The sequence below is a fragment of the Anaerobacillus arseniciselenatis genome (genome assembly GCF_001865995.1).
Lineage (GTDB): Bacteria > Bacillota > Bacilli > Bacillales > Anaerobacillaceae > Anaerobacillus > Anaerobacillus arseniciselenatis.
In genome coordinates this window covers 1-57,671 of the sequence record NZ_MLQQ01000026.1, presented here as the reverse complement: position 1 = coordinate 57,671, position 57,671 = coordinate 1, and the positions used below count along the sequence as shown (strand labels likewise).

Annotated in this window: 48 protein-coding genes; 15 read left to right on the top strand and 33 right to left on the bottom strand. The window is 37.1% G+C overall.

Annotated elements, in window-relative coordinates; translation table 11 throughout:
- Positions 1 to 210: 210 nt before the first annotated feature.
- From BKP35_RS11645 to BKP35_RS11635, 3 genes are all read right to left on the bottom strand, one after another.
- A complete protein-coding gene (locus BKP35_RS11645) occupies positions 211 to 933 on the bottom strand; it encodes a glycerophosphodiester phosphodiesterase (RefSeq protein ID WP_071313524.1) in 723 nt (240 codons plus the stop codon).
- Between the two features lie 220 nt (positions 934 to 1,153).
- The gene (locus BKP35_RS11640; RefSeq protein WP_139192865.1) at positions 1,154 to 1,423 is read right to left on the bottom strand and encodes a hypothetical protein; all 270 of its coding nucleotides are present in this window, start codon (positions 1,421 to 1,423) and stop codon (positions 1,154 to 1,156) included.
- 51 nt (positions 1,424 to 1,474) lie between these two features.
- Positions 1,475 to 1,675, bottom strand: coding sequence for a hypothetical protein (locus BKP35_RS11635; RefSeq protein ID WP_071313522.1), 201 nt, complete (start codon positions 1,673 to 1,675; stop codon positions 1,475 to 1,477).
- Between the two features lie 315 nt (positions 1,676 to 1,990).
- Here BKP35_RS11635 and BKP35_RS11630 point away from each other — a divergent pair, with 315 nt between their 5' ends.
- Positions 1,991 to 2,977 carry a Gfo/Idh/MocA family protein gene (locus BKP35_RS11630; RefSeq protein ID WP_071313521.1) on the top strand — a complete coding sequence of 329 codons (987 nt, stop codon included), beginning with the start codon at positions 1,991 to 1,993 and terminating at the stop codon, positions 2,975 to 2,977.
- 261 nt (positions 2,978 to 3,238) lie between these two features.
- Here the strand turns inward: BKP35_RS11630 and BKP35_RS11625 are convergent, their stop codons facing one another.
- Positions 3,239 to 4,003, bottom strand: coding sequence for a Cof-type HAD-IIB family hydrolase (locus BKP35_RS11625; RefSeq protein ID WP_071313520.1), 765 nt, complete (start codon positions 4,001 to 4,003; stop codon positions 3,239 to 3,241).
- A gap of 253 nt (positions 4,004 to 4,256) precedes the next feature.
- On the opposite strand from BKP35_RS11625, the gene BKP35_RS11620 reads away from it, so the two are divergent.
- A complete protein-coding gene (locus tag BKP35_RS11620) occupies positions 4,257 to 5,780 on the top strand; it encodes an FAD-dependent oxidoreductase (protein WP_071313519.1) in 1,524 nt (507 codons plus the stop codon).
- 143 nt (positions 5,781 to 5,923) lie between these two features.
- Here BKP35_RS11620 and BKP35_RS11615 read toward each other — a convergent pair whose 3' ends face one another.
- Positions 5,924 to 6,616, bottom strand: a complete 693-nt coding sequence (locus BKP35_RS11615) for a lytic transglycosylase domain-containing protein (RefSeq protein ID WP_071313518.1) — start codon at positions 6,614 to 6,616, stop codon at positions 5,924 to 5,926.
- 591 nt (positions 6,617 to 7,207) lie between these two features.
- Positions 7,208 to 8,458: a cell wall-binding repeat-containing protein gene (locus BKP35_RS11610; protein ID WP_071313607.1), complete on the bottom strand. Its 1,251-nt coding sequence runs from the start codon at positions 8,456 to 8,458 to the stop codon at positions 7,208 to 7,210.
- Positions 8,459 to 8,873: 415 nt separating this feature from the next.
- On the opposite strand from BKP35_RS11610, the gene BKP35_RS11605 reads away from it, so the two are divergent.
- Positions 8,874 to 10,229 carry a sodium-dependent transporter gene (locus tag BKP35_RS11605; RefSeq protein ID WP_071313517.1) on the top strand — a complete coding sequence of 452 codons (1,356 nt, stop codon included), beginning with the start codon at positions 8,874 to 8,876 and terminating at the stop codon, positions 10,227 to 10,229.
- A 110-nt stretch (positions 10,230 to 10,339) separates the two neighbouring features.
- Here the strand turns inward: BKP35_RS11605 and BKP35_RS11600 are convergent, their stop codons facing one another.
- On the bottom strand, positions 10,340 to 11,236 hold the full coding sequence (locus BKP35_RS11600; protein WP_071313516.1) for an AEC family transporter: 897 nt from the start codon (positions 11,234 to 11,236) through the stop codon (positions 10,340 to 10,342).
- A 393-nt stretch (positions 11,237 to 11,629) separates the two neighbouring features.
- Here BKP35_RS11600 and BKP35_RS11595 point away from each other — a divergent pair, with 393 nt between their 5' ends.
- Together BKP35_RS11595 and BKP35_RS11590 are read left to right on the top strand one after the other, a co-directional pair.
- Positions 11,630 to 12,478 (top strand): MurR/RpiR family transcriptional regulator, encoded by an 849-nt coding sequence (locus BKP35_RS11595; RefSeq protein WP_071313515.1) that lies wholly within the window; start codon positions 11,630 to 11,632, stop codon positions 12,476 to 12,478.
- A 13-nt stretch (positions 12,479 to 12,491) separates the two neighbouring features.
- Positions 12,492 to 14,018 (top strand): gluconokinase, encoded by a 1,527-nt coding sequence (locus tag BKP35_RS11590; protein ID WP_071313514.1) that lies wholly within the window; start codon positions 12,492 to 12,494, stop codon positions 14,016 to 14,018.
- Between the two features lie 203 nt (positions 14,019 to 14,221).
- On the opposite strand, the gene ilvD is transcribed toward BKP35_RS11590, so the two are convergent.
- Both ilvD and dapA read right to left on the bottom strand, forming a co-directional pair.
- Complete coding sequence (gene ilvD, locus BKP35_RS11585; RefSeq protein WP_071313513.1) at positions 14,222 to 15,889, bottom strand: dihydroxy-acid dehydratase; 1,668 nt, start codon at positions 15,887 to 15,889, stop codon at positions 14,222 to 14,224.
- Positions 15,890 to 15,907: 18 nt separating this feature from the next.
- A complete protein-coding gene (gene dapA / locus BKP35_RS11580; RefSeq protein ID WP_071313512.1) occupies positions 15,908 to 16,789 on the bottom strand; it encodes a 4-hydroxy-tetrahydrodipicolinate synthase in 882 nt (293 codons plus the stop codon).
- 329 nt (positions 16,790 to 17,118) lie between these two features.
- Between dapA and BKP35_RS11575 the strand changes: the two genes are divergently transcribed.
- Together BKP35_RS11575 and BKP35_RS11570 are read left to right on the top strand one after the other, a co-directional pair.
- Positions 17,119 to 18,216, top strand: a complete 1,098-nt coding sequence (locus BKP35_RS11575) for a type III polyketide synthase (protein WP_071313511.1) — start codon at positions 17,119 to 17,121, stop codon at positions 18,214 to 18,216.
- Positions 18,217 to 18,777 (top strand): isoprenylcysteine carboxyl methyltransferase family protein, encoded by a 561-nt coding sequence (locus BKP35_RS11570; RefSeq protein WP_071313510.1) that lies wholly within the window; start codon positions 18,217 to 18,219, stop codon positions 18,775 to 18,777.
- Positions 18,778 to 19,002: 225 nt separating this feature from the next.
- Here the strand turns inward: BKP35_RS11570 and fsa are convergent, their stop codons facing one another.
- The 6 genes from fsa to BKP35_RS11540 form a co-directional block, all read right to left on the bottom strand.
- Positions 19,003 to 19,668, bottom strand: a complete 666-nt coding sequence (fsa, locus tag BKP35_RS11565; protein ID WP_071313509.1) for a fructose-6-phosphate aldolase — start codon at positions 19,666 to 19,668, stop codon at positions 19,003 to 19,005.
- Between the two features lie 157 nt (positions 19,669 to 19,825).
- Entirely contained in the window at positions 19,826 to 20,719 is an 894-nt protein-coding gene (gene gnd / locus BKP35_RS11560) for a phosphogluconate dehydrogenase (NAD(+)-dependent, decarboxylating) (RefSeq protein WP_071313508.1), read from the bottom strand.
- Positions 20,720 to 21,072: 353 nt separating this feature from the next.
- Complete coding sequence (locus BKP35_RS11555; protein WP_071313507.1) at positions 21,073 to 22,551, bottom strand: tripartite tricarboxylate transporter permease; 1,479 nt, start codon at positions 22,549 to 22,551, stop codon at positions 21,073 to 21,075.
- A 158-nt stretch (positions 22,552 to 22,709) separates the two neighbouring features.
- Positions 22,710 to 23,744 (bottom strand): tripartite tricarboxylate transporter substrate binding protein, encoded by a 1,035-nt coding sequence (locus BKP35_RS11550; protein WP_071313506.1) that lies wholly within the window; start codon positions 23,742 to 23,744, stop codon positions 22,710 to 22,712.
- 172 nt (positions 23,745 to 23,916) lie between these two features.
- Positions 23,917 to 24,363 (bottom strand): tripartite tricarboxylate transporter TctB family protein, encoded by a 447-nt coding sequence (locus BKP35_RS11545; protein WP_169819209.1) that lies wholly within the window; start codon positions 24,361 to 24,363, stop codon positions 23,917 to 23,919.
- A 267-nt stretch (positions 24,364 to 24,630) separates the two neighbouring features.
- The gene (locus tag BKP35_RS11540; RefSeq protein WP_071313504.1) at positions 24,631 to 25,356 is read right to left on the bottom strand and encodes a BsuPI-related putative proteinase inhibitor; all 726 of its coding nucleotides are present in this window, start codon (positions 25,354 to 25,356) and stop codon (positions 24,631 to 24,633) included.
- Between the two features lie 381 nt (positions 25,357 to 25,737).
- Between BKP35_RS11540 and BKP35_RS11535 the strand changes: the two genes are divergently transcribed.
- Together BKP35_RS11535 and BKP35_RS11530 are read left to right on the top strand one after the other, a co-directional pair.
- The gene (locus BKP35_RS11535; RefSeq protein ID WP_071313503.1) at positions 25,738 to 26,166 is read left to right on the top strand and encodes a MarR family winged helix-turn-helix transcriptional regulator; all 429 of its coding nucleotides are present in this window, start codon (positions 25,738 to 25,740) and stop codon (positions 26,164 to 26,166) included.
- An 85-nt stretch (positions 26,167 to 26,251) separates the two neighbouring features.
- The gene (locus BKP35_RS11530; RefSeq protein WP_337959642.1) at positions 26,252 to 27,754 is read left to right on the top strand and encodes an MATE family efflux transporter; all 1,503 of its coding nucleotides are present in this window, start codon (positions 26,252 to 26,254) and stop codon (positions 27,752 to 27,754) included.
- Positions 27,755 to 27,803: 49 nt separating this feature from the next.
- Here the strand turns inward: BKP35_RS11530 and BKP35_RS11525 are convergent, their stop codons facing one another.
- Together BKP35_RS11525 and BKP35_RS19180 are read right to left on the bottom strand one after the other, a co-directional pair.
- Positions 27,804 to 28,955: a glycerate kinase gene (locus BKP35_RS11525; RefSeq protein WP_071313501.1), complete on the bottom strand. Its 1,152-nt coding sequence runs from the start codon at positions 28,953 to 28,955 to the stop codon at positions 27,804 to 27,806.
- A 201-nt stretch (positions 28,956 to 29,156) separates the two neighbouring features.
- Positions 29,157 to 29,684 (bottom strand): CBO0543 family protein, encoded by a 528-nt coding sequence (locus tag BKP35_RS19180; RefSeq protein WP_281244222.1) that lies wholly within the window; start codon positions 29,682 to 29,684, stop codon positions 29,157 to 29,159.
- 282 nt (positions 29,685 to 29,966) lie between these two features.
- Here BKP35_RS19180 and BKP35_RS11515 point away from each other — a divergent pair, with 282 nt between their 5' ends.
- From BKP35_RS11515 to BKP35_RS11495, 5 genes are all read left to right on the top strand, one after another.
- The gene (locus tag BKP35_RS11515; RefSeq protein WP_084031613.1) at positions 29,967 to 31,241 is read left to right on the top strand and encodes an ATP-binding protein; all 1,275 of its coding nucleotides are present in this window, start codon (positions 29,967 to 29,969) and stop codon (positions 31,239 to 31,241) included.
- A 6-nt stretch (positions 31,242 to 31,247) separates the two neighbouring features.
- Positions 31,248 to 32,129 (top strand): response regulator, encoded by an 882-nt coding sequence (locus BKP35_RS11510; RefSeq protein WP_071313499.1) that lies wholly within the window; start codon positions 31,248 to 31,250, stop codon positions 32,127 to 32,129.
- Positions 32,130 to 33,119: 990 nt separating this feature from the next.
- Positions 33,120 to 34,094, top strand: coding sequence for a TAXI family TRAP transporter solute-binding subunit (locus tag BKP35_RS11505; protein ID WP_071313498.1), 975 nt, complete (start codon positions 33,120 to 33,122; stop codon positions 34,092 to 34,094).
- A gap of 199 nt (positions 34,095 to 34,293) precedes the next feature.
- Positions 34,294 to 36,285 carry a TRAP transporter permease gene (locus BKP35_RS11500; RefSeq protein ID WP_071313497.1) on the top strand — a complete coding sequence of 664 codons (1,992 nt, stop codon included), beginning with the start codon at positions 34,294 to 34,296 and terminating at the stop codon, positions 36,283 to 36,285.
- Positions 36,286 to 36,498: 213 nt separating this feature from the next.
- Entirely contained in the window at positions 36,499 to 37,749 is a 1,251-nt protein-coding gene (locus BKP35_RS11495) for a Glu/Leu/Phe/Val family dehydrogenase (RefSeq protein WP_071313605.1), read from the top strand.
- A 418-nt stretch (positions 37,750 to 38,167) separates the two neighbouring features.
- On the opposite strand, the gene BKP35_RS11490 is transcribed toward BKP35_RS11495, so the two are convergent.
- Positions 38,168 to 39,211 carry an NAD(P)H-dependent amine dehydrogenase family protein gene (locus tag BKP35_RS11490; RefSeq protein WP_245741952.1) on the bottom strand — a complete coding sequence of 348 codons (1,044 nt, stop codon included), beginning with the start codon at positions 39,209 to 39,211 and terminating at the stop codon, positions 38,168 to 38,170.
- A 285-nt stretch (positions 39,212 to 39,496) separates the two neighbouring features.
- On the opposite strand from BKP35_RS11490, the gene BKP35_RS11485 reads away from it, so the two are divergent.
- A complete protein-coding gene (locus tag BKP35_RS11485; protein ID WP_071313496.1) occupies positions 39,497 to 40,420 on the top strand; it encodes a LysR family transcriptional regulator in 924 nt (307 codons plus the stop codon).
- A 97-nt stretch (positions 40,421 to 40,517) separates the two neighbouring features.
- On the opposite strand, the gene lhgO is transcribed toward BKP35_RS11485, so the two are convergent.
- The 15 genes from lhgO to dctP form a co-directional block, all read right to left on the bottom strand.
- Positions 40,518 to 41,726, bottom strand: a complete 1,209-nt coding sequence (lhgO, locus tag BKP35_RS11480; RefSeq protein WP_071313495.1) for an L-2-hydroxyglutarate oxidase — start codon at positions 41,724 to 41,726, stop codon at positions 40,518 to 40,520.
- A gap of 266 nt (positions 41,727 to 41,992) precedes the next feature.
- Positions 41,993 to 42,964, bottom strand: a complete 972-nt coding sequence (locus tag BKP35_RS11475; protein ID WP_071313494.1) for a bile acid:sodium symporter family protein — start codon at positions 42,962 to 42,964, stop codon at positions 41,993 to 41,995.
- 619 nt (positions 42,965 to 43,583) lie between these two features.
- Positions 43,584 to 43,805, bottom strand: a complete 222-nt coding sequence (locus BKP35_RS11470) for a MoaD/ThiS family protein (RefSeq protein WP_071313493.1) — start codon at positions 43,803 to 43,805, stop codon at positions 43,584 to 43,586.
- 27 nt (positions 43,806 to 43,832) lie between these two features.
- Positions 43,833 to 45,539: an aldehyde ferredoxin oxidoreductase C-terminal domain-containing protein gene (locus BKP35_RS11465; protein ID WP_211274623.1), complete on the bottom strand. Its 1,707-nt coding sequence runs from the start codon at positions 45,537 to 45,539 to the stop codon at positions 43,833 to 43,835.
- Positions 45,540 to 45,817: 278 nt separating this feature from the next.
- Entirely contained in the window at positions 45,818 to 46,984 is a 1,167-nt protein-coding gene (locus BKP35_RS11460; RefSeq protein WP_071313602.1) for a UxaA family hydrolase, read from the bottom strand.
- Positions 46,980 to 47,285 (bottom strand): UxaA family hydrolase, encoded by a 306-nt coding sequence (locus tag BKP35_RS11455; RefSeq protein WP_071313492.1) that lies wholly within the window; start codon positions 47,283 to 47,285, stop codon positions 46,980 to 46,982. Before BKP35_RS11455 ends, BKP35_RS11460 begins: the two co-directional genes overlap by 5 nt.
- 49 nt (positions 47,286 to 47,334) lie before the next feature.
- Entirely contained in the window at positions 47,335 to 48,234 is a 900-nt protein-coding gene (locus BKP35_RS11450) for a fumarylacetoacetate hydrolase family protein (RefSeq protein WP_071313491.1), read from the bottom strand.
- Between the two features lie 44 nt (positions 48,235 to 48,278).
- Positions 48,279 to 49,052, bottom strand: a complete 774-nt coding sequence (locus tag BKP35_RS11445) for an IclR family transcriptional regulator (RefSeq protein ID WP_071313490.1) — start codon at positions 49,050 to 49,052, stop codon at positions 48,279 to 48,281.
- 37 nt (positions 49,053 to 49,089) lie between these two features.
- Positions 49,090 to 50,034 (bottom strand): U32 family peptidase, encoded by a 945-nt coding sequence (locus BKP35_RS11440; protein WP_071313489.1) that lies wholly within the window; start codon positions 50,032 to 50,034, stop codon positions 49,090 to 49,092.
- A gap of 14 nt (positions 50,035 to 50,048) precedes the next feature.
- Complete coding sequence (locus BKP35_RS11435) at positions 50,049 to 52,241, bottom strand: dihydroxy-acid dehydratase domain-containing protein (RefSeq protein WP_071313488.1); 2,193 nt, start codon at positions 52,239 to 52,241, stop codon at positions 50,049 to 50,051.
- A 66-nt stretch (positions 52,242 to 52,307) separates the two neighbouring features.
- A complete protein-coding gene (locus BKP35_RS11430) occupies positions 52,308 to 53,645 on the bottom strand; it encodes a hypothetical protein (protein WP_071313487.1) in 1,338 nt (445 codons plus the stop codon).
- 11 nt (positions 53,646 to 53,656) lie between these two features.
- Positions 53,657 to 54,904 (bottom strand): nickel pincer cofactor-dependent isomerase, group 22, encoded by a 1,248-nt coding sequence (locus BKP35_RS11425; RefSeq protein ID WP_071313486.1) that lies wholly within the window; start codon positions 54,902 to 54,904, stop codon positions 53,657 to 53,659.
- A 156-nt stretch (positions 54,905 to 55,060) separates the two neighbouring features.
- A complete protein-coding gene (locus BKP35_RS11420) occupies positions 55,061 to 56,341 on the bottom strand; it encodes a TRAP transporter large permease (protein ID WP_071313485.1) in 1,281 nt (426 codons plus the stop codon).
- An 11-nt stretch (positions 56,342 to 56,352) separates the two neighbouring features.
- Positions 56,353 to 56,877, bottom strand: coding sequence for a TRAP transporter small permease (locus BKP35_RS11415; protein ID WP_071313484.1), 525 nt, complete (start codon positions 56,875 to 56,877; stop codon positions 56,353 to 56,355).
- 111 nt (positions 56,878 to 56,988) lie between these two features.
- Positions 56,989 to 57,564: a TRAP transporter substrate-binding protein DctP gene (dctP, locus tag BKP35_RS11410; protein WP_084031611.1), complete on the bottom strand. Its 576-nt coding sequence runs from the start codon at positions 57,562 to 57,564 to the stop codon at positions 56,989 to 56,991.
- Positions 57,565 to 57,671: the final 107 nt, after the last annotated feature.

Genomic DNA, 57,671 nt, shown 5'->3' with positions numbered 1-57,671 from the left:
TTAACTTTATTTTGCAACACTTGTGATATTCTTCACTATCAGAAAAACGTGTACATCTTGTAGGGAAAAAACGTAATTGTGTATAAAAAAATCCCTACACTTTAAAATGTTGATAATTCAACGTTTTTTAGTGTAGGGATTTTATATTTTCATAAGTGTGCACCCATTTTCACAAATACTTCATAATTCAAGAGCGGTCAATTGGACCTTTTAAACGTGTGAACTTAAAACTCGCTCTGGATAATTCGTACAAATCTCTATTTTTTTAGATAGTTGTTTCACGAAATTTATCTCTCCCAAAGTATTTGGTGTCCAGACAACGAGCTTTCTCCCGCTATTTAAATGGTGATCAACAATCGATGGAGTTAAAAACCTAAACGACATGGAAACTGTATTTGCTTTTATGTATTGTAATTGTTCGTCTAGTAACGGCGGATTCCCCTCGATAATTAAACCTATTTCTATATTTGAAGTTACCTGCCTAACTTGCTTTAGTTTTTCATGATTAAAAGATGTAATGATGACTTCATTCTCCATTTGAAACTTCTCTACTAACCGTACAACCTTTTCAGCTAAGCCCCGGTACATATCACCTGCCGTTTTCAGTTCAAGATTCAACCTTTTTCGCCCTTTGCTAAGTTCGAGAGCCTCTTCTAATGTCGGGATTTTTTCGGCTTTGAATTTTGGAGAAAACCATGAACCAGCATCTAATTTTCGTAACTCATTTAATGTTAATTCTTTAACGAGACCCGTTCCATTTGTTGTACGATCCACGTGAAAGTCATGAATAATGACAGGTACTCCATCTTTTGTAAGTTGTACATCGATTTCAATTGAATGGATCCAGTCTTCGTCGACAGCTAATTTTATTGCAGCTAACGTATTTTCCGGTGCTCGGCTCGACCATCCACGGTGTGCCATGATCGGGTTCATGTTATCAGCTCCTCATTTAATTTTTAAAATAAATCAAAACTACCATGGACGCTTTCCCACTTGCCAACTACCTAACTAACTAACCAACCAACTAACCATAAAAAAGATGCCCCGAAAACAAAGCTCAGCAGAGATTTAAATAAAGACTGTTGAACTAACTCGTCTCTATTTAGCACTGATGACTAGATCTTTGCTACAGAACATCTTTTAAAGGTTAATCTTATAATTCATCCATATGACGTAATACAGTATTAATATTATCGCCTACTTCATAGTCGACTTCGACGATCATATTTTGAGAGGCTGGGTTTACGCCTACATAACCTCTTTCAATCGTACCTTCATTAAAATCAATAAAACCAAACCTATCACCAAATTCATAGTCATGGTCTGTTAGAAATTCAAAACTGCCCACTTCAAACGTATTTTGAATTTGCACATGCTCTTCTGGAGATGCAACACTAATCGCGTATAGTTTCACATCTTTCAATTCATTATTTGCATACTTTTCCAGCTCAACTAGCTGTTGAATACAAACAATTCAGTTAGGGCCCGTGAAATATGCATAAATCGTTTTTCCGTCCGGAGAAATGTTAACCGTATTACCTTCTGTATCTAATAATTCAATGTTAAAATCCCCTGTGTCATAAAATTCAATATTAGCTGCTCCATCGTCTGAACCACAAGCTGCGATGAAAACGATTAAAGCAAGAAGAACAACTGCTAATAGTTTCTGTTTCATAATTTTCCTCCCTCTTTTATATGATAACTATGCAATTATTCTACCTTACTTTTCGTTAGTTGTAACTACCATTTTGAAAGTGTCATTAATTAGCCAAAAGCGAGAGATTTTTCTTCAGGAGCGATATGGTATTCAGGTCGCCAATGATTTTTTGCAATTTTATCTTTTATTTTTTCAATATTTTCGTTTGCCTTTTTGATATTTTGTTGATGTTGGTTGACGAGGCTAGCATACTTATTGGATAACCGCTAAAATGAAAATGGTAACTATACGTTTAAAAAGATCACTACTTAAGTGCACAAGGAGCTGATGAAAATGACAAAGAAAGTAATACATATTGGCATAATAGGACTAGGAGCTGTTGGCGAGCGCTTAATGAAAATTTTTGCTGAGCGTGATGATATTGTTGTGTCAGCATTTTGTGACACTTCTCGTAAGCGCTTAGAAGAGATGTCTCATACATACGGAGTGGAAGCAACTTATGAAGATTATCGACAATTGTTAAGTTTCGATGAGCTTGATGCCGTTTATGTTGCAGTTCCCCCTAAGTTTCATGAGGAAGTTGTATTAGCAGCGATAGCATCTGGAAAGCACATTTTATGTGAAAAGCCGTTAGCAAACTCGGTGGAAGAAGCGGAACGAATGTTACAGGCGGTTGAAAAAAGTGGACTCGTTCATGCGATGCATTTCCCTTTAAATTATCAAGCGAGTTTGCAACAGTTTGAACGATTAATTAGTGATGGGTATGTAGGTGATTTACGTCGTATTAATTTAATAATGCACTTCCCACATTGGCCACGTCTTTGGCAACAAAGTGACTGGGTAGCCGGTCGCGAGCAAGGCGGCTACGTTTTAGAAGTTGGTGTCCACTGGATCCAAGCTACACAACGAATTTTTGGCCCAATTTCCGAAGTACGTTCTCAGTTACAGTTTCCTGATGACCCAGCGTTGTGCGAAAACGGGATTATTGCAGAAATGAAACTGGCAGATGGAACTTCGGTGCTCATTGATGGTTTAGCTAACATCGGTGGTGAAGAGCATCTTGAATTTGCTGTTTACGGAAGCGAAGGTACGATTAAGCTTTGCAATTGGCGTCAGCTACTCGGTGCTAAAACAGGTAACGTTTTAGCAGAGTTGGAAGTCGCTGAGGCGAACGGAAATACTCTAGTATCAGAGTTTGTGAAAGCTGTGAACGGTGAAACGGCCGAGTTGTACGATTTTTCCATTGGCTATGAAGCGCAAAAAGTACTTGAAGCGTTACGCCACCCTAAAGAAGCTGGATGGCAAAAGCTTGGCAATTGATAGACAGTAGTTTTAAAAGCGCGAGCAAATCGACAATTTACAGATCATTGTTAAAGTAAGGGCTGTCTCATAAGTGGTTGACACTTCATTTTGAGACACCCCTAATTAGTTTGTGGAATTTTTGCTCAATAATGCTGAACGGTGATATAGCACAGTTTAAATTAAATGCCCGTACTGCAACTCATTACAATACGGGCGCTTTTAACATCACAGAGGAACTTCCAACAATTTTTAATTTTCAATTTTCAATTCCTAATAGCGCTATTTCAACAAACCGACTAACTTCAAGCCGTGCTCGATTCCATCCTCATCAACATGCTTCGTTACATGCTTAGCAGATGCTTTCACCTTTTCATGGGCATTCCCCATCGCAATGCTATTCTCAACAAAACTCAACATTTCAATATCGTTAAGCCCATCACCAAACGCATACACTTGATCACTAGCTAACCCTAAATGACGAATGACATGCTCAATACCTTTTGCTTTTGAGCCACCAGCTGGCAAAATGTCCGTAGATACAGGGTGCCACCGAATAAAATGAAACTGATCAAAGGTATCGACATAATGTTTTTCTACCCCATCTTCAACAAAAAGAAGCGTTTGATAAATTTCGCGATCGTTCACGTAGCCCGGATCAAACTTCGGGTGATCGAACTTTAATGTGCCAATGCTCTCTTCGATATTTGAATGGTGCTCAATGTTTGCCTTCATATCTTCATGATCCATAAACACTAATGCATGTTCATTTTTTTCTGCATATTCCATCAATGATTTTAACGTTTCTTTATGAAGAGGATTTTTATAAATCACTTCACCTTCAGCAACAACGTATTGTCCGTTAAAACTGACAAACGTATCGATTCCTAGTTCTTCACGTAACTCTTTAAACATAAATGGCGCACGCCCTGTAGCAATAGCTACTTTGTGCCCACTAGTTTTTAACTGTTCAATTGCCTTCTTCGTTGAGGCAGGTAATTGTTTATCTTCATTTAGAAGTGTTCCGTCAATATCGAAAAAAATCATGCTATCTACCACCTTTTAAACGTATTTTTTTATTTTACATCTACCACTAAAAAGAATCCACCGATTTTTCTAACATTGGAGTGCATTTCATAATCACCTAAAATGAGCCATATCAGCCTATATGTAGTGCGAGAGGTTTAACGCAACTAAATATAAATATTTAATGGCGACAATATTGAATTATGAAATTCATTAATTGTTTTTTAATTTTAGGAAAAAATAGCCCTGTAACTATAATTTGGAGGATATAACTATGACAAATATGCATTGGCCACAATTTCCAGACCCTTATTGGCATCAAAAGTTAACACTTCCTTCCTTCCCACCTTTAAACGAAGATATGACGACCAACGTGACGATCATCGGTGCAGGAATAAGCGGGATTACCGCCGGTTACTTACTTTCACTTGAAGGTATAAAAGTGACAATAATTGATGCTGGCTCTATTTTAAACGGAACGACAGGACATACTACAGCAAAAATCACTTCCCAGCACGGACTCATTTACGATGAGTTTATCAATCACTTTGGTGAAGAGAAGGCAAAAATGTATTATAATGCCACAGACTCGGCCCGCGCTTTTATTAAAAATACGATTGGTCAACTGAACATTGATTGCGACTATGAAGAGCACGATGCCTACATTTATACGAACAGTGATCAAGAGTTAAGTAAACTTGATAATGAAGCAAGAGCTTATGAAAAATTGAAAATCCCTGGTGATACTGTAGACAGTATGCCATTCAAGCAACTTCCGATGAAAAAAGCGTTGGTTATGAAACGTCAAGCTCAATTCCATCCGTTAAAATATTTACTTCGACTCGTTGAAACTATTCAACAAAACGGTGGACAAATTTTTGAAAATACGACAGCGGTTGATCTTGAACAGGGAGCTCAACCGAAAGTAATGACCCGTAATGGAAAAACGATCACGAGCAAACAAGTGATTTGCTGTTCACATTACCCGTTTTACGATGCTGCTGGCTTTTACTTTTCAAAAATGTACCAAGAACGTTCTTACGTAGTTGCTGTAAAAAGTGATGAACCATATCCTGGTGGCATGTATTTAAGCGCTGAATCGCCAACGCGGTCTGTTCGCTCAACACCAATCGGCACAAGTAACTTACTTCTCCTCGGCGGCGAAAGTCATAAAGTAGGCCACGGGATAAATACGATGCAGCATTATGAAGCACTTGCTGATTTTGGCAAGGAAGTGCTCGGATTGACAGACATTCATTACCGCTGGTCAGCACAAGACATTTATACATTAGATAAAATTCCATACATCGGCCATTTTACATCTAGCTCTAAAAATATTTATATTGCGACAGGCTATCGTAAATGGGGCATGACGAACGGAACAGCTGCTGGAATGGTGTTATCAGATTTAATCACGAAAGGGACCAGCCCTTACGAATCACTATATACACCACAACGTTTCCACGCTGATCCTGATGTAAAAAGATTTCTTGAGCATAATGCCGACGTTGCCTATCAATTTGTTAAAGGCAAATTTAGTATGGACGACAAGCATCCTGAAGATATTGCCAACGGTGAAGGAGCTTACGTTAAAATGAACAGCCAAAAGTGCGGTGCTTATCGTGATGAAGATGGCGAACTTCACGTTGTTGATGCGACTTGCCGCCATTTAGGCTGTGAAGTCGAATGGAATGACGGTGAAAAATCTTGGGATTGTCCATGTCACGGCTCTCGGTATTCCATTGATGGTGATATTATAGAAGGACCAACAGAATCACCTCTGGATAAAGTAGAATAAAAACAAGTGCATTCTCTACCTTTTAGGTGGAGAAATGCACTTGTTTTTTGGGCATCTAACTAAGTTACCGAATAGTGTCCACTGGAGACGGACAAATTGGCCAAATGTCCACGGGCGGTGTCAGACACCAAAATGGTGACAACCTAATTCATGGCAACCATTTCAAGGCGTTTGGCTTTTTCTTGAATTTCTTCTGAATACCAACTTTTGGCAGTCCCTTGATTATTTTTAAACTGCTCAAGGCCGTACATTCCGCGATGATAGGCCGTTAATGCATGGTCCCAATCTCCGTAACGGTCGTATAAGAAGTCTAAATAAACAGTAGCTAATTCGATAGAGTAATATGGATTGAATAATAAGTCTTTTTCATAGGGCAAATCTGCCATGCCCGCTATCCAAGGGCCTGTATTTTCCATGAATTGTGTTAACCCGTAGGCACGACCAAACCTCGTTTGCGGCCCAACCGTATCTTCATCAAACGTTCCACCTGTTTCAACTCTAATTAGTTCAAATAAAATGTACGGATCGATGGAACGCTCTTTTGCTTTTTCAGCTAAAAACAAGCCCCATTCTTCCGGGAAACGGCCATCACTTTCATCATAAAATTTTGCAGCAAGTCTCTTAGAATCTTCCCATGAATAATAAGAAGTCTCGACAGGCTCAGTTAGACCATCCAGCGAGACGATTTGTTTAATTTCTTCTACTTCGACATACATCTCTTCATTTTCTTCTATTAAAATAGTTAACTCATCTTGTAGCTTATTGTTTTCAACCACAATATATACGCACACAACAACTAAGCAAAGAATCGTTACTACTTTCAGTTTTCCTAGCATTTTTCTGCACTCCTTAGTGATTTAACACAGCTTGGCTTTCACTAAATAAAAATTGCTCTAGTGGTTGCAAAGTAGCAATACTATTTTAGTACATATTCACTTTGCGAAGCCTTAGTTTTAAAGTATTAAAAATATATTTTGTCAAAATGACTTTTGAAGCATACCAAAAGAACACTAATAAATACAAACATTAGCATTTGCGTAATTCAGCAATATATAGGCACTAGCCATAATGAAAACACTTCCATCGGTCTTGTACGTGCAAAACCTCAATTAGACTCACTTTTAGCAGAGTTTCCGAGGGTAATCCTGCAAAAATTCATAAAAACCGCCAAATTATTGGGGAGTTTTGCCAGTTCATCCCCTCACATCACAAAATTTTTAGAAAAAATCTCTATAAATATTCACCCAGAAACGAAAAAATTCGAAGGAACTCAACAATGAGCTCCTCCGAATCAAATCAACTATTATAGACAATATTGTTTATCTTTAAGTGAAATTATATTAGGTTTAAACATTTTGTATACAGAAATATCAAATCATATTATGTGTATATTATTCATTTGTGGAAATTTGTATATCCCTCACATTTTAGTGCCCATGCGCACCGTGATCTCCATGTCCACCACCACTAGCAGGAACAATTTCGAGCATTTCATCAATATAACCTTGAACATTAAATGGAACTAATTTTTCACCACCAATTAAATAAGCGTGGTTATATGGACCTTCTGTCGGCTCGTTTTCAAATGTAGGTTTTAATTGCTCTAGGTACATGTGCATTTCTTCTGTGAATTTACCTTCATCTAACCAAACCATTGGGGCATGTTTTCCTAAATGAGCGAATGGCGCTGCTGTAATTGCTAGCTCTGGAAATTCGGTAGAAACCATCACTAATCCGTGACCTGGACTAACAACTTCCCAACCAAAGTTTGTGTCATGATCTCTAAACTTGGCAAATTCAACCGCTAACTCTGCTGGCGTTTCCCCGGAAATACGAGTAACATCACCGTATTGAGTTAACTTTTCTACTACTTCATTAGAAATGACGCTTTCTGGTCCAACAACATAAATTGCCGCTGTACCCGCTCGCTTTTCTAATGCTGTGACTGTCGCTTCAGGAATTTCTGTTTCTGTTACGTAAAGTAAAGGTTCATCCATATGAGTAATCCAACTTCCCCCAGGAATCGTGAATTTTTTCCCCTTTTCCTCCATTGAGCCGATAATTACACTGTTTGGAGTGTTGTTCGTCAGTTCACCATAAATCCGATCTATTTCATATGCAAATGCCGCAGCCTCTTCTACCTCAACGACCACTACTTCATAATCGCTCAGTTTATCTAGCTCTCCAACGTTTAAGCTGCCCATGACCATAATTTGTGTTCCTTCTACATTTCCTTTCGGATGTAGACGATCAATTTCAGCTAAAATCGAATCAGGGATGGCACCATTATCAGTAAATAATAACGGACCGTCATTCGGATGATGCACTAAGTTTAAACTCGCTAACGCTAGCTGCCAATTTTCATATGGAGCAAGCATAATTGTACCTGGTTGATTTGCTTCATGTGTTGCTGGCCAAATCATCTGTGACGTCATCACCGATACTTCAAATGCATCATTACTATTTAAACGTGTAACATTTTTCGTATTTAAGTGAAGTAATCCTCCCAAACTATTTGAAAGTTCCTCCTCACTACCTGTCACATCGTCAGCCTCTTTTTCTGGCGTTTCGTTATTGTTCACTACCTCACTAGTGTTTTCTTCACCAGGGTCACTTGCACACCCGATAATAAAACTAATCGTAAAAACGAACATCAATAATATAAGTATGTTTTTCATCTTAAACAATTTATTTCCTCCTATTCATTATCAATTAATCATAATTATAAATAAGAATTATGAAGAAACTTTGAAGAAAAAATGTAGAAAATGCGTCATGGATGAAAAATACCTTTTTTCTTATACAAAACGCTCATGAAAATAATCGTCACCATCTAATATGTAAAAGAACGAGCAATCTCCCTCTCTTCGCTTTAAACTTCTAGCGAATTTTAGAGGCTCGTTCAGGAAATTACTCGTTCTTTTTTTCATACAAAAATGTACGAAGAATCAGTAAATCCAAGTAATTATTAATGTCCATATATTATTGGAAAAAATTAATAAGATTTTATCATAAAAATATATAGAAATATCTGAACAATATGTTATAGTATATCTACTATATCGGTTTAACGGTTTAAAGGAGGAAATTTTTGTGAATCAGAATCAAAATAGTCGCGAACAATGGGGGTCTCGGCTAGGCTTTATATTAGCCTCAATGGGGTCAGCGGTAGGATTAGGTAACATTTGGCGTTTTTCATACGTCACTGGTGATAACGGTGGAGCTGCATTTTTACTCATTTATTTATTATGTATTATTGCCATTGGAATCCCAGTATTAATGGCTGAATTTACGATCGGTAGACGAGCTCAAAGTGATGTCGTAGGCTCGTTCTCCTCAGTTGCCCCTGGTAAGCCTTGGGTCATTGCAGGATTTTTAGGAGTTGCTTCAGCATTTATTATTTTATCATTTTATGGAGTGATCGCCGGTTGGACGGTTAAATATTTCACGAGCTATTTAACAGGTGGGATTTCAACTGATGGGGACGGTGGAACATATGAAGTTTTCGTCAATTTTATTTCGAGTCCTATCCAGCCAATTTTATGGCAGTTTCTTTTCATGGCTCTAACGATCGGAGTAGTCTTTAACGGTGTTAAAAAAGGAATTGAAACAACGAATAAAATTTTAATGCCACTCCTTGCTATTTTAGTGATCATCCTTGCTGGATATAGTTTAACTTTAGGTGGTGCTGGAGAAGCAATGGCATTTTTATTCTCTCCAGACTGGAGTGCACTAAAAGATCCTAACGTTTATCTAGCAGCGCTTGGACAAGCCTTTTTCTCATTAAGTCTAGGAATGGGAGCACTAATTACGTACGGTAGTTACTTATCAAAAAAAGAAAAACTACCTAGCGCCGCTGTAAGTGTCGCTGGACTAGATACAGTCTTTGCGTTACTAGCGGGATTAATGATTTTCCCAGCTGTTTTTGCATTTGGGATTGCCCCTGACTCTGGACCAGGGCTTGTTTTCATTACGTTGCCAGAAATTTTTAACGAAATGGCTTTAGGGACTCTGTTCGGGTTACTTTTCTTCTTTTTACTAGCGGCCGCAGCCCTTTCATCAGCTGTTTCTTTACTTGAAGTTGCTGTAGCTTATTTCATGAGAAGATTTAATTGGTCGAGACAAAAAGCGGCAATCATCGTTGGCGGAATTATTTTCTTCATCGGTGTACCATCGTCTTTAAGTCAGGGAGTATGGGCTGACATTACCTTCTTCGGTAACGACATCCTTGATAGTATGGACTTTATTGCATCGAACATTTTCCTTCCACTCGGTGGATTAATGATTGCTTTATTTATCGGTTGGGGCTGGAAAAAGTCAGAAGCACTTGAAGCTTCAAACTTCGGAGATTCTCCAATCGGTCATGCTTGGATCTTTGTGCTAAGATTTATAGCACCGATTGCAATTTTCGTTATATTTTTAACCGCAGTAGGAGTTATTAAGATCTAAGATCAACTAACTAAAAGAGGCTGTCCCATAAGTGTCTGACACTTTCTTTTTGGAAAGCCTCTTTTTTGCACTACTCATGTATTGTTTTCACGTGAACTATTAAACTATTTTTATCCTAATATAGCTAACAATATCGTAATCGTAAAAATACTTAACAGCGTCGTTACTAATGTGATCGCCGAGACGAGTTTCGGCTGTGCATTAAATTGGACAGCATACATCACAATCGTAGCTGCTGATGGCATTGCCGCTGATACAATTAATACTTTAGCAAGAAGCGGATCGAAAGGAAACATTAATGTAATTCCAAAAGCAATAACCGGAGAAATAATTAATCTTACAATAACCCCGTATGAAATATGTCCCCACTCAAACTTTGCCCATTCAATGTTCGCTAATTGCATCCCTAAAATGATCATAACTGTAGGAATGGCTGCGTCTGCGATAATATCTATCGTTTGAAATAAATTACTTGGCATTTCAAAACTTGTAGCCTTTAATAAAATAGCCATAATAACAGCGTATGTAGCTGGCATTTCTAACACGGAACGGATCGCTACTCGAATTGTTGCTTTTCCACGCGCCGCATAATAAACGCCAAAAAAATTCATAATAATTGCTTGCAATACTAAAAAAGAAACGGAATAAGCAAACCCTGCTTCACCATATGCAAATAAAATAATCGGTGCCCCATAATTCCCTGAATTCATAAACGCGGTGGATAAAATTAAACCACTTTCTGTCGTTTGTGTATAACCTTTTATCTTTGCATAAAAGATATTGATGATTATAATCGAAAACAGTAACAAAATTGCAAAAAATACCATATATAAATGTTGTATATTCAGCTCTGCGGTATAAAAAGTACGAAAAACGAGCGCTGGTGTCATTACATAAATCGCAACCGTAGAAATCGATTTAATATTCATCTTTTTCCACTTTTGAACGAGGTATCCGATCAAAAATACTAATATTACTGGTAATACTACTTGAATAAATATTGTCATGTTATTTCTCCTCTTAATTAAATAAAAACATTGTTCAGCGAAACTAGTTTTTATAAAACTTTTAATTACGCAAATTCACACACTAGTTACTTTCTGTAATAAAAAAGCGATTGGACAATGTATCGCCACTTTATGGGATCTTCGAACAAAACTCAATTTCTTCTATTTTATAAAATGAAAGTCTGTACTACAACGTGAAAAATAGATTCCTTATAAGAAAATAGTGTTTAATTTGTAAAATACCTCGTTTTCACATGAAATAATTTTCCATTTCTCACTAGTTTTATGGTAATTATTTTCTTTTTCTATGTTTTTTAAGAAAAAATATTTTTTTATTAACCGTTTTCATATATGATATAAGTAGAAATAATTTTTCACTGGGAGGACTCAGGTATGGTTCAAACACATTGTATAGCTAGAATTAAATCTTCTTATTCAGATTTTAGTGATAAAGAAAAAAAAATTGCTGATTATATAATAAATAATCCACAAAATATTGTTCACTCTACCATTAATCAAATTGCCGATGATTTAAGTGTAGCAGAAGCTACGGTGTTCCGCTTTTGTAAGCGCATTGGCTTTAAAGGTTATCAGGCGATGAAAATTGCACTAGCTTCTGAAGTTGTTAGTCCAATTAATGATATTCATGAAAAAATTCAAGCGGACGATACAGAAAAAACGATTGCCGAAAAAGTTTTCAAGTCTAATATCCGTACGTTAGAAGAAACATTGCGAGTCATCGAAGCCGACCATTTTCCAATGGCTGTTCAAGCAATTCTTAATGCAAACAAAATTGAGTTTTACGGGAACGGTGGTTCCGGATCAGTCGCTGAAGACGCTCATCATAAGTTTTTACGTACAGGAATTCACTCTGCTGCTTATAGCGATTCCCATTTACAAATTATGTCTGCTTCTTTATTAACAAAAAACGATGTCGCTGTGCTCATATCTCATTCAGGTTCAAACAAAGATATGCTTCAATCTTTAGAAGTAGCTAAAGAGGCAGGGGCCACGACGATAGCGATTACTACGCTAGCGAAATCTCCTCTTAGTCAAGGAGTGGATATCCCACTATATACAGTAAGTGATGAAACAGAGTACCGTTCTGAAGCATTGTCATCTCGACTAGCGCAATTAAGTATAATCGATGCTCTTTACGTTAATGTAAGTGTTGCTCGCAGAGAGCTAATGCAACAATCATTACAAAAAGTACGAAATGCAATTTCACTAAAGCGGCTATAAGGATGTGTACTAAATGGAGAGTTATGTCATAGGTCTTGATATTGGAACAACAAGTGCAAAAGCAGTTTTATTTAAAAAAGACGGAGTTGTAGTAGCAGAAAGCGAAAGCCTTTACTCTGTTAGTCACCCACAACCGTCATGGGCCGAGCAAGATCCAGTTGTAATTGAAAAAGCGGCAATCGCCTCTATTAGTTCGGTTGTAAAAAAAGCAAATGCAAAAAAAGAACAAGTTTGTACAGTCGGTCTTTCATCGGCTATGCACTCACTCATTTGTCTTAATAATCATTATGAGCCTCTATCTCCATCAATTATATGGGCAGATGGAAGAAGTGTAAAACAAGCTGAAAGATTAAAACGAAAAACGGATATTTATTTAAAAACAGGGACACCAATTCATCCAATGTCTCCGTTAAGCAAGTTAGTTTGGATGAAGGAAAACGACTACAAACCTTATCAAGAAGCAACTATGTTTGTTTCTATTAAAGAATATCTTCTTTTACAATGGTTCGGTGTAGCAGTTGTTGACTACTCAGTCGCTTCATCTACTGGTCTTTTTAACATCCATTCATTTGATTGGGACGATGATGTGTTAGAAATTGCAAGTGTTCGCCGTGAACAATTATCTAAGCCTGTTCCACCAACAGAAGTTTGCCAAGGGTTACCTATAGATATAGCAGAGCAAATGGGGTTAAAAGCTGATACACCGTTTGTATTAGGCGGCAGTGATGGACCGTTAGCAAACTTAGGGATCGGCGCCACTGCACCTGGTGATGTTGCCATCACTGTTGGCACGAGCGGTGCAATACGACAAATGTCTTCAAAACCAAAAACTGATGAGAAACAAGAAATCTTTTGCTATGGTGTTGCTGATAATTTGTGGATCATGGGGGGACCGACAAATAATGGTGGTATCGCTTTTCAATGGATGCGAGATGTATTAGGAGAAAAAGAAGTTGAGCTAGCATTAAGTAACGGGGGCAGTGCATATGACTTATTAACAAAGCGAGCTGCCACCGTATCACCGGGTTCTAATGGACTTTTATTTTTACCTTTTTTAAATGGAGAAAGAGCGCCTTACTGGGATGCGAATGCTAGAGGGAGCTATATCGGACTTACTTTAGCACACAAAAAAGAGCATATGATCCGTGCTGGCTTAGAAGGGGTTGTATTCAGCCTTTATAGTGTCGGCGAGGCGTTAGAACGGTTAGCTGGTGAGCCTGTTAATTTATACGCTAGTGGTGGCTTTGCTCGTTCACCACTTTGGTTACAAATCGTTGCTGATATTTTCGGTCACCCTGTTCAAGTACCTGAAAGCCATCAAAGCTCAGCATGGGGCGCAGCTTGGTTTGCACTTCTTGCTATAGGTGAAGTGTCATCGTTAGAAGCTATAAAAAAATCTATCCCAATGAAGCAAACGATTGAACCAAATCGTGAATCAAGTGAAGTATACCAAGAACTATACAAGACTTATCGACAGCTATACTTTGCATTAAAGCCACATTTTTCGGCGTTGGCTAACTTTCAACGAATGTCTTTTTAAGAGGTTAATTTGCACCCGATTGAGTGAATTTCATAATTACCTAAATCGAGTCATACCAAACTATATGTAGTTGCGAACGACTTTACGCAACTACATATAGATACTTAATGGCGATAGTATTGAAATATCTAATCAAATTAAAATGGCTCAGTTCGTTTTGAACTGAGCCATTTTTCACACTTTTTCCTATTATTTTGCGATATTTAAAGTGAGTATTCTTTTGTTTTATTTTCCTCGTCAATAACACGAATTCCACCTGTTGCAGCAGATGAGGCGTTATTTGCATACATACGTAAATATTTACTCGCTTCACGCTTTAAGATTTCTAAATGTTCTGCGCGACGTGATAGTTCTTCATCTGAAACGTTTAACGTAATTGAACGGTTTGGAATATCAATGTCAATCATATCGCCATCTTCAACCAAGGCCATCGTACCACCTTCAGCTGCTTCTGGGCTAGCGTATCCAATTGATAAACCAGCACTAGCTCCAGAAAAACGACCGTCAGTAATTAAGGCAACTCGCTCAAACTTCCCTAACACTTCCGTACAGCGGTGTAATTCCCTCATACCAGGCCCTCCTTTAGGACCTTCATAACGAATAACAACGGCATCTCCTTCAAAGATGTTATCGGCTTCGTAAGCAGCTACAAAATCTTCTTCTGAGTTAAAGACTTTTGCTGGGCCTGAGAAAGTAAGTAAATCTTTTGAAACCGCCGATTGCTTAATTAAGGCACCGTCTTTTGTTAAGTTTCCTTTAAGAACGGCGATACCACCTTCTTCGGTAATTGGTTTTTGTAATGGATAAATAATTTCACGATCAAGTACGTCGTGACCTTCGATATTTTCAGCAACCGTTTTGCCATTAACTGTTAAAGCATCCGTGTGTAGTAGCGAACGTAATTCTTGCATTAATGCTGGCATTCCACCGGCACGCTGTAAATCATTGGTTGTATATTCATTGTTATTTGGAGTTACTCCTGCAAGGAATGGAACTTTACGACTGATTTCATCAAAAAGGTCGATCGGTAGGTCCACTCCTACTTCATGAGCTATGGCTGGTAAATGTAAGCAAGCGTTTAACGAACCACCCATTGCAAGTAATACAGAAATCGCATTTTCAAACGCTTCTTTTGTCATAATGTCTTTAGGAGTGACCCCTTTATTGACTAATTCAACCGCTTGACGACCTGCTTCTTCGGCAGCATCTAACTGTTCATCTGATAGAGCTTGCATCCAAGACGTTTTTGGAAGTGCCATTCCTAACGCTTCAGAAAGCCCTTGCATCGTATTCGCCGTCCCTAGGAACGGACAAGCACCTGCGCTCGGATAATACTCATTTGTAATTTTAACTAATCCTTCTTCATCAAGCTCTCCTGCTAAAAAGTCTTTTCTCGCCGCTTTAGATTCGTACGGTTTAATATGGTTTGGCATGACACCACCTAAAACGACTAAAGATGGTAAATTCAAGCGCCCGGCAGCCATCATCATTCCGGGAACAATTTTGTCACAAGAACTTAAAACGACCATTCCGTCAAACATTCCATGTCCTTTCACCATAATTTCAACACTATCAGCAATTGTCTCACGACTCGGTAGTGAATATTTCATCCCCTCGTGACCTTGCGCAATTCCATCACAAACAGCAATCGTATTAAACTCTAGCGGTAAGCCCCCCGCTTCACGAACACCTTTTTTTACCCGCTCAGCAAGTTCTCTTAAGTGAACATGACCTGGAACGACTTCATTCCAAGAGTTTGCGATCGCAATGACTGGTTTATCCATACTTTTATAATCGACACCACATGAACATAAGTGTGCCTTTAAAATTGCTCTCGTATATGGGGCAATTTGCGAAATTTTATTTTCCATCGTTGATCGTCTCCTTTTCTATAATAAGTTAAGATTTGTTAAAGCAGTTTTTAAATTATCTTTTTCGGTTTCAGTTAACGGTCGTAGCGGAAGTTTCACTTCACCAACATCAATCCCTCGAAGTTTTAATGCTTCATAATAAGGAGTAATATATGAGCCTAATTTCAGGGCATCTCGAACTTGATTAGCACGGTATTGTAATTTTTTTGCTTCCGTTAAGTCGTCAGCGTTGTAAGCTTCATACAACTCAACCATAATTTCTGGAAAACAATTCCCAACCGCCGAGACTACGCCTGTTGCGCCCATGGCTAGAGCTGGATAAACTAAAGCGTCAGTTCCCACAACTACGTCATAACCTTCTCCTAAAGTGGCAATGTAATCTTGTAATCTTGCTAAATCTTTAGAGCTATCTTTAATACCTTTAATGTTAGCATGTTGATCTGCGAGTTTTTTCATTAACTTCGGTTTTAATTCATTTTTTGCATTTCCTGGAATGTTATATAAATAGATTGGAAGATTCGGAACAGCTTCAGCAACTGCTGAAAAATGCAATTGTAATGAAACATCATCATGTGGGAAATACCATGGAGTAACAATTGCCGCTGCATCAGCCCCTGCATTTTCGGCATGTAAGGTAACTTCGATTGTCTCGGATGTAGAAATCGCTCCCGTATGGACGATCACAGGTACGCGTTTATTCGTTTGCTCAACGACAATTGAAATCACTTTTTTTCGATCTTCCACTGACATAAGCGGTCCTGACCCATTCGTTCCTAACGGAAATAATCCGTGAACGCCTTTATCAATTAAAAAATCAACATATTCACGTAAAGCCTTTTCATTTACTTCACCACTAGTCGTAAAAGGTGTAAGTACTGCCGGAATCACACCGTGAATCATTTTAGTTCCCCCTTTTGTAAAAGAAAAAATATTTTTTGTTAATTTAATTATACGAAATAAAATTTCTCTTTTCTAGGCTTTCCCGAATTTTTTTTACTAAATTTGAATATTTGTGAAATTTAATTTCACATTTAGTGGTGTCAGACACCTCAAAAAGACATTTACCCCTTTTTGTCCGTCTGGAGTGGACAAATTGTATAATAATTCCACTCCAAGCTCGTTTGCTGCATCACAGTTGTTACGAAAATGTTTTTCAACTTACATAACCGAAGAAGAAATTGGAAATTATAACGTAACTGAAACTTAAAAAGTAAAGTTAGGTGAATGATATGCCACAAATCACATCGATTAGTTCGTTCAAACCACCACACACATTAAAGCAAGACGTTACAACCGAATTTGCCCGAGAGCTGTTTAGTGAGAACTTCCAAGATATTGAGCGTCTATTAAAAGCTTTTTCTAATGGACAAATTGAAGAACGTCAATTTGCAATGCCGCTCGAGTGGTTTCGTGTCGACCATTCTCTTGAAGAAAAGAACGATTTATATATTGAGCTTGCTACAAAATACGGCGTTGAGGCGATCAATCTTTGTTTAGCAAATGCACTTTTTTTGAAACAAGAAATAGATGTAGCTAACATTGATGCAATTATTTTCGTTTCTAGTTCTGGAATGGCAACACCGAGTATTGAGGCAAGGATTATGAACGTTCTTCCTTTTTCTCCTCATACGAAGCGAATACCAATATGGGGGCTTGGCTGTGCTGGAGGCGCAAGTGGCATCGCCCGTGGCTTTGAATATTGTAAAGCTTACCCAACAGCCAATGCACTCGTTGTTTGCGTTGAGCTTTGTAGCCTAACATTTCAGAGAAACGACCTTACAAAAAGTAATTTAATCGGTACTTCTTTATTTGCTGATGGCGTCGCCTGTGCCTTAATCACCGGAGACGAATCGTCAATACGCGATCTAACTGCACAGCCCCTACAACCTGCCTTCGTACAGTCCCGTTCGACACTAATGCCTAATTCTGAAGATGTAATGGGGTGGGAAATGAAGGATAGCGGATTACACGTTGTTTTCTCTAGAGATATTCCTAACATTATAAAAAAATGGCTACGACGAAATGTAGAGGAATTTCTTGAGACAATGAACTTAAAAATCAATGATCTAACCGAATTTATTGCTCACCCTGGTGGAAAGAAAGTAATCGATGCCTACCTAGAGGTACTTGAGATTGATCAAAAAATGACCCGTGAAAGTCAACGAATTTTACAAAAGCACGGAAATATGTCTTCACCGACCGTCCTTTATGTCCTTGAAGAAATCATGAAAAAACAACATAACGAAGGAGATTATGGACTTATGGCTGCACTAGGACCAGGATTTTCTTCCGAACTCGTATTACTACAATGGAAAGGAGTACATTAAATGTTCGGTATTTACTTATTAATTGTAATCGTCATTTGCCAACGTGTAATTGAAGTAATAATTGCTAATAAAAATGCTGTGTGGATTAAAGAACGAGGAGGCTATGAAGTAGGCAGAGAACATTACAAATATCTTGTTTTACTTCATACGATGTTTTTCTTATCTCTATTAGTGGAGGTAACGGTCCACCCACCAAAATTTGTCGCTTGGTCGATCGTCCCTTTTTTTATTTTTTTAATCGCTCAATTCGGGCGTGTTTGGGCACTGTCTTCCCTTGGAGAGTTTTGGAATACGAGAATTATGGTGCTTCCTGGAGCCAAAGTGATTGCCAAAGGGCCGTACCAATATATTCGTCACCCTAACTTCGTCATCGTTTTTACTGAAATTGCGGTGTTTCCCCTTATTTTTCAAGCGTATTGGACAGCAGTCGTTTTTACGATCGTTAATGCACTCGTACTTTCCGTGCGTATACGGACCGAAGAAAAAGCACTTAAAGAAGCAACAGATTATGAAGAAGTCTTTGAAAAGCGGGGACGTTTCATCCCTTCTTATGAAAAATAAGAAGACGGGGTTATCCCATAAGTGTCTACACTTAGTTTTGGGACAGCCCCGTCTTTTTTATTAGCTAGTTTAATGAATTCCATAATTCAATATTATCGCCATTGGGTAACTATATGTTGCGTAAAGTCGATCGCAACTACATATAGTTAGATATGGCTCAATTTAGGTAATTATGAAATTCACTCAGTTAATAGCGTTCTTTTGCCATATGATTAAATATTTTAATTAAACTTTTGTAGTTTCCCAATCAGCAGCAAACTTTGCAATTCCTTGATCAGTAAGCGGATGTTTTGCCAATTGCTCTATTACACTAAAAGGAATTGTTGCGATGTGCGCACCAGCCATTGCAACACGTGTCACATGATCTGGATGGCGAACAGATGCGGCAATAATTTGCGCGTCTACCTGGTGAACGCGGAATAGCTCAGCAATTTTCGTTACTAGTTGAACGCCATCTTCAGAAATATCATCTAAACGTCCTAAAAATGGTGATACATATGTAGCCCCTGCACGAGCCGCTAAAAGCGCTTGGTTAACCGTAAAAATAAGAGTAACGTTGGTTTTCACACCTTTATCTGCTAAATAACGAGTCGCTTCTAACCCGGCTAACGTCATCGGTAGTTTGATCGTTACGTTTTTATCTCCACCGTTAATTTTAATAAGCTCGTTTGCTTCAGCTATCATCTCTTCAGCTGTCACTGCGTTTGGTGATACTTCTGCAGAAACCGATTCTACCTCAGGTACTGCTTGCAAAATTTCTGCAATACGATCTTCAAATTTCACATTTTCTTTAGCAACAAGCGAAGGATTTGTCGTAACTCCAGATAAAACCCCTATCTTATGTGCTCTTTTGATTAGATCAACATTGGCAGTATCAATAAAAATTTTCACTTAAATTACCTCCATATACGTTTTTTTATGTATAAAACCTCGACCTGATAATGTATCACAGTGAGCTTAAATAGGGCTGGAGCTGTCTCATAAGTGTCAGACACTTATGAGACAGCCCCTCCCTAAAACATTTCAACTCTCCCGAAAGAAGTTCACCCTACTTTTTTTCAACAGCGTGTCCGCCAAATTCATTACGAAGAGCGGCAACAACTTTTCCATTAAACGTATCACTATCTAATGAGCGGTAACGCATTAATAGTGACATTGCAATGACTGGAGTAGCTGCTTGTAAATCTAACGCTTCCTCCACTGTCCACTTTCCTTCACCTGAAGAATGCATAACTCCTTTAATTCCGTCCAATTTCGCATCTTTAGAAAATGCTTGTTCTGTTAACTCCATTAACCATGAACGAATTACCGACCCATGATTCCAAAGTTTAGCGACCTTCTCATAGTCATAATCAAATTGACTTTTTTCTAGTACTTCAAACCCTTCACCAATAGCTGCCATCATTCCATATTCAATTCCGTTATGAACCATTTTTAAATAATGACCACTTCCTGCTTCACCTGTATATAAGTAGCCATTTTCAGCAGCTGTATCTTTAAAAATTGGTTCAACAATTTCCCAAGCTTCTTTATCGCCACCAACCATATAGTTGGCTCCATTACGAGCCCCTTCCATTCCACCAGAAGTTCCGGCATCCATAAAGTGAATTCCATACTCTTTTAAATGGTTGTAACGACGAACTGATTCTTTATAATGTGAATTCCCAGCTTCAATAACGATATCTCCTTTTTCTAAAAACGGAGTGATCTCATCAATGACTGAATCTACTACTGGATGGGGAACCATGATCCAAATAATTCTTGGCATTTGTAACGATTCAATAAGTTCCTTATAACTAGTTGTCCCTTGAGCACCATGCTTAACCATTTCTTCTACTGATTGTTGATTTACGTCAAATGCTACTACTTCATGATTGTGGTCAATTAAATTTTGCCCAAGATTTAAGCCCATTTTGCCTAAACCAATTAAACCGATTTTCATAATAATGCCTCCAATATATTGTTCCTTAATACGAGCTTTTGAGAAACAAACGTATAAGTAAAGTTTCGAAACTCCATATTAAGGTTTAGTTTCATTTTTATAACACTTTTAATCTACTAATTTAATGAATTTCATAATTCATTATTTCCGCCACTAAGATCAATATATAGTTGCGTCAAAACCATTCGCAAACTATATATTGCGTGATGTGGCTCATTTTTGGTAATTATGAAATTCACTCAATTAAATAAATTACAACTTACTTCTATTACTAATTATTGAAACGAAAGAGTTCACCTTAAGAGAAAGCGAACCCTTTACTCGAACAGCTATATTATTCTTGTTTTAATGCACTACTCGGTCTTAGTTCTCATCTTAATCACTACTACAAAAAGAACGGCTACCATTACTAACAAAAAGATAGCAAGTGGATTACTTAACATATAATGTGGCAACGACAATTGGCGTGCCTCAGCAATGACCATTGAGCGTGCCAAGTTTGTTTCAATAAGTGGGCCTAGTACAACACCAATAATGATCGGTGCTAATGGTACAGCAATTTTCTTGAAAATTGCCCCAACAATTCCTAAAACAATCGCAATAAAAACATCAAAAATACTATTTCTTAAACTATACGCACCGAAAAGCGCGAAAACTAAAACGGTTGGAACGATATATTCCATTTTTACTTTTAAAATATAAGAGAAATACTTTATTCCAACAGCTCCAATGATTGCCATCGCAACTACGGTAAGCAGCATTCCATAAAGGAATGTGTAAGCAACATCAGGTCTTTGTACAAATAAACTAGGTCCTAAAATAATTCCGTGAATAATTAAAGCACCTGCAATAATAGCAGTCGTTGGGCTTCCTGGTACTCCAAGTGCAAGTAGTGGAACCATCGAACTTCCTACTGTTGCATTGTTCGCTGACTCTGCTGCAATAATTCCTTCTGTATTCCCTTTTTCAAACTGATCACGTTTTTTCGATACCCTTTTTGCTTCACCATAAGACATAAATACAGCTAAAGTTGTACCTACACCTGGTAATAAACCGATACATGTACCGATAAAAGAAGATTTAAGTACGAGAAACTTTTGTCTCACAATATCTTTAATTACTGTCATTCTTTTAATACTTTGATCTTTATACGTGGTAACTTCATTTGATTTTTTACCGATATTCAAAAACATCTCAGCCAAACAAAATAGTCCAAGTACAACAGGAACAACAGAAATACCAGATCTTAAGTCCGCACTCCCCATCGTAAATCGTTCCGATCCTGCAATTAAATCTACACCGATCGTACTAATAAATAATCCAAATAAAACAGCAAATGCAGATTTATAAAGGTTCCCACCTAATGCTCCAATAATAACTAAACCACTTAGAGCTATAAAGAACATTTCTGCAGGGCCAAACTTTAAGGCGAAACTTGCTAATGGTGGTGTGAATAAAATAAGAATGATAACACCAATAAATCCACCAAACATACTTGAAAAAATAGAATAGTATAACGCTTCTTTTGCCCGACCTTGTTTAGTTAAAGGGTAGCCTTCCATCGCTGCAGGGGCTGCTACAACATCTCCAGGTACATTTAATAATATTGCAGTGATCGAACCACCATACATTCCCCCCATGTAAATTCCACCTAATAAGAGGAGACCGATTTGTGGCTCTAAAGCAAATGTCATCGGTAGCAATAATGAAATTCCAATCGCCCCATTAAGTCCAGGGATGGCTCCAACGATGATACCGATCAATACACCTATGAAGATGATGATTAACACACTTGGAGAGAGTGTATTTAAAAATATTTGAAATGCATCCATTTCTTCCCCTCCTAAAACATAGATGGTGTCCCACGAGAGTCAGATCACTTTAAATATTTCCAAATAAAGACAGTTACTATACCATCCGTCCATATTTAGTGTCTTAAAGTGACTGACACTTTGTTTTGGGACACCGTCCACAGAGTTTTTACTCCCGATTAGTTTTTAAATCTATCAATGTTTTGTTGAATAACAGGCTCTAGTACGCTATTAGAACGATTTAAAAATTCCGTTACGTCCTCGTTACCTAAATATCTATACGGTAATGCTGCAGCTTCAAATCTTTCTTTTAACGCTGGGTCATTTCCGATGTTGTCTAAAGCCGTTGTTAATACTTCTTTCACTTCTTCTGGTAACCCCGTTGGAGCTACAAGTACACGAGAAACACCCATTTCTAAATCAAAACCTAATTCTTTGAACGTTGGAACATCTGGGAACATTGCCATTCTTTCTGGAGCGGCAAAACCGATTGGGTGTCCACCAGCATCTACAATTGAATCATGACTCATAGATGAAGTTGAAGCTAAATCAACATGGTTTCCTAATAATGAGTTCATTAATTCTCCACCACCAGAGAATGTCACAGGAGTAGTTTGAACTCCGATAATATCTGAGAATGCAAGAATGTGTAATAATCCTAAAGCACCTGACTCACCTAAAGTGATACTTCCAGGGTTTGCTTCACCAAATTCGATTAAATCTTCAATTGTTTCAAAATCACTTCCTGGTCCTGCAAAAATACCCATTGGCATATCGTCAAACGCAGCTAAGTATTCAAAACTATCAAATGAAAAGTCTGTATCTCTCGTATTTTCTAACACGAAGTTATCTGGGTAACCGAAAACACCTAATGTATAGCCGTCTGCTTCACTTCTAGCCATCTCAGCGATTCCAATCTCACCGCCAGCGCCTTCTCTATTAATAACGTTAATTTGCTTTCCTAATTCTTCACTAAGAGCATCTGCTAAAATACGAGCTACAGTGTCGCCACCGCCACCAGCACTATAAGGAACAATAATTTGAATGTTTTTAGTTGGATATTCTACTGTGCTATCTTGATTGTTTTCTTCTACATTACTACCTTGTTGATTTTCATCTGCATTACCACTAGCTTCTTGATTTGTGTCTGATCCACATGCTGCAACTACTACTAACATTAATGCTAAAACTAATAAAAATACTATTCTTTTCATTTTGTAATTCACCCCTATAAATGTTTGTATAATAAGTTTAATAAATAGAAACTGTTAATATGTTCTTCGTGCCTTTCCTAAAAGCAAAACACCCCCTTTAAGGAAATCTAGTATATTTTTAATTATTAATCTCAAATATTATAAAGATATAATATTAAAGCGTTTTCATACATTACCTAAAAAATGAGCCGCTTGGTACAGGTAGCCCTAATAATAAAGTAAAAATAATATACATTATTGCGGTAATAAGCACTGCAACTATTAATCCTTTTAAAAAATGTTTTCCAGTAATTTTAATATTGTTTGCCCGATAAGTTTGGTAAAAGAACACAACCATAATTAAGAAGAATGCAGAAATATAAAACCCAAATATCGTTAGCAATTGATAAGTAATTAAAAGGAACGCACCAGGAATTAATATTTGAAAGATAAATGAATTTAGCGTTAAACTCGAATCATTCGTCGCTTTCCCTCTTTTCACTTTAATGAGCGTATCTACAATCATCAATAGCCCTGTTATCCCTATCCCATACAAAACAATTCGAGGAAACATCGCAGACTGAGACGGCATGTCACCGGTTTGCGTATACGCTAAGATGGAAAAAAGTATTAATACCACACCCATGATTATATTTGTTAAAATAATAATCACCACCTTTTTAGTTAATCGCTTTCGAAAAATATTTTTTTCATTTGTTTATTAGTGAAAAATTATTTCTTAAACACATTATACAATACTGAAAAAAAATTTCAATGCTATTTTTTATTTTTTTTATTGTCATTTTTCTACATTTAATTTCAAAGACAAAACCCCTAATCTATCCACGCCAGGAGGATAAATTAGGGGTTACTTTTATTCCTTTAACATTCACTTTAACCTTAAACGTTAATCAACAATTACCTCAGTTAAGATCAGTTGACCGTCTTCATTTTCGTAATAACTATATATGATAGCGTCATTTTCTTGAACAACATCGAGAAATTCCCTTACTTCTTCAGTTAAACGAAATGCTCTTGGCTCTCCGCCAACGTCAGTAAATTCTACTGAATTGTTGTCAATTTGACCAACGAAAGTACCGGTCTCTGTAATTACAGCTTCACCATTGGTGCCAGTTTCTTGCAAGAGAGTTACCTCTTTACTTGATCTCACACCATCTAGTTCGTTAGCTACTGACCAAACTTCTAACGTGTACGTTCCATCTTCTAACGCTTGTGACGCATCTGATAAATCAACTTCTACAGCATAAGTTTCGTTTACTTCAATTGTTTTTTCTACAAACGCTTCACCAAACATTCTGCCATCAGAATATTGAAAAACTGTAGTTCCTTCCTCATCTTTTAGAATGTAATCATACTCTTGTAAGCTTGAAAAGGTTAAATCAATATCTTCTTCTGTTTGATTTGTAAGCTGAAATTCATAGGTAACAGCACCATTTTCATTAGCTATAAGGTCCATTGCGAGATCCCCATCATAAATAACATCTCCATTTGAATCTTCATACCCAGTGTCTGGACTTCCACCTACATTTTCATTATCATCAGCTGTACCACAAGCAGCGATTATTAAAGTGGCTAACGTGACGCTTGATAAAACTTTGAAAAATTTTTTCATGTTATTTTTCCTCCTTCTAATTGCTTGTTTATTGCTTTTTCACTTAGTTAGTCGTTAACAATTTCAAAAGGTTACATTTTATTATAACAATATTACTTGAAGGTTTCCCTTTCCAACTAACCAGCAAACCAACAGTCCAACTTTTACATGGCGATTTCCCGTCACCATCCAATATAAAAATATTCCGGTCGATTTCCCTCACTGCGCTGTAAATTCGTTCCGACTTTAGAGGCTTGTTCTGAAAAATCGACCGTCATTTATTTTCATACAAAAGAGGCAGTTAATAAAACTTCATCCGAGTATCTACTATATATATTTGTTGCTTACTAGCTTGTTAGTTTGTTACAATATATAACATATTAGTTAGGAGGCTAACCTTTCGTGAAACGGAATATAGATGATAGAGTCGGTTACCATATCGGTGTGGCCGCACATTTTTTGCAAAATAATTATAATCAAAAACTCGCGGAGTTTGCCCTAACCGTTGCGCAAGCAAAAGTACTCTTTATGCTCATCAATTACGGTGACCAACTCCAGTCAGAGCTACAAAGCCGCTTATATGTAAAGGGATCGACAATGAATGGTATTGTTGACTCTCTATTAAAAAAGGATTTAATAGAAAAAAATGACAGTGAAACAGACCGGCGCACAAAAATCATTGTGTTAACAGAAAAAGGCAAAGCACTTGAAGAAACTCTTTGGTTAGAAACAGAACATATGGAAAAAGATTTAATGAAAGGTTTTTCTGATAATGAAAAGAATCAGTTACTTACTTTGCTAAAACGAATCAAACAAAACTTAGACGAATGAGTGAATTTCATAATAACCTAAGATGACCCATATCACGCAATATATAGTTTGCGAATGGTTTTGGCGCAACTATATATTGATCTTAGTGGCGAGAATAATAATTATGAAATTCATTAGAATAGACATAGAAAAAGAGAGGAAAAAAGAAATGCAACAAAAATATCAAAGTGAGCGGTTAGGAATTGAACCTATTCCGAAGTTATTGAAAAATTTATCCGTCCCAGCGATGGTCGGGATGTTTGTTATGGCTTTATATAATATCGTTGATACTATCTTTATTTCTTACGCCGTCGGAATTTCTGCTGTTGCAGGTTTAACGATTTCCTTCCCTGTCATAATGATCATTATGGCTGTATCGGTAGCGATGGGAATGGGGGGCGCCTCTGTTATTTCGCGTCTCCTCGGAGCCCAAAAAGAAAAAGAAGCAAACCAAGTATTTGGTAACATTATTACAATGATTATTTTCGTTTCTATTATCGGTGCGATTGCAGCATTTACGATTTTAGAGCCTATGTTAATTTTATTTGGGGCAACTCCTGATATACTAGGCTACTCCGTAGATTATATGTTTCCAATTTTACTAGGTACATTTTTATTTTCTTTTGGTTTTGCAACAAACGCCATCGTCCGTTCTGAAGGTAATGCCAAACTATCGATGAACATTATGATTATTTCATCGGTTCTTAACATTATTTTAGATGCGATCTTTATTTTCGGGTTTAACATGGGCGTAAGAGGAGCCGCCTACGCTTCTGTTTTGTCGCAAGGTGTCATTTCGGTTATTTTTCTTCATTATTTCTTAACTGGGAAAAGTTCATTATCGCTGAGAATCGCAGACCTTGCTCCAAAGTATAAAATTATTAAAGAAGTATTTGCGATCGGTTTACCTGGTTTCATGCAACAAGCAGCTGGCGGAATTATGGTCGTTTCGATTAACACAATGCTCATCCGTTTCGGCAGCGAGTTCCACGTCGGTTTATTCGGAATCGTGCAACGGATTTCGATGTTCATGCTTATGCCACTTGTTGGCATCATGCAAGGAATGCAACCTCTTGTCGGCTATAACTTTGGCGCTAACAAGTTCACTCGCTTAAAAGAAACGGTATGGATCGGTCTAAAAGTTTCTACACTACTTTCAACCATCATTTTTATCATTATGATGATCTTCCCAAAATACTTTATGATGATCTTTACGTCGGATGCTGAAGTGATTAAATCAGGAACAGATGCGATTCGCATATTATTTGCGACGGCTTTCTTTATCGGTGTCCCTGTCGTTTGTGGTGGAATTTTCCAAGCACTCGGAAAAGTTAAGCTAGCTTTAATCTTATCCATGTCACGACAATTATTGTTTTTAATTCCACTCGTATTAATTTTACCGCATTTCTTTGGGGTTAACGGCGTCTGGATGGCTTTCCCAATTTCTGATGCACTTTCGTTCGGACTTGCTGCATTTTTACTTTACCGTAACCGAGATTTAATTTTACGAGATGATGATCTAACGGTCGAAACTGAAACGGAAGCTTTACTTCCCGTCAAAGAAAACACGGTAATTGGCGAGCCGTTAGCTAAATCATCAGAAGCATAATTTCACTAAAAAGCGTGGTTGAGCAATTATTAGCTCAACCACGCTTTTTTTATTTAATGGAAAATTTGTGGAACGATAATTTAACAACCGCGGCTATATTTCTCGCTGTATTTTTCACATTTTCATAGCCTGTTTGAAGAGCTTCATCTAAGGTTACAACCCCTGGGACAATGCTAAACAAGGCGTCAACTCCATGGTCATGAACATTTTTATAATCATTCGTTAAACTTCCAGCTACGGCAATCACGGGGACTCCGTGCTTTTTGGCCACTTCTGCTACACAAATTGGTGTTTTACCGTGGATTGTTTGATGGTTAATCCCGCCTTCACCTGTAATTACTAAATCAGCATCACGAACTTCACCCTCTAATCCTGTCGCCTCAACGACTAAGTCTCCACCTCGTTTTAATACCGCGGGTAAAAAAGCCAGTAAACCTGCACCTAATCCGCCAGCTGCACCAGCACCAGGAACATCCTCAATATCCTTACCTAAATCCCGTTGAACGACTTTCGCATAATTTGCTAAATTTTTATCCAACTCAGTGATTTGTTGTTCTGTCGCTCCTTTTTGTGGCCCATAAATAGCTGAAGCACCTTTCGGACCAGTTAACGGATTATCTACATCACAAGCTACCTCCATGCTGACTTCATTTAGACGTAGATCAAGAGCCGAAACATCAATCTGTGAAAGGCTCTTTAGACCAGCTCCGCCAAGAGCAATTTGCTTTCCTTCAGCATCTAATAATCGACCACCTAACGCTTGAACCATCCCAGCACCACCGTCATTTGTAGCACTCCCACCAATGCCGATAATGATTTTTTCAACACCTTTTTCGAGTGCGGCGGCAATTAATTCTCCTGTTCCCCAAGTCGTCGTCAACATAGGGTTTCGTTTTTCATTAGGTACAAGATGAAGTCCTGAAGCAGAAGCCATTTCAATCGTTGCCGTTTTTCCGTCACCAAACAACCCGTAAAACGATTCAACCGGCTCCCCTAAAGGTCCTGTTACAGTTACTCTTTCAATCGTTCCACCTGTCGCATCTACTAACGATTGAACCGTTCCTTCACCACCATCAGCCATCGGAACTTTCACATAATTGATATTCGGTAATACTTCTTTGAAGCCATCTTCAATAGCGTTTGCTACTTCCAACGCCGTTAAGCTTTCTTTAAATGAATCTGGCGCAATAACGATTTTCATTGAAACATCTCTCCTCCTAAAAAAAATGCTATCTCTGCGTATTACCTATAATTATCACATATAATATTTCCGTTGTAACTTAATTTAATGAATTTCATAATTCATTATACTCGTCACTAAGATCAATATATAGTTGCGTCAAAACCGTTCGCAAACTATATATTGTTTAGTGTGACTCGTTTTGGTAATTATGAAATTCACTCAATTAAACTGCTTTTTACGAAACAAAAAAAACATAGGTCCTTTTAATAACCTTTTATTTAATGGAACATTAAACCGCTTAATAAAAAAAAGAACGGAACTTAGAGAAAGAACGGTTGTAAAAAGTGGTCTTTTAATGAATAAAAAGCTATATAAGTACATTTTCAAATATAAAAGCCCTGACCAAAATATGTTCCAACCATGTTTAAAGCTAATCATATTTCTTTTCGCTAATATGTACTCAAAAAGTGAAGAACCGAATACCCACTTTATAATATGTATAATTTGTTGTGTGAATGATTTTGGAAATTTAGATAAAAATAAAAGAATTAATAACGGAGTGACAACAAACATATGTAGTCCTCTTAAAATTCGCCAGTCAATTCCATCAGGCTTAAACTCCCACACAAGAAACCTTTTGCATAAATAATAATATAACCCGTTACAAAGGGTGGCATAGAATATGCTTTTATAGTACTTAGGGAAGTTACGCCATGTTTTTCCCTTAATATTAAGTACTAATATCATAACCACCATCACGATATGTTTCATACAGTTTCTCCTTTTAAGTCAAAAAAGTTTGTACCGTATATTCTAACCAAATAATTTACATTTAATTTACATTAACTGTAAAAATATTACAAAATACCCTTCATAGATAATATACCTACATTTATAAAAATGGCACCTTTCTTCAATAGAGCAACTACCAATTTCCCATAACATAGCGATTCTATAATTTTTACATGATATAATGATAGATATAAAAAGCTTTATATAGCAGTAGGAAAGTTAGAAAGGAAGTCGCCTGTGAACAAAAGTATCGTTACGAAAATATTAGTCATTATCATTGTCACTGCGATCTTAGGAGAATTTAAAATCAATCCATTTGATAGTTCTTTTCGTTTCGGGTTAGGGAGTGCTGGTTTCTTCTTTTTGTTGCTTTTTTATAAAGAAGTTCCCTATCGAATTACAGGGCTTGTCACTGGAATTTTTACGACGATTTTTCGTATCGGACTTGATTATATTGTGCTAGATTCCTTTTCTTTTTTCGCTTCATTACAAACACATAGCCCGATCATCGGCTATTATTTTACATTTGCACTTCTGCTCGGATGGATGATGGAGAAGAAGTTTTACGAAAAACCACTACTACTCGTTCTTTTTGGAGCTTTTTGTGATGCTTTTGCCAATTTTGTAGAAATCATAATTATTTTTTCTTTTTCACCCGCTTATGCTTCTAGCTCTTTTGAAAAAACATTATTCATTTTAGTTGTAGCAATCATTCGAAGCATTTTTGTCGTCGGTTTATATACGATGTTTCAAGCAAATAAATTAAATGCCGTATACGAAGAGCAGCACACACGTTTTGAACACATTCAAAAAATATTATCGGAACTTTATATTGAAGGGTTTTATTTACGAAAAACACTTAATGACATTGAAAGTGTTACGGCCAAAGGGCATCATTTATACAGAGAATTAAAAACATCTGAACTACCAAAAGAAGTTTCAACACTAGCTCTAACCGTCGCTCAAGAGTTACACGAAGTAAAAAAAGACAACCAGCGCATTTTAGCTGGACTTGAAAAAGTCATTCAGCATGAGGATCGTAAACAAAAGATTAGTTTATCAGATATTATCGATTTAAGTATTAAATCTAACGAGAAATACGGGCAGTTTTTACAAAAAGAGGTTCAGTTCTCAACAAACCAACAAAGCAACTTCAATGTTGCACCTGTTTACCCACTATTAGTAATTATTAATAACCTTGTCGCAAATGCGATCGAAGCGCTCTCAAGCGAAGGGCATATAAAAATTAATACTCGTATAGTAGACTCTCATCATATTATTGAGGTCATTGATAACGGAGTTGGAATCGATGAAGACGAACGAGAAGTGATCTTTGAACCTGGTTATACAACGAAGTTTGATGACAGTGGACAAGCTTCTACAGGAATCGGCTTATCACACGTAAAGTCGATGGTTCAAGAATTAGGTGGCACGATCGAAGTGTCATCAGACGAAAAGGGCACAGCTTTTACAATGCTTCTGCCAATATCAGTGATTGAAGCAAAGGGGTGACGTTTAATGTTGAACTACTACATACTAGATGATGACATTTCTACACGAAAAATTTTAGCACGCATCATTAACAGCGAATTATTAGGTGAAGTAGTCGGTGATAATGAACAACCACATGAAGCAGTCAAAGAAATCATCAGATTGCAACCGGCGGTCGTACTTATCGACTTACTTATGCCTGGACAAGATGGTATTGAAACCGTGCAACAATTAAAAGAAATGAATTTCTCTGGCAAATTCATTATGATTTCGCAAATCGAAAATAAAGATATGGTCGGAAAAGCGTATGAAGTTGGTGTCGAATATTTTATTCATAAACCAATTAATAAAATTGAGGTTAAATCTGTCATTAATAAAGTAATCGAACAAATTAAAATGGAAAAGTCTTTACGTACAATCCAAGAAAGTCTATCACTGTTTCCTTTTTCCGAACAGCAATCTATAGATTCAAAACCTAGTTTGGAAGCGGTTATGCGTGAAATCTTAACGGACCTCGGAATTTTAGGTGAAACTGGAAGTTTAGATGTGATGGACTTAATGAAACTACTAAAACATAGCGAAGAACACTTTGAAAATATTCCATTAAAAACTTTATATGTCCAAGCTCTACAAAGAAAAAACTTAGATACGAGTGAAAAAGCAATAAAAGCTTTTGAACAACGACTTCGGCGTGCGATTAATCAAGCACTTACAAACCTAGCTTCTTTAGGCTTAACTGACTATATGAATCCTAAATTCGAACTATACTCATCAAAGTTTTTTGATTTTAGTGAAGTACGCTTAAAAATGAATGAACTAGATGAAAAAAACTCTACGCGTAACCCGAGAATTAATATTCGTAAATTTTTGTATGCGTTTTACGTAGAAATTCAAGGGCGGATGAAGTAAAACTGACTCGTTTATCTATGCTTTAGACGAGCGCGTTTAACAGATACTGGAATTCACACTCGCTTATCAATGGTTTTGATGCGCGTGTTTTACAAATACTGTAATATCCGTGCGCCAATCGCCGTTTCGATACGTGTATTTTACATAAATTGTAATATCTGTACATCAATCGACGTTTTGCTGCGTAGTCTTTACATAAATTGTAATATCCGTGCGCCAATCGCCGTTTTGATACGTGCATTTTACATAAATTGTAATATCTGTGCATCAATCGGCGTATTGATGCGTGAATTTTACAGAAACTGTAATATTTCTGCATCAATCCGTGTTTTGAAGAGAGAATCTTACAGAAACTGTAAAATACGTACATCAATCGGCGTTTTGACACGCGGAATTTACATAAATTGTAATATCCCTGCACCAATCCGCATTTGTGCACAGTCTTCCCATATTGTGTAACACTCCATGTCGCCGTTTCCCCAAAAATTGTACAATATTCTTTTAATTAACGGTTACGTTAGTGTTGCCAAAGAAATACTTAAAGAGGGTGGGACAAAAGTGTTTGACACCACGCGGATCCTACTAAATATAGACGTAAAGATTTATCATATGTCTATATTCGGTGTCTAGCGGTGTCTGACACTTTGTTTTGTCCCACCCTCTTTTATTTTCATATAAACCCTTATTGCTGTACACCGTCACCATCTACTACGTAAATAAAACCTTAAAATACTAGTGAAATCATTCCCTCGGTCCCTTTCCACCCTTCCAACTTTCCACTTAACTAACCAACAAGCCAACTAACAAACAAACTAACCACTCCAAATCAACTCAAAACATTGTCAAAATGGTTAATTTTAGAATGATGTAACAATATTGTAAAAAAGTATTGTTTTTTTCTGTAGGTTTCTGTAACTTCCTATTACCTTATATTTATAATCGTTTAAGAAGTTTGAACTTTCAAACGAAAATTATAAGGGGGATATTTACATGAAAAAGTTATTATTTGCAATGCTAGCCTTAGCACTTGTCATTGGACTTGCTGCATGTGGTAGTAGCGAAAGTAGTGGAGAAGCTGGGGACTCTTCTTTACCAAGTCAATTAATTATTGCTACTGGGGGAACATCTGGAGTTTATTATCCACTTGGTGGAGGAATTGCTCAAATTATTAGTGATAATACAAATGTAAGCGCTACCGCACAGACAACTGGGGGATCTGTTGAAAATATGCGCCTACTAGGTTCAAAAGAAGTTGAATTAGCATTCGTACAAAATGATATCGCTTATTACGCAGATAACGGCGAATTGATGTTTGACGGTAGTCAAGTTAATAATTTACAAGGAATGGCAACTTTATATAACGAAACAGTTCAAATCGTATTACCTGAAAATAGCGACATTACTAGTGTTTCTGAATTAGAAGGAAGAAGAGTTTCTGTAGGAGCTCCCGGAAGTGGAGTTGAAGCAAACGCTCGCCAAGTATTAGAAGTTTTCGGTTTAACGTTTGACGATTTAGATTCTCAACATTTAGCATTCGGAGACTCAGTTTCTAGTATTCAAGACGGTGCGTTAGATGCGGCATTCGTAACAGCTGGCGCTCCAACAGCAGCTGTTACTGAACTTTCGGCGACTAGAGGGGTTAAACTTCTTAGCATCGAAGCTGATAAAATTGCTGAGTTAATTGAAATGTATCCTTTCTATGTTGAAGATACGATCCCTGCTGACACATATCCTGGTGTTGGTGAAACAACGACTGTAGCTGTAAAAGCAATGTTAGCTGTTTCAAGTGACCTACCAGAAGATTTCGTTTACGAAGCTACAAAAGCTTTATTTGATAATAAGGATCAATTAGTAGCGATTAACCAACGTGCTACTAGTATTGCACCAGAAAATGCTCTTGAAGGTTTAAGTATTGACCTACACCCTGGCGCATTAAAATTCTTTGAAGAAGCAGGTATAAAATAATTTAAAATAATCTTTTCGTACAATATTAATGATAGTAAGAACTCGATTTAAAAGTATAGCCCGATGGTCATGTATTAGAACCTCGGGCTATTTCATTCATCTAACCACCAGTTTCTAACTACTAACTGATGGTTAGTGGATAGAAACTGGTGATTAGAAAAACTTACGTACTTCAAGTCACAAGTTGGGAGGGCTTCACTTGCAAGAAAACAAACAAAACACAAACGAAGAAATTTCGGAACAAGAGCAACAAGAACTATTAAAAAAGTATGACAAAGAATCTCGGTTTCGACAATTTACAGGATTTTTAAAATGGATTGTGACAATTGGAGCAATCTCATTTTCATGTTTCCAACTATATACAGCTATTTTTGGACAGTTGGCATCACAACTTCAACGTTCTGTCCATTTAACTTTCGCTCTTGCGCTAATTTTTCTACTTTATCCTATGACTAAAAAAGCGAAGAAAAATAGTTTACCTTTATATGACGGTATTCTCGTTTTAGTGAGTATCTATGTAGGTATGTATTGGACTATTGCATACAGTGAACTTGTTCAACGAGCAGGAATGTACAATACTCATGATTTAATCGTCGGTGGACTTGCAATTTTACTCGTTTTAGAGGCTGCAAGGCGTGTCGTTGGTTTGCCAATCGTCATTATTGCTACAACATTTTTGTTTTATGCGCTATACGGAAATTACATGCCAGGATTTTTAGAGCATCGAGGAGTTAGTCTTGAACGTTTAATTAGTCATATGTACTATACATTAGATGGAATTTTAGGAACACCAATTGGAGTATCAGCAACATTTATTTTCCTATTCCTTTTGTTCGGATCGTTTTTAGTCAAAACAGGAGTTGGGCAATACTTTAATGATCTTGCTCTTTTAATTGCTGGAAGGCAAATAGGTGGTCCGGCAAAAGTAGCAATTTTCTCAAGTGCACTACAGGGAACGATTAGTGGAAGTTCGGTTGCAAATGTTGTTACTTCTGGTTCCTTTACGATTCCGATGATGAGAAAAACCGGTTACAGTAAAGAGTTTGCTGGTGGGGTTGAAGCCGCTTCTTCTACCGGTGGACAATTAATGCCACCAATTATGGGTGCTGCTGCCTTCTTAATGGCAGAGTTTACCGGAATTTCTTATTGGGATATCGCAAAAGCTGCCTTAGTCCCAGCCCTTCTTTATTTTTCTGGAATTTATATTATGGTTCATTTAGAAGCTAAACGAATTGGCTTACGAGGTTTATCCAAGGAAGAACTTCCTGATAAAAAAGAAGTGTTGAAAAAGATTTATTTGTTAGCACCGCTTTTTGTGATTATCGGTTTATTAATGGCTGGATTTTCACCAATTCGCGCTGCCTTGTTCGGGATTTTAAGTGTCGTTTTAGTAGGGGCAATTCGAAAAGAAACACGAATGTCTATCAAAGATATTTTACAAGCACTTGAAAATGGTGCACGTACAGCTTTAGGGGTTGCCGCTGCTACTGCTGCTGCCGGTATGATCGTCGGAGTTGTCACCTTAACTGGACTCGGCTTAAAATTTGCGAGCGGTTTAATCGATTTATCAAACGGAATTCTATTACTAACATTGTTCTTTACAATGATTGCATCGATCGTTCTTGGAATGGGGTCACCAACAACGGCCAACTATATTATTACATCAACAATGGCTGCACCAGCGATTATTTTATTACTATCTGAACCTGGAGCACCTGAAATTACGATGGCAGTTCTGTTATCTGCTCATATGTTTGCTTTTTACTTTGGGATTGTCGCAGATATTACGCCACCTGTTGCGCTTGCCGCCTTTGCCGCCTGCGGGGTATCAAAAGGGCGACCAATTAAAACTGGAGTTATTGCATCAAAACTAGCAATTGCGGCATTTTTAATTCCATATATATTCGTACTTTCACCTGAATTATTCTTGATTGATACGACATTTGTCCAAGGAACACTCGTCATTGGAACATCCTTAATCGGAATGATCGGTATCGGATCTGGAGTCATGGGATATTTACTACGTCCAATGAACGTAATTGAGAGAATCCTAGGTGGAGTTGGTGGATTAATGCTAATCTACCCTGACATTTACTTTGATTTAATTGGAGTTGCACTACTCGGAACGTTAGTCGTAATACAAATAATGAAATCAAAGAAACAAGGTGAAAAACTTAAGTATGCTAGTTAATTAAATTGAAAGATTTTAAAGCATAAGGAACCAAACCATTACGTAGATTAACCACTCCCCTGTGAGTAAGGAATTTATAACATCATCATGACTCTCAGGAGACTGTTTACCGGAAAAATATGTAGTTAATATATTGTCTAAACAAAAATTCAATTCTAATAAGAGGTGGATAAAATGACAGCAACAGCAACTACTACAAGTGAAAAGAAAAAAATGAACGACGAAAGTAAAGCAAGCTTACTAGATTCTACACAAGTTGTCATAAAAGAAGCATTAACTAAACTTGGCTATTCTAACGAAATGTTCGAGTTGTTAAAAGAGCCACTAAGAATGTTAACGGTAAGAATTCCTGTTCGAATGGACGATGGTAGCGTCAAAGTTTTTACAGGATACCGTGCCCAACATTGTGATGCGGTTGGACCGACGAAAGGTGGCGTTCGCTTCCACCCGGAGGTGAATGCCGAAGAAGTTACTGCGCTATCGATCTGGATGAGCTTAAAGTGCGGAATCGTTGACCTTCCATATGGCGGTGGTAAAGGTGGTATCGTTTGTGATCCACGCGAGATGTCTTTTGCTGAAGTTGAACGGTTAAGTCGTGGTTATGTTCGCGCAATTAGCCAACTTGTAGGACCGACAAAAGATATTCCAGCACCTGATGTTTTTACAAACTCACAAATCATGGGTTGGATGATGGATGAATACAGCCGAATTCGCGAGTTTGACTCTCCTGGTTTTATTACAGGTAAACCACTTGTTCTCGGTGGTTCACATGGTCGTGAAACAGCAACTGCTCGTGGCGTTGTTCACTGCATTGAAGAAGCAGCAAAACGCAAAAATATTGATTTAAAAGGTGCCAAAGTCGTGGTTCAAGGCTTCGGTAATGCCGGTAGTTTCTTAGCAAAGTTCATGCATGATGCTGGTGCAATAGTAATTGGTATTTCTGATGCATATGGCGCGCTTTATAAAGAAGAAGGTCTTGATATTGAGTATCTTCTTGATCGCCGTGATTCTTTTGGTACTGTCACAAAGCTATTTAAAAATACCATCACAAACCAAGAATTATTAGAGCTTCCTTGTGACATTCTTGTCCCTGCGGCAATCTCTAACCAAATCACGGTTGATAATGTTCATGATATTAAAGCGAAAGTCGTTGTTGAAGCAGCGAACGGACCGACAACACTTGAAGCTACAAAAATCTTAACAGAGCGTGGCATTTTATTAGTTCCTGACGTATTAGCAAGCTCTGGTGGCGTAACTGTATCGTATTTTGAATGGGTACAAAATAACTTAGGTTATTACTGGCCTGAAGAAGAAGTTGCTAGTAAGCTTCATAAAAAAATGGTCAGTTCGTTTGATGAGGTTTACAACACTGCTCAAACTCATAAAGTAGATATGCGTTTAGCCGCTTACATGGTCGGTGTTCGTAAAATGGCCGAAGCATCGCGTTTCCGCGGCTGGGTTTAACTAACTATACTAAAACATTAAATTATTAAATTTAGGCTGTCTCAAAAAAGTATCGATAACCTTATGTGGTGATAATACTTATGAGACAGTCTATATATTTACTTATACATAACTCTCATGATAACTTGTTGCCACTATTAAAGAATGGGAAATTCAATCGATTTCGCTCGCTGTGCTGGGCCTTCTGACTAACATGCTGATCCAAGCGGACACCAGAGCCGTTATTTCACTTAAAAAACGGCATTATAAGATTTAACGGACTTGAGGGACCTTATTTGGCAAAAAACTAAGTAAAATCTGCTGATTTTATAGGAATAAGGTCTCTGGTGTCCTTGAAAATGTAAAAACTCAAAAAATCTAAGAAATAAGGTCTCTCATGTCCTTGAAATAGGCTGACCTTTCCAACAAACCAACTCTTTTAAGTCGTTATCAGTTTACTAGCTGCCAAATTTAAATTTCTAGATAGTTTAATATCAGCCATCGTTACAATGCCTACAAAATGACTTGTTCCGATAAGCTTAGCAGTATTAATGGCCATCGCCGCTGTTGCTGTATCACCGAAAATACCGTTTGGAACGACTAATTCAAGGGGCTCATTCCCAATTAATTCGATACGGTCTTCCTGGGTAACTGCGACGGACATGATTAATTCTAAAGTGATCGTTCGACCATCTGTCGTTTTCGCTTCAACGACTTGGTGCTGGCCACTCACTTGACCTTTTTGTAGGCTTCCTAAAGCTAACTCAATATCACTGTCAGCAATCGTTGGATGGATAGTGTTCGTTACAGATGTTAGTTCGATTCCTAAACCGTAAGCAATTAAGCGAGCTGATTCTTCAAGGCCAACGTGACCAATTTTATTTTCTTTCGCAAGATTATAAAACGCCTCTTCTGTCATCGTCACGCCAACCTTCTTTTGAAGAGGAACACGTCTTTTAGAAACATCTACTTTTCTCGTCACTTTAATATCATTCACTTCGTTAACGACAGAAGTAAAACATAATGTCATCGTATCCATAATAAAGCCAGGGTTCACACCAGTACCAATCACTGCTAAACCTTTTTGCTCAGCATATATATTCATTTCTTTAGCTAATTGCGGATAGCGATGCCAAGGATATGAAAGTTCTTCGCAAGTTGAAACAACTGAATATCCGTGATCAAGTAATTGCTTTATTTGCGGCCATACATTTTCTAAGTTTGATCCAGTCGCATGGATCGCAACTTTTGGGACATCATTGGGTAAGGAAGGTATTTGCTCTAGTCCAGCGGTAACTTTCACACCTTTTTGCTCAGTTCCAATTAATTCTCCTATGTCTTTACCAATTTTGTTTGGGTCAATATCAACAGCAGCAACGATATCGAGCTGGTGAACTTCGCTCGTTTTTTGCATTATTTCTAAACCTATTGGTCCTAGTCCGAAATGTAATACGTTTAGCTTTGTTTCGTTTTGTTGTTTCACTTTGTTCCTCTCCTTCAACGTTTGTTTTTGTTGTTAGCTAAATCGTAACACCAGGTGAAAAATAAGAGAAATACGGAATTGTTATAGATTTATAAGGGGGGATTATAAATAGATTGAGGATCGGGTTAGTGCTATTGCGAGGTTTGGGATGTTTGGGATGTTCGGGATGTTCGGGATGTTCGGGATGTTCGAGAGGCTGCGTGGGCAATTACGGGGATCATTGCGGACATATGATCCGTTTCGCCTAGCCAGTTCGTTATCTTTAAAAAGGAAGGATGCTCTAGGATGAACTTATTAGCACTACGTTATTTTCTTGAAGTCGCCCGATATTTAAATTTTAGTCACGCTGCTTGTAATTTGCATATATCTCAACCAGGCTTAAGTCAACAAATTACATTGTTAGAGCAACAACTCGGCTTTAAACTTCTAATAAGAACAACTAGAAGTGTAACTCTTACTGAAGAAGGCGAGTACTTATACAAAAATCTAATTCATTCATTTAAAAACATTGAGCATGTTGTCGATGAGTTGCAACAATTAAAAATGATCCCACAAAAAACAATTAAAATAGCAACTGTGCCGTCTGCAGCTAGCCACTTATTACCTGGATTATTATGTAAGATGAAAGAAGAATTTCCGGGGATTGAGTTTTACATCAAAGAAACGACATCGCTAGATGCTATTGAAATGGTCAAAGAAAAGGAGTGTAACATCGCTCTAGTTAGAACGCCGACAGATACGAGAAGTTTGGTTGAGGATCAACTTAATTTCGTAGAGTTCACTAGACACCCTTTACAACTCGTCGTTTCTCCGCAGCATGCACTTGCTTCAGAGCACTCGTTAGATTTAAGTAAACTAAAGGACGAGAGTTTTATTCATTTTGATAAAAAACAGTCGCCTTCATTATATTTTTTACTAGAACAAGTTTGTCAATCTGCTGGTTTTATCCCAAAAGTATTAGCGGTTGGGCCCGAACTTTTAACGATCGCAAACCTAATCGCCAAAGGGATTGGTGTGACGATCATGCCGAGCGACATGGTTAGTTTATTACCTCCACAACACATTAAAGCCATCGATTTGGAGAATGAGAGCTTTTACAGTTCGATTTCTGCGGTATGGGATAGCAGCGACCATCTTCCAATGATTACGCAATATGCGTTAGAGCAGTTAGGAGAGTTGTGTGATGAGGAGTATTTGGTGGTGAAGTAAAGGGCGGGAACTAAGCAGGCTTTGATGCACGCTTTTTACTTTTTCTGGTATCATCGTGCATCAACCAGTTGCTTTGATGCACGATCTTTAACAATATCTACACTAACTCCACAGGCCCGTGCGTCTTACCAACTTCATTGGCAATATAACGACCGATTTCTAAGCTTGCTGTCGCTGCTGGAGATGGTGCGTTTAATACATGAACCATTCTTTTATGATGGATCATGTAAAAATCGTCGATCAATTTTCCATTGCGAGTGAGGGCTTGAGCACGTACACCCGCTTTTCCTGGTAAAAGATCATTCTCATTTACTTCAGGAATAAAACGCTGCAACTCTTTTACAAGTACTTTTTTGCTCATAGAACGTACTATTTCTTTCATACCTTCTTTCATATTTTTACTTGCAACCCGCCAAAAGCCTGGGTATGTTAATGTTTCAAAAAGATCACCTAAATGAATATCCGTTTTTTTATATCCTTCTCTTCTCAACCCAAGTACAGCGTTAGGGCCGATCAACACCCTCCCATCCATCATCCTTGAAAAATGAACACCTAAAAATGGAAAGTCTGGATTTGGAACAGGATAAATTAAGTTTTTACACAAATATCTCTTCTCTTCTTTCAGCTCAAAATACTCGCCTCGAAACGGAACAATTCTCATATCTGTTAATAACTTCGATTTATGAGCGATATGATCACAATGTAACCCACCACAATTGATGATAATTTTTGCTTTTAATTTCCCTTGCGATGTCGTAATCTCGCTTCCGTTACAAAGATCAGAAACCTCAGTTACTTCAGTGGATAACATAATGTCACCACCTCTGTCTTTAAATATTCGGGCGTATACTTTTGCAATTTGTTTAAAATTTACTATGCCAGTGCTAGGAACATGGATGGCATCAAGTCCTTCGACATGGGGCTCGATTTCCTTTAATTGTGGTTTTGCCAAACGTTTTATTTCTAATCCATTTTCAATACCACGATCATACAACGCCTGTAATAAAGGCAGTTCGTTTTGCTCTGTCGCTACAATTACTTTTCCACAACGATCATAAGCGATGTCATTTTGCTCACAAAACGCAATCACTTCTTCGTTACCTTTCTTAGCTAAGCGAGCCTTTAAGCTGCCCGGCTTATAATAGATTCCTGAATGGATCACGCCACTATTATGACCGGTTTGGTGCATTGCGACATCCTTTTCTTTTTCAATAACAATAATCTTATAATCTAGAAATTTTTCTTGAAGTGCCAGTGCTGTTGATAAACCGACTATACCGGCACCGATGATTGCGATGTCGTACATGTTTTTCCTCCTTTTTAACTTGTATTATTATAAAGTAATTACATTATAAAACTTGAAGTTACATCCAAGTTCCATCCACAAATATTAGTTAAACGTTTAGTAAAAAAGACTGGTTTTATAAGATCCACTCACTATTTCTATCATTAAATTATAACACGGTAAATAAATACTAATATTAATAATTTAATATAATTACCATTACCGAAAGTCATATATATTGTGTAAAATCAACCTGAATTTGCTTATTTTTTTGAAGCATATAAACTTTATCCAGTTTTAACTACCTTCTGCTCTAATTTATTTGTAGAAAAACGATTAAGTAAAAATCCAGCACACGAGGCTAATAATTGTTGAATAAGCATGCATGAAATAACTGGTATTGAAACTTGCGGAGGAAAAAATGTTATAGCAATAACAGCTCCTGCGCTAATATTTCTCATACCACTATTAAATGTTACTGCAACAAGATCTTCATATTTCCACTGAAAAATAAACTTAGACACTAACCACCCAATCAAATAACCCACAGCAGCTAAAAATAGTACTGTGACAATTATTGAGATTAATTTCCAACTAACATCTGCTAAATAAGGGGCTACAGCTGCACTATTGATGGCTACCACCAATCCAAGACCTATTTTGGTAAAAGGAGCTAACTTTGGACTTAATGATTGTTTCACACGCCCTTTTGTGAGTTGGTTCATCAACATTCCGACAATTGAAGGAACTACAATCATCCAAAATAACCCACTCATCATCTCCCATTGATCAATTTGCACATTTGAACCAACTAGCAATTGTAGACTATACGTAATAATTAACGGAGATAACATCGTATTTAGTAAAATAATAGTCAATGTTAAAGCGACATTTCCCTTATAAATCGATACCCATATAAGACTAATGATCCCCGTTGGAATAACGAATGATAAAACTAGCCCTGTAACTGTATAGGGATCTCCTTGAAAAAATAAACTTCCAACTCCAAGTGCAATTAAAGGCATTACAACATGAAGAATAATAAAGCAAACGATAATTGGCTTTGGATGGAGAAATACTCGTTTCAAATCATAAAAACTAGCGTTTAAACTTCCAGAAAAGGTCATAAACGCAAAAATCCACGGAACTAAAAAAGTAAATGGCAATAACCACGCAGTTATAAGAACACCAATGATTACACTCATTGGTGTAAGCACAGGCATAAATTTCTCTAAAATTCTATTCAAACGATTTAACATAGTATTTTCATACCTTCTTTTGCATTTATTCTTATTTTCACTCTCTCTTTAAATGTCAAGGATACATTATAAAAACATGAATAAATTTCCTACATAAGCAATAACCGGAATCGTTAACAATGATAATATCGTTGTTATAACAGTAACTGAAACTTTTGGGAGTAATATTATATTTCATTGCAATTATTACTCCTATTGAAATGATAATGGAAATAATGCTAACAGAGGATAGAATAGTAGATATTTGCAAAAAATCACCCCAAAACTCACATTAAACTAATTTCTTAGGAATGGAATGTACCTCCCCCTTTAAAAATTTCCTAATATGCATTTTCGATAATCGATGTTATAGAGTTTTCAAGTGGTACTAGTATGAAACAGTAAAAAGAAACACCAATGACGGCACTCATTGGTGTAAGCAAAGGTTCGATTTTCTATAATCAACTCAAACGTAATAGCGTTGACCACTGATTATTATTGGGAAAAATAAGAAGGCTGTCCTTGACATTCTTTTTCACCTCAAGAAAAATACTATAAGATTGTATTTAACACAACTTTAACGAACAATTCTTAGATGAATGACACTTTACAATAGGACAGCCGCATATCATATGAGGTTTCACCCACCCGAGATTGGTATTAATAATTCAACTTGATCGCCATCGTTTAAATTCAATGCTTTATCAGTAACAATCACTCTATTAACAACAACTAGCGCGTCATGGTCCCATTTTAACCCTAAAGAGTTAACTAATTTTTCAATTGTCACTTCATTATTTAACTCGTATTCTCCACTAATATCTTCTATATATGGAATAAAGGATGTTACTTTTACTTTCATTTTCAGACGACCTCTTTAAAATTTGACTTAAAGATCATCTCTATCGACTCCAACTGTTTCCAACTCTTCTTGCGACACGTCGAATACTGTATTACTAGCTTTATTTTCTTCTTCATAGAAGTAGTCTGCTAGTTTATCATCCGCTTTCGTAAACCCAGCTTTTTTGTTAAAAGCATGCTCGATCTTTAACGTTTCTTTTGCTGAATTAATAATGTCTTCACCTGTAACTTTTTCACCAATGTACGCTGTCACTAAATCTCCGATTCTATCAAATCGGCCTTGAACCGCTCCTGCACTAAACATACACATTCCTAGATTATCCCAGATTGTGTTGGCAGTTTGTGCGCCTCTTGATGCTTCAACTTGCCCTTCTGGAGAGTGATGGTCGAGTTGTGCTCTAATCGTTTGACCAGCTGTATGGTCAGCCCCCTGTGGTGATGTTGCATAGGTTACCCCTAGTCCTTTAATTGCACGTGGATCATAGGCAGGCATCGTTTGACCTTTGGCTGTTGGCACGTGAGGTTCACCGTAAATTTTCCCAACCAATTCAGCACCACTACCGATAATTCTACCAAGTGGCTTTCCTTCTTTAATTTCTTTTAGAGCAGCGATTGCCCCTTCGGCATCTCCAAATGAAATAACGTTTTGTGCCATTAATACGCCGAGAGCTCCACCTGTTTCAATCGTATCAATTCCATACTCGTTACAAAGTCGATTTAACTCTGCAATCTCATCGAGATCACTAATATCTAAGTTTGAACCTAGTAACCCTATATTCTCGTATTCCATTGGCCCTGTAACATAATTTCCCTCTTCATCACCAAAAACATTTGAACAACGAATGATACATCCTGGCATACATGCATGTGTTGGTGTTGAAGCTCCACCACGTTCTAGTAACGTCTTGCGAAGTGTTTCACCAGAAATGTTTTTATAGTCTTCCATTGTACCAATTGAGAAGTTCCTTGTCGGTAATGCTCCTAAAGAATTCGTCGATTCAACTAATGACGCAGTACCTAGTTCAGGAAATACTTTTGATGTAGCCGGAGCTTCCATTAACCAGTTATGATATTCTTTTAGTGCCGCTTTAAATTCGTCTCGGTCTTCTGGACGATTTTTCCCTACTCCACTTGTATCGAGAACAATCGCTTTTATTCCTTTTGATCCAGCTACTGCTCCTAAACCACCACGACCGTTGTAGCGTGTTGGGTGACCGTCTTTATCTTGCCCAGCTATCGCTGATAAATTCATTTTTTGCTCACCTGCTACACCGATAAGCCAAACGGCCACGTGTTTTCCATACTTCTCTCTTAACCAAGTAGCCGCTTCACTTAAGTCTTTTCCGAGAATTGGTTCAGCATCGTCAAACTTTACCCCACTTGTCGATAGATGAACGATTTTAAAATCGTCACGAATATTTTCAAAAACAAGAGCTCGAACTCCTAATTTACCAAGCGCTAATCCTGAAATACCACCTGCGTTACTTTCTTTAATTCCTCCTGTTAGAGGGCTTTTTGCACCGATTGAATAACGATCAGCACTTGATGCACCTGATCCAGTTAATAAACCAGTAGCAAAAACAAGTTTATTTTTTGATCCTAATGGATGACAAGTAGCTGGCACTTCATCGTGAATAATTTTTGATGTTAATGCCCTACCTCCAATTTTTTTATACTTTGACTCCTTATCTTCAGAAACTGCTAAGCTACTCATATCTATCTTTAATATTTTCAACTTAATTCCCCTCTCTCTATAACATATATTTAAACTGTATTTTTCCTAAAAATCATATATTTGTCAACATGCAACCAAATACTTTGATTATATTTTATCAAAGCTTTATTTTCTATTATTTCAATAAAAAAAGATAAAGATAACAAAACATATGCATGTGTTGTAAAAGCTAATCTATGATCAGCACTTACAACACATTCGTATTTCAATCGGTTTCTGTATTGTAAAATGTCTGTATTCCCCTGAAACTCTTTCCAGGGGAATACAGATTTAATCTTTTAGAAAGTTGGACCAATTCTCCAGATCCCAAAATCATGTTGTTTTAAAATTTCGGCTTTTGTAAGCTTCCCATAACTTACATTTACAATTTCAGAAAAGATTCTCTCCCCGACTTGATCAACTGTTTCTTCACCTTCAATGATAGAACCAGCATTAAGATCAATATTTTCACTCATCTTTTTATATATTGAGCTATTCGTAGAAATTTTTATCGTAGGTGCAATTGGCGATCCTGTTGGAGTTCCTCGCCCTGTAGTAAATAAGACAATTTGCGCTCCACCTGCCACCATACCTGTTAACTGTTCAATATCATGACCTGGTGTATCCATCCAAATGAGTCCTTTTTTCGTTGGAGCTTCAGCATAATTAATTAATTGCTGTAATGGTCTACTTCCAGCCTTATTCGCTGCTCCTAACGATTTTTCCTCGAGAGAACTTAAACCACCCTTGAGATTTCCTGGACTCGGATTTCCAGTCCGGATGTCTACCCCCATTTGAATTGAACGATTTTCCATTGCCTCGATCACTTCATATACTCGCTTAGCTACTTGGTCATCAACAGCACGATTGGCTAATAAATGTTCTGCTCCAATTAATTCGGTTGTTTCGGCTAAAATTGCCGTTCCCCCATGATCAATAATTTTATCGCTTAAATAACCGACAGCAGGGTTAGCAGATAAACCAGAACAAGCATCAGAACCACCACATTCTGTTCCGATGATTAGTTCACTGATATCACACTCTTCTCGTATAATTGCTGAAGCATCTTGAACCATTTGAGCTGCAACTTTTGCACCTTCAGCAATTGCTTGTAAAGTCCCGCCATGATCTTGGATCGAAACAGTTACGACTGGCTTGCCACTTTTTGCAATTTCATCACTAACACTTCTTGCTTGATGGGTCTCACAACCTAAACCTAAAACGACAACTCCATAAACATTTGGGTTTAAGCCCATTCCGACATAAGTTCGAAATGTTTGGTCATAATCAATACCAACTTGAGCACAACCATGCTGATGAATAAAAGAAACAGTTCCTTGTACTAGTTCTGTAATTTGCTTAGCTGCTCGTGTTGCACATGTAATGGTTGGTAAGATAAGGATATGGTTTCGAACTCCTACTTTTCCATCAGGGCGACGATACCCTAAAAATTTTCCTTCTTTAATGTTTACCAATTTTATCGCCCCTTCCTCTTTTTCCTTCAAGGTTGTGCACATGTACATGAGCACCTACATCAATGTCCTTTATAGCGACACCGATAACTTCGCCATATTTAACGATATCCTCACCTTCTCGTATAGGAGCTACAGCAAATTTATGGCCAAATGCGATTGGGTCTTTAAGCGTTACATGGAAAGTCTTTTCTTGACAAACTACTTCTAAAGAGACACCGGATTCGATATCCGTTAAAGCAACTGCCACTTTATCGTGAGGTTTCATCATTACGGTCTTATTTTTATCGCTCATGGTCTCCTCCAATATACTTGATCCTTTGTCGAATTAATTTATAACTCTATTATGCAGTAGGTAATGTTTTAGGGGATTGACTTTTTACAGGATTGTTTAAAACCCCAATATCAGAAATTTCAATTTCAATTCTATCACCGTCTGCTAATGTAAATTCATTTGGAGGTACGATACAAGTACCTGTAAGTAATACAGTACCATCAAAGATATCATTATCTTTAACTAAGTATGATACTAATTCATCAAATTTGCGTTTCAATTGTCCTGTTGATGCAGAGCCTTCAACAACTTTTTCTTCATTACGATAAATCCTACATTTAATTTCAAACTCATATGGATTCTCTACAGTCTCTGCTAAGCGAATTGCCGGCCCGATTGAACATGAGTTTTTCCATACTTTAGCTTGTGGAAGATAAAGAGGATTTTCTCCTTCAATGTCTCGACTACTCATGTCGTTTCCTGCGATATACCCTAAGACTTTTCCATCTTTGTTAATAACTAAACCAAGCTCCGGTTCTGGAATTTGCCAATTTGAGTCTGTACGAAGGCAAACATCTTGATTTGGACCAACAGTACGAGCCGCTGTAGATTTAAAAAATATTTCAGGACGCTCTGCATCGTAAACTTTGTCATAAAATGTCGTTGCATCTAGCTTACCTTCAGTAGCTTCATAGTTTCTAGCTTCTTTACTCTTTAAGTATGTTACACCTGACGCCCAAACTTCTGGAGCTTCAATTGGAACTAATAATTGTAACTCTTCTACTTTAGCACTAATAGGTACACTGTTAGCGATCACTTCTTCGACAATTTGTAATGCAGTAGTTTCTTTTTCTTCCGCTAAACTAGTAAGCTCTAAAAAGTCTTTTTGAGGTAAAACGAAAATACTCCCCTCATCAGTTAATGCACCTAATACCACATTATTTTCTTCTTTAAATCGAATAATTCTCATATTAATTCCTCCTAATTGTTTTATAATATAAAATCCGGTTATGACTATTTATTACTCAATTTACCTCTAAATCCTAACTGATTTGACAATCTTTCAGCTGTCAATTTTATTAGCTTGAATGTTTCGCTAAACTCAACTTCATCTTGCTTTGTTACGGTTGTTGATGTACTAATGGCAGCCACGACTTGACCATTTTGGTTTTTTATCGGAAAAGCGATACAAAATACACCAAGTTCATTTTCTTCATTATCAATTGCATAACCTTGCTTTCGAACCTTTTCGAACTCTTTATTTAAACTTTCTTTATCCATAATTGTATTTTCTGTTTGTCGAACAAAATCATAATCTTTTAAAAAATTATCGATTTCATTCTGGCTTTTAAATGCTATTAGTGCTTTTCCAACACCACTACTATTAATAGGGACCCTTCTTCCTATTCTAGAATAAAGCACAGTCGCTGACGAACTTTCGACTTTATCAATATAAATGCCTTCCTTTCCGTCCAAAATAACGAGATGAACGGTTTTTCCAGTTTTATTTGACAATTTTACTAGATGCTCTTTAGCCAGCTTTTTTAACTCAATATTTCTATTTATCAAGTTGCCTCTTTCGTAAAATTTCATTCCAAGTCTGTATTTTCCATTCTCATGATTTTGTTCAATATAATTATGTTTTTGTAAGGTTTTCAATAAAGAGTGAACTGTACTTTTATGCAAATCCATTCGTTGACTTATATCAGTAATTTTTAGCTCTTTATCATGGTCATCAAATAGATCAAGAATATTTAGTGCACGGTCAATTGCTTGAATGATTGGCATAGTTTCAACCTTCTCACTACTTAAGATTTGACTGTAACTACTGTGCTGTTACACATTCTACTGGAACGCCTAAACCTTCTGCCCCTTTTTCTGATGTTTTAAGGTGAGGTGCATAACGTTTTATCATATCAAGCCCAATCTTTGCTCTACGAACACGTTCTTTACAAAGTGCAATAGAAGTGTTTTCTAAATGAGTTCCAGATGGATAAATATTTGGTGAGTTTCTAAGACCAAACTTTATATAAACAGGTGCTGCTACTCGAATAATTTCTGGGATATCATAGTGACGAATAAATCCTCCAACATCATCTGGTGCTTCTACATAAATATCGATAGGAATATCGATTGCTTGGCGAATTGCAGCAAGTCTAGCAAGCGTTAAATCAGTTGGAACATTATACGTATCTGCTCCAGCATCTTGTATTAAGCGAATCGAGACTGGATTTGCTTGGGCCATTTGTACGGATATTTTTACAACTAAATCTGATGGTAACTCTCCAGCTTTCTTGAATTCATTTACTAACCATAGAAGACCTTCGTCTGCTACTAAGATCGAGCGAATACCAAAATCACAAGCTCTCTTCACATCTTCCAATGCATAGACAAGTTGGTCCATTCCTTGCGATCTTAACCCTGCAATTTTACCAGCACTTGCTAATTGCATCGGTGTAATATCCCATGAGCCACGTGGTCCAACAAATAAACTAACTTCTAAGTTTTCATGACGACCAATTTCAGCCATTTGCTTCAATTCATCATCTGTTAAAAGCATGATTCCACTACCTTGAGAAATCCTTTGGATATAAACATCATATTCCTTACAAGCTTCAACCACAGCTTCGAATGAAGCAGGTCCTTCTACACTTGGAATTTCCACACGATACTGTGCTCCATCCGGAAACGTCTTTGTTGAAGTTGGAAGATCATTACAATCCCCTTTTGGAAAACCTAATTTTTCAATAAAGTCACGTGTTCTTTCCATTTTAAATCCTCCCCTTAATTGTTCACTTTTTCTAGTAATATATTTGTTTTATAGTTCAAACTCGCTTCTTCAGCAACTGCTATAGGTACAACTCCATTTGCAGCATCAGTATGCCCAGACATACGATTGCTTGCGGCTACTTGACGTTGACGTTGCTTAATTGTAGCAAGCCTTTCTAACGCTAGTTCTTTTCTTTCTTCTCGAATATGATCAAACTTAAACTCTAATCTACCATCTAAAAATGGTTCAGTATCTATAAATTGAATTTCTCTATTTCGCAAACTTATATATAGTAAATCGCCTGTTTGAAGATATAGGATACCACCATCTTCTTTCGCTTCAGGCGTCATGTGACCTATTGCGGCACCGTAAGACACACCTGAATAGCGACCATCACTTATTAGCGTTGCTAGGCGTTTTAAACGACGATTTGCATTAATGTGTTGCATAGGAGTAAACATTTCTGGCATCCCAAATGCTACTGGACCTTGCCCTGAGACGATTATTGCAATTTTTAAGGCACCTTCCTCTACCATTTTGTCGAAAAGACTATCATAGTCATAACCTTTCCAATCTTCATAACGTTCAGGTGCATTTTCTTTAAGGGCAGCTAACATTCTTTCATGACTAAAGCTTTGTTTTTCTCTTAATGTTGGTAAAAGGTTTGCATCTAGTAAGCTACGGTTAGCATCATCTTCATTCTCATAATACAAAACAAAAGCAGCTTTCTTATCAAATTCATCTAGTTGTTGTGTTGTCATTCCACTAATTTTTACAACTGCACTTTCAAAGAAGTTACCCGTTAACACATCTACACCACTAAATGGTCTTCTTGGGTTTGATAAAATAACAGGATTTTCTTTAACATGATCAGCTGATAAGTTTTGTTTATTTTCTAAACGATCACGCCAAGTTTTTCCAGAAACAGTTGGGACATCTAGATCCATCGGGACACCATTTTGTAGTAATTCATAAAATACTGTTTCCATCCCTCTACTTTGGCTATCGCAACATTGAATGGCTAAAGAGAAAATGTCACGACCTTCTGTTAAGCTATAATTAAAAATATCTGGTATAGGATGCGAGTGGTGAATTTCATCTAAGTCCCATAAGCTAAACTTATAGCCTCCGTATAACATCCCAGCAACGATATGCATCATTAAATTCGTGGAACCACCAGTTGCACTATGGATACGTATTGCATTTCTAATGTTCGTAGCCATAACATTCGCAGCGCCATAAACAGGGTTATTAATCATTGTTGCAAAACTATCAAGCGCTTCATTTACTTGTGCTTGATTTGGAGAATCTGTTAACAGTTCCACGGCAGGGTGTACTAAGCCTAAACCTGCAACAAGGTGGCGTGAGCTATTACCAGTACCGTTAAAGGCACAAACTCCACCTTTTCCATCACAAGTTGCGACTGCTAAACGTTTTTCATAATCCTTATGAGCTGCTTTCGTAATAATCCCACGTTCTGTTGCACGCTCAAGAACACCTTGGAAAGCTGTGTTAGATGAGCATTGTAAAATATAGGCCATTGCATCTCTTAAATCATCAGCAATATCACTTGCCCCTTGATTTTCAGCAGTTACAGCGACTTCTTCTAACTCTTGAAAAAGGTCTTCAGGGATTGTTCCCCCTTGTAGTACGTGAGCTGGTGCAAAAGTCGCAAAGAATGGTGCCTCACCACGAAATTGGCGAATTCTATCTAAATGTGCCATTGCACTAACTACTCCTAGAGGTTGTTTATCACATCCTTGAATAACAAATGCCCCATGATAACTATGTGCTTCCATTTGGTTAACGATCATTTCAGCAACCGCGTTACGGCTTTGTAATGAGTAACTCATACCTTGGTTACTTTGAGCGGTTCCATCACACATTACAGGCGTCGAAAAATAAAACGGCACTCCACCATTTTGCCAAATACGTATCGCTGCATGGGCAGAAGTTTTAAAATCCATAATATGAGCCGGATGATCAGAAGAACCACCAATGATCGCAATTCGCGGAGCATTTTCTTCTAGGCGATTATAAATTTCTTCAAGTGTCCAGTCTGGAGCTGGCCCTTCATAGGCAGAACCTAGAATTTGTTTTGATCGGTCGAGTAGTCCAGCTACTGTAATTGGCTCATTCGCTTTCCCTTGAACATTATCACGATAAGGATTTACTTGATTATCAATTCTTGGATATTGTACAGTCATATCACTACTTCCTCCTTTACTTTTAACGTAATACTAAAATTAAAATCTATTAATTTCACTAAATTTCTATAAAAGGATTATTGCAAAAATAGTGCCGAAACTACTAAATAACATTGCGTAACCGATGTTCCATATTGAAATTCGGTAAGGATTTTCCCCGACTAAAACACTCGTTAATGAAACTGTAATATTGTACGGTCCAGCCATTACTGTGGATAAACTGGAGGTTATTAATACAATACTTAAACTTATTGGACTAACTGTATAAGCAAGTGGTTGTAGTAACTCACCTAAAATACTAATCGTAACGAGTGGATGGAAACCAATCATTGCCAACAGTAAAAATAAACACTGAATAGAAAAAAACAAGAAAATTGGCTGCTTTGCTAATACTTCTAAAGGTTGTTGTAAAACTAACATGTATCCTGATTGATTTAATACTGTTACGAAAAAACTTACAGCTATAAAAAGAACCATGTAATTCTTTAATCCAATCGTCCGTTCCTTCCAAATTGGGATACTATACTTGATAAATGACTTTAGGCGTCTAATTGCTATAGCCCAAAAAATTGAGTAAGGCACAATGACAAGAGTTACCGCAGTTAAAAAGTTTAATTGTAGCCATTCTTTTAAAGATAAAATAGCTACGATAAAAATAACTAGGTAAATCAACATCGTAATTACCTTTTTAATTAAAGATAAATTTATTTCAACCGCCTGATTTTGGGCAATATCCACAGTATATTTTTTATACTTCCATCCCAAAAGCCAATCGATAAAAAGGAGAAGGAAAGAAAATAACAATAACCAAGGTAACAACCTTAAGTAGCTTGCGCCAGTAATATCGATCGTAATCGCAACCATAATTTCCATCGGGCTCCACACTAGACATAGAGCATAACCTCTTAACATTGCTCTACTAATAAATATATTCCTTAGTTTTTTTGTAAAAGTAGCCAAGTTTTTATGCAATACATTTTGAACAAGAGGTAAAGTACTTATGTTTAAAAATGTTCCTAGTAAAAAACTTACAATTGAACCCCGATAATATAATTGACCTAAATGATTTACTCTCGCTTTCAAAAGTTTATTGACACTTTTGTCATATCTCCCAACAACGATAATGCTATTTATGAATGGCAATACAAAGAAAATAGCTAATATAATCATCGTTGAGGTCATAAAAAACGGAACCTCAGTAAAGTGCTTTTCTGTGGACGGAAATAATATTATCCCAATAATAAGAAAAGCGGTACTCGTTACTTGATATAGTCTTTTGGCCCCTTTGAAAGATGCAATAAAAGCTACTATCGCTAAGACACCCACACTATACTCTAGTACAATCCAATCAATAAACAATGAAAAGAGATATGCGATAATTAATACACTATATAGATATAGCATCCATTATCCGCCTAATAATTCATGACAGTAGGCTCGCTTAGAACTTTAAATTGATCTTTTTCTTTTATTTCTTCAAGTAGAGCTTCAGAAACCCATATTTCTTTTATATCTAACGTATTTTTAATGCGAACAACTTTTAATTTATTGAGATCAAATGCATTACATGTTTTAATCGCAGCCTTAACCGCTAATGCGTTGGTTTCCATAAACATAGGTACTTTTACGACGTTTGTTACCGTACTAGTTAATGAATTAGCATATCCCTTATGCCATTCAATTGAGTCAACTACTGCTTTTGTAGTTACATCTGCCATTCCTAAGCCATTGGCATTGCCGTGTGTTTTATTAGTTAAACCTAATACAACAATCCTCATTACATCAGGTCCCCCTGTGGCATATGGTGTTGCGTAACGGCCTGTAATATTAGGATCCATCCCATCTCCTGAAATATCTTTACCTATTTCATCGACTACAAGCACATCAATTTTGTCAAACATGAGCTTTGCCATTAAACTTTTCGCTTCTATTAAAAGATTGGGTTCTTCTGCAATAATTTTTTCAGCTGGCAGTGCGACCACTTTTGCGATATGGTCATAGGCATTTTCAATCGATCCTAAACCAAAAAGAAAATTAATGTTTTTTAACATGATTTTTGCCATTTCTGGTACATGTTCAGCCATATGTTTAAAGCCATATAAGTGAGCAGCCTCTGCGCCTTTCTGTTTACCTAAACCTATGGTTAACATTTTCAATAAACCACTTTCTACTGAACCTCTAAAGGCAGTATGGGCTTTAATTCTGTTAATAATAATGACTTGATCTGCTTCATAAGCGTGTTTATCTACATAAACAGGTAGACCGTTTAGCAACTCTCCTACCTTTACTACTTCCATACTAGAAATAATCGGTGCTCCAACAAAATGTTCTGTTACCCCTAAATCTTCTAGAACTTCTTTTTGCCCTTCATCACTTGCACCACCGTGACTCCCCATTGCAGGAATAATAAATGGATCACCACCAACTGACTTGACAGCTTTGATAACTTCCCTTGTTAAAACTTCGACATTTGAAATACCACGGCTACCCACTGCAATCGCAACTCGGTCTCCTTTCGTTATCCGGCTAAGCACTTCTGCTTGATCAATTGCCTTTTGCACCTCAGTTGGAACATTCTTTACCTCTGGTGCATGAAACTTTTGTTCTACTTTCGCCATTTTGGGTAAGGGTATATCTTTAAGTAATTTTTCAAGTATATCCATTTGTGACCTCCTTTCTTAGTAGATAAACCTCGCTTAAGCTTTTATTACTGCACTTACAATACCTAATTACAGTTTTATAATGTAAAATTGAGTTTTAATAAATCGACCTTCCCCTATTTGTTTAAAGGATTAACAAACAAATAGAAGGGAAAGTATTTAAGCTTTAAAGTTAAGTAAGTATAACGATAATTGTGGTAACAATATAATTACTACAAGAGTTAGTAACATTGCTATGAAAAACGGGATAATCGCTTTAGAAATAGCCTCAATTGATAAACCGGATATCCCCGAACCTACAAATAAATTTACTCCTAATGGTGGGGTAATAAAGCCAATTGCTAAATTAACAATCATGATTATTCCAAAATGAATAGGGTCATACCCAATACTTACAGCAATCGGTAGCAATATTGGTGTTAAAATGATAATCGCCGCTAAAGTATCCATGAAGCAACCAACTATTAATAATAAAAATGTAATTAATAGAATAATAACAATTGGATTTTCAGAGATAGATAGCATCCATTGAGCAATTTGGTTCGGTATTTGTTCCATTGTAAGTAACCGCCCAAATGCCGTTGCTGTCCCTACTATAATTAATATTGTTGCAGTCGTTAATGCAGCATTGATTAATATACTTGGTAGTTCTTTAACTTTAAGTTCACGATACAACACTAACCCAGCAAATAAACCGTATACTACTGCAATTACAGCGGCTTCTGTTGGTGTGAAAATACCGCCATAAATCCCACCTAAAATAATAATTGGAATAAGTAATGCCCATTTTGCATCCCATGAAGCTTTAGCAATGTTTTTAATGGACGTTTTCTCTCCCGTACCAGTATACCCGTGCTTACGTGAATGAAAATATGCATAGACCATTAATGAAATACCTACCAATAACCCTGGAATAATCCCTGCTATGAACATATCACCAATCGAGACACTTCCTACTACTCCATAAATAACCATTGGGATACTTGGTGGAATAATAACTCCTAATGAACCAGCAGCAGCTACAACTGCAGTTGAGAATTTTTTGTCATACCCTTGACGAACCATCGCGGGGATCATAATTCCACCAATAGCTGCAACGGTTGCAGGTCCAGAACCAGAGATTGCTGCGAAAAACATACAAGTAATAATTGTAGCAATAGCAAAACCACCGGTCTTATTTCCAACTAATGAATTAGCTACATTAAATAGCCTGTCAGAAATTCCCCCTCTACCCATAATTTCTCCAGCTAATATAAAGAACGGAACCGCTAGTAATGGAAACGAATCAACTGCAGTAATTAAGCCCATTACTAAAAAGTCAATTGGTAAGGAGCCAGTAATAATTAAAGTAATTAGCGTCGCTAATCCAAGAGCAATCCCAATCGGGACACTTAAGATTAAAAATAAAGCAAACGCTCCAAATAATATTGCTGTAGTCATACTCTCCCCCCTTAATCCTCTCTAAGGCGTTCTAATTCAGTTTTGACTGTGAAATCATCTTTACCGAACAACGTTTTAATTTGTTTAATTAAGTTTTGGATTAAACGAATAGATGTTATTGCCATACCAAATGGCGCCGCCAAATAAATCAAGCCCATTGGAATTTGGTTTGCAGGTGATTTTTGTCCAAGTTCTAGAAACCTCTCTGTAATCGTATATCCATAGATAACAACATATATGGCAAAGGCCAAAAATAAAAGATTTGCGATAATATTAAAAACAAGCTTCCCTTTTTCTTTAAATAGTAATAAAAAGGCATCCACTTTAATATGTCGTTGTTTCTTTACCCCATAGCTTATCCCTATATAAACAAGCCATATAAAACAGTACCTCGCTAACTCCTCTGACCACGATAATGAGCTTTGCATGACATACCGCATAAACACTTGTGAAAAGATAACAACAACCATTATCGTAGACAAAACAACTAGAAAGACTTCTTCAAAATGTTCATCAAGCCAATTTACTATTTTCATCTACTTTACCTCCTCTCGGATGGTACATACGCTGTTAAGGTTAACAATAGAATAAATTAGGGCGAATAAACAACGATTACTCGCCCCAATCCTCGTAAATTCTTTTATGATTTATTGAGCTTTTTCAATTTCAGCTAGGTACTCATCAACAATTTCTCTACCGATACTATCAGCGTGTTTGTCAATTACAGGTAGCACAGCGTCTTGGAAACGTTGATGCTCTTCAGGAGAAATTTCACTAAATTCCATATTTTCTTGTAATTGTTCTAAACTTTCAATTGCAACTTCACGATTTCTTTGACGGTTAAATTTCCCCGCCTCTACTGCAGCATCAGTAAGAATTTCTTGCTGCTCTGGAGTTAGAGTATCCCAGATTTGTTGACTGAATAAGAAGATAAATGGCGTATAAACATGGTTTGTACCTGATAAATAATCTTGTACCTCATAGAAGTTACTTAATAAAATGGTCGGATATGGATTTTCTTGCCCATCCATTGTTCCTTGTTGTAGTCCAGCAAATAACTCTGGGAATGCCATTGGTGATGGATTAGCTCCTAACTCTCTCCAAGCGTCTAAATGAATTGCATTTTCCATCGTACGGACGGATAATCCTCTTAGGTCTTCAATAGTTTCTACTGGACGAACACTATTTGTTAAGTTACGGAAGCGCGCGACAAGTTCTGTTATAAACGCTTTCCAGCGTGAAAATACAGGAAGTTTACTAGAAAAACTTCAACTTTACAACTGAGGATTGGAATGAAGGAACCAAGTTTCCTGAAACAATCCCATCAAGA

What these genes read in the sequence shown, in the direction of transcription:
- BKP35_RS11495 (WP_071313605.1), top strand. Translation starts at nt 36,499, where the DNA reads ATGAACGACGAAAGTAAAGCAAGCTTACTAGATTCTACACAAGTTGTC.
- BKP35_RS11555 (WP_071313507.1), bottom strand. Translation starts at nt 22,551, where the DNA reads ATGGATGCATTTCAAATATTTTTAAATACACTCTCTCCAAGTGTGTTA.
- BKP35_RS11510 (WP_071313499.1), top strand. Translation starts at nt 31,248, where the DNA reads ATGTTGAACTACTACATACTAGATGATGACATTTCTACACGAAAAATT.
- BKP35_RS11475 (WP_071313494.1), bottom strand. Translation starts at nt 42,964, where the DNA reads ATGTTAAATCGTTTGAATAGAATTTTAGAGAAATTTATGCCTGTGCTT.
- BKP35_RS11610 (WP_071313607.1), bottom strand. Translation starts at nt 8,458, where the DNA reads ATGAAAAACATACTTATATTATTGATGTTCGTTTTTACGATTAGTTTT.
- BKP35_RS11445 (WP_071313490.1), bottom strand. Translation starts at nt 49,052, where the DNA reads ATGCCAATCATTCAAGCAATTGACCGTGCACTAAATATTCTTGATCTA.
- BKP35_RS11625 (WP_071313520.1), bottom strand. Translation starts at nt 4,003, where the DNA reads ATGATTTTTTTCGATATTGACGGAACACTTCTAAATGAAGATAAACAA.
- BKP35_RS11645 (WP_071313524.1), bottom strand. Translation starts at nt 933, where the DNA reads ATGAACCCGATCATGGCACACCGTGGATGGTCGAGCCGAGCACCGGAA.
- BKP35_RS11575 (WP_071313511.1), top strand. Translation starts at nt 17,119, where the DNA reads ATGCCACAAATCACATCGATTAGTTCGTTCAAACCACCACACACATTA.
- BKP35_RS11630 (WP_071313521.1), top strand. Translation starts at nt 1,991, where the DNA reads ATGACAAAGAAAGTAATACATATTGGCATAATAGGACTAGGAGCTGTT.
- BKP35_RS11425 (WP_071313486.1), bottom strand. Translation starts at nt 54,904, where the DNA reads ATGGATATACTTGAAAAATTACTTAAAGATATACCCTTACCCAAAATG.
- BKP35_RS11595 (WP_071313515.1), top strand. Translation starts at nt 11,630, where the DNA reads ATGGTTCAAACACATTGTATAGCTAGAATTAAATCTTCTTATTCAGAT.
- BKP35_RS11420 (WP_071313485.1), bottom strand. Translation starts at nt 56,341, where the DNA reads ATGACTACAGCAATATTATTTGGAGCGTTTGCTTTATTTTTAATCTTA.
- lhgO (WP_071313495.1), bottom strand. Translation starts at nt 41,726, where the DNA reads ATGTACGACATCGCAATCATCGGTGCCGGTATAGTCGGTTTATCAACA.
- BKP35_RS11440 (WP_071313489.1), bottom strand. Translation starts at nt 50,034, where the DNA reads ATGGAAAGAACACGTGACTTTATTGAAAAATTAGGTTTTCCAAAAGGG.
- BKP35_RS11415 (WP_071313484.1), bottom strand. Translation starts at nt 56,877, where the DNA reads ATGAAAATAGTAAATTGGCTTGATGAACATTTTGAAGAAGTCTTTCTA.
- BKP35_RS11540 (WP_071313504.1), bottom strand. Translation starts at nt 25,356, where the DNA reads ATGAAAAAATTTTTCAAAGTTTTATCAAGCGTCACGTTAGCCACTTTA.
- BKP35_RS11620 (WP_071313519.1), top strand. Translation starts at nt 4,257, where the DNA reads ATGACAAATATGCATTGGCCACAATTTCCAGACCCTTATTGGCATCAA.
- BKP35_RS11570 (WP_071313510.1), top strand. Translation starts at nt 18,217, where the DNA reads ATGTTCGGTATTTACTTATTAATTGTAATCGTCATTTGCCAACGTGTA.
- BKP35_RS11470 (WP_071313493.1), bottom strand. Translation starts at nt 43,805, where the DNA reads ATGAAAGTAAAAGTAACATCCTTTATTCCATATATAGAAGATATTAGT.
- dapA (WP_071313512.1), bottom strand. Translation starts at nt 16,789, where the DNA reads ATGATTCACGGTGTGATTCCGGCAGTACTTACACCTTTTACGACTAGT.
- BKP35_RS11430 (WP_071313487.1), bottom strand. Translation starts at nt 53,645, where the DNA reads ATGCTATATCTATATAGTGTATTAATTATCGCATATCTCTTTTCATTG.
- BKP35_RS11615 (WP_071313518.1), bottom strand. Translation starts at nt 6,616, where the DNA reads ATGCTAGGAAAACTGAAAGTAGTAACGATTCTTTGCTTAGTTGTTGTG.
- ilvD (WP_071313513.1), bottom strand. Translation starts at nt 15,889, where the DNA reads ATGGAAAATAAAATTTCGCAAATTGCCCCATATACGAGAGCAATTTTA.
- BKP35_RS11590 (WP_071313514.1), top strand. Translation starts at nt 12,492, where the DNA reads ATGGAGAGTTATGTCATAGGTCTTGATATTGGAACAACAAGTGCAAAA.
- BKP35_RS11505 (WP_071313498.1), top strand. Translation starts at nt 33,120, where the DNA reads ATGAAAAAGTTATTATTTGCAATGCTAGCCTTAGCACTTGTCATTGGA.
- BKP35_RS19180 (WP_281244222.1), bottom strand. Translation starts at nt 29,684, where the DNA reads ATGATATTAGTACTTAATATTAAGGGAAAAACATGGCGTAACTTCCCT.
- gnd (WP_071313508.1), bottom strand. Translation starts at nt 20,719, where the DNA reads ATGAAAATCGGTTTAATTGGTTTAGGCAAAATGGGCTTAAATCTTGGG.
- BKP35_RS11525 (WP_071313501.1), bottom strand. Translation starts at nt 28,955, where the DNA reads ATGAAAATCGTTATTGCGCCAGATTCATTTAAAGAAAGCTTAACGGCG.
- BKP35_RS11550 (WP_071313506.1), bottom strand. Translation starts at nt 23,744, where the DNA reads ATGAAAAGAATAGTATTTTTATTAGTTTTAGCATTAATGTTAGTAGTA.
- BKP35_RS11435 (WP_071313488.1), bottom strand. Translation starts at nt 52,241, where the DNA reads ATGACTGTACAATATCCAAGAATTGATAATCAAGTAAATCCTTATCGT.
- BKP35_RS11450 (WP_071313491.1), bottom strand. Translation starts at nt 48,234, where the DNA reads ATGAGAATTATTCGATTTAAAGAAGAAAATAATGTGGTATTAGGTGCA.
- BKP35_RS11600 (WP_071313516.1), bottom strand. Translation starts at nt 11,236, where the DNA reads ATGACAATATTTATTCAAGTAGTATTACCAGTAATATTAGTATTTTTG.
- BKP35_RS11455 (WP_071313492.1), bottom strand. Translation starts at nt 47,285, where the DNA reads ATGAGCGATAAAAATAAGACCGTAATGATGAAACCTCACGATAAAGTG.
- BKP35_RS11485 (WP_071313496.1), top strand. Translation starts at nt 39,497, where the DNA reads ATGAACTTATTAGCACTACGTTATTTTCTTGAAGTCGCCCGATATTTA.
- BKP35_RS11635 (WP_071313522.1), bottom strand. Translation starts at nt 1,675, where the DNA reads ATGAAACAGAAACTATTAGCAGTTGTTCTTCTTGCTTTAATCGTTTTC.